Genomic DNA, 42336 nt, shown 5'->3' with positions numbered 1-42336 from the left:
AGAGTAGGTCATCGTCAAGATTCATTTCGCAAAACCCCTATCTGCGCATGCAGGTAGGGGTTTTGTCTTTGTGGCGCAAAAACTCCCGCGCATACGCGGTCCCTGTGGGAGCGGGTTCACCCGCGAACACCGGCAAAGCCGGTGCCATCCACCGCGCAGCCTGCTTCATGGCCAAAGCCGCTCCCATCCCGATCGCGACAATAAAGCCCACAAAGCCCGCTCGCCCCTGTCGACAGGCCCTTTTCCTATGCAATCCAACAGCCCATAGCTATCATGCCTGCCTTATTCCAAGTCGAGACTGGCATGCTGAAGTTGTTGAATCTCCTCAAGGATGGCCGGTTCCATTCCGGAGAAGCTCTGGGGGTAGCCCTGGGGGTGAGTCGCAGCGCCGTTTGGAAGCAGCTGCAGCATCTGGAGAGTGAACTGAACCTCACTATTCACAAGGTTCGTGGGCGCGGCTATCAGCTAGCGACGCCACTGGCTTTGCTCGATGCGCAGGCGATCGCCGAGTTTGCAGAGGGCGAGCAGTGGCCCGTTTTCATCCATGAAACCATTGACTCGACCAATGCCGAGGGCTTGCGGCTCGCCGGGGAAGGGCAGGCCGCTCCATTTCTGGTCCTCGCCGAGCGTCAGAGCGCCGGTCGTGGTCGGCGTGGTCGGCAGTGGGTCAGCCCGTTTGCCGAAAACCTCTATTACAGCCTGGTACTCCGCGTGGATGGCGGCATGCGCCAGCTCGAGGGCTTGAGCCTGGTGGTGGGGTTGGCGGTAATGCGTACCCTGCAGGCATTTGGGGTAAAGGATGCGGGGCTCAAATGGCCTAACGATGTCCTCGTACGGGGGCAGAAGATCACCGGCATTCTCCTGGAGCTGGTGGGGGACCCGGCAGATGTCTGCCATGTGGTGCTGGGTATCGGCATCAATGTGAACATGCAGGCCAATGACCAGGTCGACCAGGTGTGGACCTCGATGCGGCGTGAAGTGGGTGCGGCAATAGACCGTAACCGGCTGGTAGCGTTGCTCAGTCAGCAGTTGCAGCATGAATTGGCACGGCATCGTCGCTACGGATTTGCCGCATTCCAGGAGGAATGGGAGCAGGCGCATCTCTGGCAGGGGCGCAAGGTTTCGCTGGTTGCCGGTAGCACACGTATTGATGGCGTGGTTCTTGGCGTCGACGGACAGGGCGGCTTGCGCCTTGAGGTGGACGGGGTGGAAAAGAGCTTCAGTGGTGGTGAGCTCAGTTTGAGGTTGCGTGATGATTCTTGAGCTCGATTGCGGTAACAGCTTCATCAAGTGGCGGGTAATCCATGTTGCTGATGCAGCGATTGAAAGCGGCGGTATTGTCGACTCCGATCAGGCGTTGGTGGCCGAAGTGGCTGCGCTGGCTTCGGTGCGTCTTACCGGCTGCCGCATTGTCAGTGTGCGCAGTGAGGAAGAAACCGACGCGCTTTGCGCGTTGATCGACCAGGCGTTTGCCGTGCAAGCTCGTGTGGCGCACCCGGCCCAGGAAATGGCGGGTGTACGCAATGGCTATGACGACTACCAGCGCCTGGGCATGGACCGCTGGTTGGCGGCGTTGGGGGCATTTCACCTGGCCAAGGGCGCTTGCCTGGTCATTGACTTGGGGACTGCTGCAAAAGCGGATTTCGTTGCGGCGGACGGCGAGCACCTGGGTGGATACATCTGCCCGGGTATGCCATTGATGCGTAGCCAACTGCGTACGCACACCCGGCGTATCCGTTATGACGATGCCTCCGCTGAGCGTGCGTTGGCCAGCTTGGCGCCAGGCCGCTCGACTGTCGAGGCGGTCGAGCGCGGTTGCGTGTTGATGCTCCAGGGTTTTGCACGTACCCAGCTCGAGCAGGCTCGTGCGTTGTGGGGGGATGATTTCACGGTCTTTCTCACAGGTGGCGATGCGCCGCTGGTAAGGGAGGCTGTGCCGCAGGCGCGTGTCGTGCCTGATCTGGTTTTTGTAGGCCTGGCCATGGCCTGCCCATTGGATTGAGGTGCCTATGCGTTGGTTGTTTCTGCTGTTACTGGTGCTCAACGTCTTCTATTACGTGTGGCACCAGCAGGAAGCCCCGCTGAAGGTCAAGGAAGTCGCCCCCTTGTCGCTATACAAAGGGAATCAGCAAGAAATCCGCCTGTTGCGTGAAACGGGTGTGTCGGCGCCACCCAAGCGCAGGGATGAATGCCTGGTAGTTGGTGGTGTAATGGGGCAGGGGCAGCTCGATGCACTGCGTCAGCGCCTGTTGAGTCTGGACATTGCCACGCTGCCGGTTGCGGGGCAGTTGCCGGGGGCAGATGGTCGCTGGCTCAAGGTTGCCCCGGAAAGCGAGCGTTTGCTGGACCAAACCGTCCTCGCGACTCTTTCTAACGATTTCAAAGACTTAAAACACAAAATTATTTTCTGCCAGGGTATTGCAACTGGCGAATAGCTTGATAGAATGGCGCCCGCTTCACAGGGAACACCACTCAGGTGGCAGAACTGGAAGCGGTGTCAAAGCAGCTAAGTTTCAGATTTGATTGAAAAAATTTGAAAAAAACGCTTGACACCAGGGCGGCAGACAAATAGAATGCCGGCCACATCTGGAGGGATTCCCGAGCGGTCAAAGGGGACGGACTGTAAATCCGTTGCGAGAGCTTCGAAGGTTCGAATCCTTCTCCCTCCACCAGTTTTAGCGAGAGCCGCAAGCTCCGCGGGTATAGTTTAGTGGTAGAACCTCAGCCTTCCAAGCTGATGATGCGGGTTCGATTCCCGCTACCCGCTCCAAGTTTGCTGGATTTTGCACAAAGTGTTTCGCTCTTGTAGCTCAGTTGGTAGAGCACACCCTTGGTAAGGGTGAGGTCAGCGGTTCAAGTCCGCTCAAGAGCTCCATATAAACAAGGCAGATATGAAAATATCTGCCTTTGTTTTATCAGCGCAAGACTATTTCTTCTGCGGAGGATTGTATCGATGGCTAAGGAAAAGTTTGATCGTTCCCTTCCCCACGTTAACGTCGGCACTATCGGCCACGTTGACCACGGTAAGACCACTCTGACCGCAGCTCTGACTCGCGTCTGCTCCGAAGTTTTCGGTTCGGCAGTCGTTGAGTTCGACAAGATCGACTCGGCTCCGGAAGAAAAAGCGCGCGGTATCACCATCAACACCGCTCACGTCGAGTACAACTCGAACATTCGTCACTACGCTCACGTTGACTGCCCAGGTCACGCTGACTACGTGAAGAACATGATCACCGGTGCTGCCCAGATGGACGGCGCGATCCTGGTTTGCTCGGCCGCCGATGGTCCGATGCCACAAACCCGTGAGCACATCCTGCTGTCCCGTCAGGTAGGCGTTCCTTACATCGTGGTCTTCCTGAACAAGGCTGACCTGGTAGACGACGCTGAGCTGCTGGAACTGGTCGAGATGGAAGTTCGCGACCTGCTGTCCACCTACGACTTCCCAGGCGACGACACCCCGATCATCATCGGTTCGGCTCGTATGGCCCTGGAAGGCAAAGACGACAACGAAATGGGTACTACCGCTGTCAAGAAGCTGGTGGAAACTCTGGATGCCTACATCCCTGAGCCAGTTCGTGCCGTTGACCAGCCGTTCCTGATGCCGATCGAAGACGTATTCTCGATCTCGGGTCGTGGTACCGTTGTTACCGGCCGTATCGAGCGTGGTATCGTCCGCGTTCAGGATCCGCTGGAAATCGTTGGTCTGCGTGAAACTTCGACCACCACCTGCACCGGTGTCGAAATGTTCCGCAAGCTGCTGGACGAAGGCCGTGCTGGCGAGAACTGCGGCGTTCTGCTGCGTGGTACCAAGCGTGACGACGTTGAGCGTGGCCAGGTTCTGGTCAAGCCAGGTTCGGTCAAGCCGCACACCAAGTTCACCGCAGAAGTCTACGTTCTGTCGAAGGAAGAAGGCGGTCGTCACACTCCGTTCTTCAAAGGCTACCGTCCTCAGTTCTACTTCCGTACCACTGACGTGACCGGTAACTGCGAACTGCCGGAAGGCGTTGAAATGGTAATGCCGGGTGACAACATTCAGATGACTGTTACCCTGATCAAGACCATCGCAATGGAAGACGGTCTGCGCTTCGCTATCCGTGAAGGCGGTCGTACCGTCGGCGCCGGCGTCGTAGCAAAAATTATTGAATAAGTAGTTGATTTACTTGATCAGGCCGGTATAATGGCCGGCCTGATACAGCGTTACAGGTCAGTAGCTCAATTGGCAGAGCGACGGTCTCCAAAACCGTAGGTTGGGGGTTCGATTCCCTCCTGACCTGCCATTTCACCTCGGTGTGATGGCTTTCTTCTCACAGGATCCTCCTCGATGACTCCCAAAACTGAAGCCCAAGAATCGCGTTTTGATCTGTTCAAGTGGCTGGCTGTAGTGGCTTTGGTGGTTGTCGGTGTAGTGGGTAACCAGTATTACTCCGCCTCCCCGATCCTGTATCGCGTCCTCGCACTTCTCGTCCTGGCTGCTGTCGCAGGCTTTGTAGCTCTGCAGACTGCGAAGGGCAAGTCGTTCTTTGCGCTGGCGAAGGAAGCTCGTACCGAGATTCGTAAAGTCGTGTGGCCGACCCGCCAGGAAACCACCCAGACCACGCTGATTGTCGTGGCTGTCGTGCTGGTTATGGCACTGCTGCTGTGGGGTCTTGATTCCCTGCTCGGCTGGGCGGTCTCCTTGATCGTTGGCTAAAGGTGTCCCGTGGCTAAGCGTTGGTATGTTGTGCATGCTTACTCGGGTTACGAGAAGCATGTAATGCGCTCCCTGATCGAGCGCGTCAAGCTGGCTGGCATGGAAGACGATTTCGGCGAGATCCTGGTCCCGACCGAAGAAGTTGTCGAAATGCGCAACGGCCAGAAGCGCAAGAGTGAGCGTAAATTCTTCCCTGGCTATGTATTGGTCCAGATGGAGATGAACGAAGGGACTTGGCACTTGGTCAAGGACACTCCTCGTGTGATGGGCTTCATTGGTGGGGCTGCAGACAAGCCTGCGCCAATCACCGATAAAGAAGCTGAGGCTATCCTGCGTCGCGTTGCCGACGGTAGCGACAAGCCGAAGCCGAAGACGCTGTTCGAGCCAGGTGAAGTGGTTCGAGTCATTGATGGTCCGTTCGCTGACTTCAATGGTAGTGTCGAAGAGGTTAACTACGAAAAGAGTCGCCTGCAGGTTGCAGTGCTCATTTTCGGTCGCTCTACTCCGGTGGAGCTCGAGTTCAGCCAGGTCGAAAAGGTCTAGGCGGACGAAGCATCCCATACCCCGCAGCCCTGTGTGCTGCGGGGTTTTGTCGTCACTGGGATAAAACGCAAGTCATCCGGGGAGCCATCAGGCGTTCGTACCCGATATTGGAGTAGCTCATGGCTAAGAAGATTCAGGCTTACATCAAGCTGCAAGTTAAGGCCGGCCAGGCCAACCCAAGCCCACCCGTTGGTCCAGCACTGGGTCAACACGGTGTGAACATCATGGAATTCTGCAAGGCCTTCAACGCCCGTACTCAGGGTCAAGAAGCCGGCCTGCCGACTCCTGTGATCATCACTGTCTACAGCGACCGTAGCTTCACCTTCGAGACCAAGAGCACCCCTGCCTCGGTTCTGCTGAAGAAAGCTGCTGGCCTGACCAGTGGTTCGGCTCGCCCGAACACCGTTAAAGTCGGTACCGTTACCCGTGCTCAGCTGGAAGACATCGCCAAAGCTAAACAGGCTGATCTGACTGCCGCTGACCTGGACGCTGCTGTACGCACCATCGCTGGCTCTGCCCGCAGCATGGGCCTGAACGTGGAGGGTGTGTAATGGCTAAGCTGACCAAACGCCAAAAGGCAATCGCCGAGAAAATCGAAGCAGGCAAGGCCTACAACTTCGAAGAAGCGGCCACTCTGCTGGCTTCGCTGCCAGCTGCCAAGTTCGTAGAGTCCTACGACATCGCCGTTAACCTCGGTGTTGACCCGCGTAAATCCGACCAGGTCGTACGTAGCGCTACCGTGCTGCCACACGGCACTGGCAAGACCGTTCGCGTTGCCGTCTTCACCCAGGGCCCAGCTGCTGAAGCTGCTCTGGCTGCCGGCGCTGACCGCGTAGGTATGGACGATCTGGCTGCTGAAATGAAAGGCGGCGACCTGAACTATGACGTTGTCATCGCATCGCCTGATGCCATGCGCGTTGTAGGTCAGCTGGGTCAGGTTCTGGGTCCTCGCGGCCTGATGCCTAACCCGAAAGTTGGTACCGTAACCCCAGACGTAGCCGGCGCCGTCAAGAACGCCAAGGCTGGTCAGGTTCGCTACCGTACCGACAAGAACGGTATCATCCACACCTCCGTTGGCAAGGTCGGCTTTGAAGCTGGCAAGCTGAAGGAAAACGTTGAAGCCCTGATCGCTGACCTGAAGCGTATCAAGCCGGCTTCCTCGAAAGGTATCTACGTCAAGCGCGTTACCCTGAGCACCACCATGGGCCCAGGTCTGGTCATCGATCAGAGCTCGCTGAACGTGTAAGAACATGGCGGCGCGACCTGTCGCGCCGCCAGCAAAAATTGGGGTCCCTGCCTGGCGGGGGCTATCCAAGACCGTAGGCGGCGCAAGCCTTAAAACACCAGCCCACGCAGATGGTGCTCCCGATTCGTTACCGAATCAGACACCAAAACGACATCCGGCTTCGGCCAGATGAAACGGTAGAAACCAGGAGTAAACCCGTGGCAATTAAACTCGAAGACAAGAAGGCCATCGTCGCTGAAGTCAACGAGGCTGCCAAAGTCGCTCTGTCCGCTGTCGTGGCCGATGCCCGTGGTGTGACTGTAGGCGCAATGACCGGACTCCGTAAAGAGGCCCGCGAAGCTGGCGTTTACGTACGTGTCGTACGTAACACCCTGCTCAAGCGCGCTGTTGAAGGCACCGAATTCTCGATCCTCAACGACGCGTTCAAAGGCCCGACCCTGATTGCTTTCTCCAACGAACACCCGGGCGCTGCTGCCCGTCTGTTCAAAGAGTTCGCCAAGGGTCAGGACAAGTTCGAGATCAAGGCAGCTGCGTTTGACGGCAAGTTCCTTGCCGCTAACCAGATCGACGTGCTGGCAACCCTGCCAACTCGCGACGAGGCTATCGCACAGCTGATGAGCGTAATCCAAGGTGCAACCAGCAAGCTGGCTCGTACCCTGGCAGCTCTGCGCGACCAGAAAGAAGCTGCTGCTGCCTAAGGCACGCGCAACTCTTTCAAAATCATACGTTTAATTTGATGGCTGCGTAGGCTGTCACCCCAATACAGGATTTAAGTCATGTCTCTGACTAACGAGCAAATCATCGAAGCGATCGGCCAGAAAACTGTTCTGGAAATTGTTGAACTGATCAAGGCGATGGAAGAAACCTTCGGCGTTACCGCTGCTGCCGCTGTTGCCGCTGGCCCAGCTGTTGCTGCCGCTGCTGCTGAAGAGCAGACCGAGTTCAACGTCGTTCTGACCGAAGCTGGCGACAAGAAAGTAAACGTGATCAAGGCCGTTCGTGAACTGACCGGTCTGGGCCTGAAAGAAGCCAAAGAGAAAGTCGACGGCGCTCCTCAGGTTATCGCTGAAGGCGTTTCGAAAGAAGCCGCTGAAGACGCGAAGAAGAAGCTGGAAGAAGCTGGCGCTAAAGTCGAGCTGAAGTAATCTCGACCTTGCGACTCCAGTCCGAGCGTTGAGCGAAGGGCTGATGGCTGGTGGCTTATGCCACCGGCCTTTTTCCGTTATTGGTGGCCGGTCAGGCCGGCCCCGATAACAAGCTGCAAGACACCCATGTGGGTGGCGCAAACCAAGTGGTTTGCACGATTTTCTGGCTGCTCCCGCCGGGAGAAGCCAAACAAGCAGGTGACCAAGCTGGGGAACGCTGATGGCTTACTCATACACTGAGAAAAAACGTATCCGCAAGGACTTTAGCAAGTTGCCGGACGTCATGGATGTGCCTTACCTCCTGGCCATCCAGCTGGATTCGTATCGCGAATTCCTGCAAGCGGGAGCATCCAAGGATCAGTTCCGCGACGTCGGCCTGCACGCGGCCTTCAAATCGGTATTTCCGATCATCAGCTACTCCGGCAATGCTGCCCTGGAGTACGTAGGCTATCGCCTGGGCGAACCCGCCTTCGATGTGAAGGAATGTGTCCTGCGTGGCGTGACCTTCGCGGTCCCACTGCGGGTCAAGGTGCGCCTGATCATCTTCGACAAGGAATCGTCGAACAAGGCGATCAAGGACATCAAAGAGCAAGAAGTCTACATGGGTGAAATCCCCCTGATGACTGAGAACGGTACCTTCGTTATCAACGGTACCGAGCGTGTGATCGTTTCCCAGCTGCACCGTTCGCCTGGTGTGTTCTTCGACCACGACCGTGGCAAGACTCACAGCTCCGGCAAGCTGCTGTACTCCGCTCGCATCATCCCTTACCGCGGTTCCTGGCTGGACTTCGAGTTCGACCCGAAGGACTGCGTGTTCGTACGTATCGACCGTCGCCGCAAACTGCCGGCCTCGGTGCTGCTGCGTGCCCTGGGTTACAGCACTGAAGAAGTGCTGAACACCTTCTACACCACCAACGTCTTCCACATTTCCGGCGAGAAGCTCAGCCTGGAACTGGTGCCGCAGCGTCTGCGTGGTGAGGTTGCGGTCATGGATATCCATGACGAAACCGGTAAAGTCATCGTCGAGCAGGGCCGCCGTATTACCGCGCGCCACATCAATCAGCTCGAGAAGGCCGGCGTCAAGCAGCTGGACGTTCCTATGGAATACGTCCTGGGCCGCACTACTGCCAAGGCCATCGTGCATCCGGCTACCGGCGAGATCCTGGCCGAATGCAACACCGAGATGACCACCGAGCTGCTTATCAAGGTCGCCAAGGCACAGGTCGTCCGTATCGAGACCCTGTACACCAACGACATCGATTGCGGTCCGTTCATCTCCGACACCCTGAAGATCGACACCACCAGCAACCAGCTGGAAGCCCTGGTCGAGATCTACCGCATGATGCGTCCTGGCGAGCCGCCAACCAAGGATGCTGCCGAGACCCTGTTCAACAACCTGTTCTTCAGCGCCGAGCGTTACGACCTGTCTGCCGTTGGCCGCATGAAGTTCAACCGTCGTATCGGTCGTACCGAGATCGAAGGTTCGGGCGTGCTGAGCAAGGAAGATATCGTCGAGGTTCTGAAGACCCTGGTCGACATCCGTAACGGCAAAGGCATCGTCGACGACATCGACCACCTGGGTAACCGTCGCGTACGTTGCGTCGGCGAGATGGCCGAGAACCAGTTCCGCGTTGGCCTGGTGCGTGTCGAGCGCGCGGTCAAGGAACGCCTGTCGATGGCGGAAAGCGAAGGCCTGATGCCGCAAGACCTGATCAACGCCAAGCCGGTTGCGGCGGCGGTGAAAGAGTTCTTCGGTTCCAGCCAGCTGTCCCAGTTCATGGACCAGAACAACCCGCTCTCCGAGATCACCCACAAGCGCCGCGTCTCCGCACTCGGCCCAGGCGGTCTGACCCGTGAGCGTGCCGGCTTCGAAGTCCGTGACGTACACCCGACCCATTACGGTCGCGTGTGCCCGATCGAGACCCCTGAAGGTCCGAACATCGGTCTGATCAACTCCCTGGCAGCCTATGCCCGCACCAACCAGTACGGCTTCCTGGAAAGCCCGTACCGCGTTGTGAAGGAAGGGGTGGTCAGCGACGACATCGTGTTCCTGTCGGCCATTGAAGAAGCGGATCACGTCATCGCCCAGGCTTCGGCCGCGATGAACGAGAAGAAGCAGCTGATCGATGAGCTGGTAGCTGTTCGTCACCTGAACGAATTCACCGTCAAGGCGCCGGAAGACGTCACCCTGATGGACGTTTCGCCGAAGCAGGTTGTTTCCGTCGCTGCGTCGCTGATTCCGTTCCTCGAGCACGACGATGCCAACCGTGCATTGATGGGTTCGAACATGCAGCGTCAGGCTGTACCGACCCTGCGCGCCGACAAGCCGCTGGTAGGTACCGGCATGGAGCGCAACGTTGCCCGTGACTCCGGTGTCTGCGTGGTTGCTCGCCGCGGTGGTGTGATCGACTCCGTCGACGCCAGCCGTATCGTTGTTCGCGTTGCCGACGACGAAGTGGAAACCGGCGAAGCAGGTGTGGATATCTACAACCTGACCAAGTACACCCGTTCGAACCAGAACACCTGCATCAACCAGCGTCCGCTGGTAAGCAAGGGTGACAAGGTTCAGCGTGGCGACATCATGGCCGACGGCCCGTCCACCGACATGGGTGAGCTGGCACTGGGTCAGAACATGCGCATCGCGTTCATGGCGTGGAACGGCTTCAACTTCGAAGACTCCATCTGCCTGTCCGAGCGTGTGGTCCAGGAAGATCGCTTCACCACCATCCACATCCAGGAACTGACCTGTGTGGCGCGTGACACCAAGCTTGGCCCAGAGGAAATCACTGCGGACATCCCGAACGTGGGTGAAGCCGCACTGAACAAGCTGGACGAAGCCGGTATCGTCTACGTGGGTGCCGAAGTCGGCGCTGGCGACATCCTGGTCGGCAAGGTAACGCCAAAAGGCGAAACCCAGCTGACTCCGGAAGAAAAACTGCTGCGCGCAATCTTCGGTGAGAAGGCCAGCGACGTTAAGGACACCTCCCTGCGTGTGCCAACCGGCACCAAGGGTACCGTCATCGATGTACAGGTCTTCACCCGTGATGGCGTCGAGCGCGATAGCCGCGCCCTGGCCATCGAGAAGATGCAGCTGGACGAGATCCGCAAGGACCTCAACGAAGAGTTCCGCATCGTCGAAGGTGCAACCTTCGAGCGTCTGCGTTCTGCCCTGAACGGCCAGGTGGTCGACGGTGGCGCGGGCCTGAAGAAAGGCACCGTGATCACTGACGAAGTGCTGGACGGTCTGGAGCACGGCCAGTGGTTCAAACTGCGCATGGCCGAAGATGCACTGAACGAGCAGCTGGAAAAGGCTCAGCAGTACATCGTCGATCGTCGCCGTCTGCTGGACGACAAGTTCGAAGACAAGAAGCGCAAGCTGCAGCAGGGCGATGACCTGGCACCGGGCGTACTGAAGATCGTCAAGGTCTACCTGGCAATCCGCCGTCGCATCCAGCCGGGTGACAAGATGGCCGGTCGTCACGGTAACAAGGGTGTTGTCTCGGTAATCATGCCGGTTGAAGACATGCCGCACGACGCCAACGGTACTCCGGTCGATGTCGTACTGAACCCGCTGGGTGTACCTTCGCGTATGAACGTCGGTCAGATCCTCGAAACCCACCTGGGCCTGGCGGCCAAGGGCCTGGGCGAGAAGATCGACCGCATGATCGAAGAGCAGCGCAAGGCCGCTGAACTGCGCGTGTTCCTGACCGAGGTCTACAACGAGATCGGCGGTCGCCAGGAAAACCTGGACGAGTTCACCGACGAAGAGATCCTGGCCCTGGCCCACAACCTGAAGAAGGGCGTGCCAATGGCTACCCCGGTCTTCGACGGTGCCAAGGAGCGCGAGATCAAGGCCATGCTGAAGCTGGCCGACCTGCCAGAGAGCGGCCAGATGGTGCTGTTCGATGGCCGTACCGGCAACAAGTTCGAGCGTCCTGTGACCGTTGGTTACATGTACATGCTCAAGCTGAACCACTTGGTGGACGACAAGATGCACGCGCGTTCCACTGGTTCCTACAGCCTGGTTACCCAGCAGCCGCTGGGTGGTAAGGCGCAGTTCGGTGGTCAGCGTTTCGGGGAGATGGAAGTGTGGGCGCTGGAAGCATACGGCGCGGCATACACCCTGCAAGAAATGCTCACAGTGAAGTCGGACGACGTGAACGGCCGTACCAAGATGTACAAGAACATCGTGGATGGCGATCACCGTATGGAGCCGGGCATGCCCGAGTCCTTCAACGTGTTGATCAAAGAGATCCGTTCGCTCGGTATCGATATCGATCTGGAAACCGAATAACACGTGACGCGAAGGGGAGTGGGGCAGGTAATGCCCGCTCCCTGCTCCGCCAGGAGGAAAGGCCTTGAAAGACCTACTGAATTTGCTGAAAAACCAGGGTCAAGTCGAAGAGTTCGACGCCATCCGCATCGGTCTGGCGTCGCCTGAAATGATCCGTTCGTGGTCGTTCGGTGAAGTTAAGAAGCCGGAAACCATCAACTACCGTACGTTCAAGCCTGAGCGTGACGGCCTGTTCTGCGCCAAGATCTTTGGCCCAGTCAAGGACTACGAGTGCCTGTGCGGCAAGTACAAGCGCCTCAAGCACCGCGGCGTGATCTGCGAGAAGTGCGGCGTTGAAGTTGCCCTGGCAAAAGTTCGTCGTGAGCGCATGGCGCACATCGAACTGGCCTCGCCGGTTGCCCACATCTGGTTCCTGAAGTCGCTGCCGTCCCGTATCGGCCTGCTGATGGACATGACCCTGCGTGACATCGAGCGCGTGCTCTACTTCGAGAGCTACGTCGTTATCGATCCGGGCATGACCACCCTGGAAAAGGGCCAGCTGCTGAACGACGAGCAGTACTTCGAAGCGCTGGAAGAGTTCGGTGACGACTTCGACGCCCGCATGGGGGCCGAGGCTGTCCGCGAGCTGCTGCATGCTATCGACCTGGAGCACGAGATCGGTCGCCTGCGCGAAGAAATTCCGCAGACCAACTCGGAAACCAAGATCAAGAAGCTGTCCAAGCGCCTGAAGCTGATGGAGGCTTTCCAGGGCTCGGGCAACCTGCCTGAGTGGATGGTCCTGACCGTCCTGCCAGTGCTGCCGCCGGACCTGCGTCCGCTGGTTCCGCTGGATGGTGGCCGCTTCGCGACCTCCGACCTGAACGACCTGTATCGTCGGGTGATCAACCGTAACAACCGTCTGAAGCGCCTGCTGGATCTGTCGGCGCCGGACATCATCGTGCGCAACGAAAAGCGCATGCTGCAGGAAGCGGTCGACGCCCTGCTGGACAACGGCCGTCGTGGTCGCGCCATCACTGGCTCGAACAAGCGTCCGCTGAAGTCCCTGGCCGACATGATCAAAGGTAAGCAAGGTCGCTTCCGTCAGAACCTGCTCGGTAAGCGTGTGGACTACTCCGGCCGTTCGGTAATTACCGTAGGCCCGACCCTGCGTCTGCACCAGTGCGGTCTGCCGAAGAAGATGGCTCTCGAGCTGTTCAAGCCGTTCATTTTCGGCAAGCTGGAAATGCGTGGTCTGGCCACCACCATCAAGGCTGCCAAGAAGATGGTCGAGCGCGAGCTGCCAGAGGTGTGGGACGTGCTCGCCGAGGTGATCCGCGAACACCCCGTGCTGCTCAACCGTGCACCGACCCTGCACCGTCTGGGTATCCAGGCCTTTGAACCGGTTCTGATCGAAGGTAAGGCTATCCAGCTGCACCCGCTGGTCTGTGCCGCTTACAACGCCGACTTCGACGGTGACCAGATGGCCGTTCACGTGCCGCTGACCCTGGAAGCCCAGCTCGAAGCGCGCGCGCTGATGATGTCGACCAACAACATCCTGTCGCCAGCCAACGGTGAGCCAATCATCGTTCCGTCGCAGGACGTGGTACTGGGTCTGTACTACATGACCCGCGAAGCCATCAACGCCAAGGGCGAAGGTCGCGTGTTCGCCGACCTGCAGGAAGTCGACCGCGTATTCCGCGCCGGCGAGGCTGCCCTGCACGCGAAAATCAAGGTTCGTATCAACGAAACCGTGAAAGAGCGTGACGGTTCCGTGGTCAAGAACACCCGCATCGTCGACACCACCGTCGGCCGTGCGCTGCTGTTCCAGGTTGTACCGGCAGGCCTGCCGTACGACGTGGTCAACCAGCCGATGAAGAAGAAGGCGATCTCCAAGCTGATCAACCAGTGCTACCGCGTGGTTGGTCTGAAAGAGACCGTTATCTTCGCTGACCAGCTGATGTACACCGGTTTCGCTTACTCGACCATTTCCGGCGTTTCCATCGGTGTTAACGACTTCGTTATCCCGGACGAGAAAGCCCGCATCATCGGTACCGCTACCGACGAAGTGAAGGAAATCGAGAGCCAGTACGCCTCCGGCCTGGTAACCCAGGGCGAGAAGTACAACAAGGTCATCGACTTGTGGTCGAAGGCGAACGACGAAGTGTCCAAGGCGATGATGGCCAACCTCTCGAAAGAGAAGGTCATCGACCGCGAAGGCAAGGAAGTCGAGCAAGAGTCCTTCAACTCGATGTACATGATGGCTGACTCTGGTGCGCGGGGTTCCGCAGCCCAGATCCGTCAGCTGGCCGGTATGCGTGGCCTGATGGCCAAGCCGGACGGCTCCATCATCGAGACGCCGATCACCGCGAACTTCCGTGAAGGTCTGAGCGTTCTGCAGTACTTCATTTCGACCCACGGTGCTCGTAAGGGTCTGGCGGATACCGCACTGAAGACTGCGAACTCCGGTTACCTGACTCGTCGTCTGGTAGACGTTGCCCAGGATCTGGTGGTTACCGAGATCGACTGCGGCACCGACCAGGGCCTGCTGATGACCCCGCACATCGAAGGCGGCGACGTTGTAGAGCCGCTGGGTGAGCGTGTACTGGGTCGTGTCATCGCCCGTGACGTGTTCAAGCCAGGCACCGAGGACGTCATCGTTCCGGCCGGTACCCTGGTTGACGAGAAGTGGGTCGAGTTCATCGAGCTGAACAGCATCGACGAAGTGGTCGTGCGTTCGCCGATCAACTGCGAAACCCGCTACGGCATCTGCGCCAAGTGCTACGGTCGTGACCTGGCTCGCGGTCACCAGGTGAACATCGGTGAAGCTGTCGGCGTTATCGCTGCCCAGTCGATCGGTGAGCCGGGTACCCAGCTGACCATGCGTACGTTCCACATCGGTGGTGCTGCGAGCCGTACCTCGGCTGCCGACAGCGTCCAGGTGAAGAACGGCGGTATGGTGCGTCTGCACAACCTGAAGCAGGTAGAGCGTGCTGATGGCAACCTTGTTGCCGTATCGCGTTCGGGCGAGTTGGCCATTGCCGACGAGTTCGGTCGTGAGCGTGAGCGCTACAAGCTGCCTTACGGTGCGGTGATTTCGGTCAAGGAAGGTGACAAGGTCGAAGCTGGCGCCATCGTCGCCAAGTGGGACCCGCACACCCACCCGATCGTTACCGAACTGAAAGGTACCGTGACCTTCGTGGGCATGGAAGAAGGCATCACCATCAAGCGTCAGACCGACGAATTGACCGGTTTGACCAACATTGAAGTTCTGGACGTCAAGGATCGCCCTGCCGCTGGTAAGGAAATCCGTCCTGCAATCAAGATGGTCGACGCTTCTGGCAAGGATCTGTACCTGCCAGGTACCGACGTACCTGCCCAGTACTTCCTGCCGGCCAACGCCCTCGTCGGCGTGGCTGACGGTGCCCAGATCGGTGTCGGTGACGTTATCGCGCGTATCCCGCAAGAAACGTCGAAGACCCGTGACATCACCGGTGGTCTGCCACGCGTTGCCGACCTGTTCGAAGCGCGCCGTCCGAAAGAAGCCTCGATTCTGGCTGAAGTCAGCGGCACCATCGCGTTCGGTAAGGAAACCAAGGGCAAGCGTCGTCTGGTCATTACCCCGACCGACGGTAGCGATCCGTACGAAGAGCTGATTCCGAAGTGGCGCCACCTGAACGTCTTCGAAGGCGAACAGGTAAACCGCGGCGAAGTTATCTCCGACGGCCCGAGCGATCCACACGACATCCTGCGCCTGCTGGGTGTGAGTGCGCTGGCGAAGTACATCGTCAACGAGATCCAGGATGTTTACCGCCTGCAAGGCGTTAAGATCAACGACAAGCACATCGAGACCATCCTGCGTCAGATGCTGCGCAAGGTCGAGATCACTGAGTCGGGCGACTCCAGCTTCATCAAGGGCGACCAGATGGAACTGACTCAGGTATTGGTAGAGAACGAGCGTCTCGCCGCCGAGGACAAGTTCGTCTCCAAGTTCTCCCGCGTGCTGCTGGGTATCACCAAGGCCTCGCTGTCGACCGAGTCGTTCATCTCCGCGGCTTCCTTCCAGGAAACCACCCGCGTACTGACCGAAGCGGCGGTAACCGGCAAGCGCGACTACCTGCGCGGCCTGAAAGAGAACGTGGTCGTGGGTCGTCTGATCCCGGCTGGTACCGGTCTGGCCTACCACAGCGAGCGCAAGCGTCGCCGTGATGCCGACAAGCCGCTGCGTGTGAGCGCCAGTGAGGTGGAAGCCGCACTGACCGAAGCGCTGAACTCCAGCGGTAACTAAGTACAGGGCAGGGCCCCGGCAAGCCTCGCAAGGGCATCGGTGACATCAATTGTTGCCGATGACCGGGCGGGGAGGGCCGGGGCCTCGTCTTGACTGGGTGCAAGATCCTCTTTAGACTTTTGTACCCTTAAATTTGGTGAGGCTCCGTCTCGCCAATTTTTGGCTTTCTTGCAAGACAATAGCGTCGCAAGACAATCAGTGGAGCTAGTAGATGGCAACTATCAACCAGCTGGTACGTCAGCCGCGTAAGCGTACCGTCGAGAAATCCGACGTACCTGCGCTGCAGAACTGCCCGCAGCGTCGTGGCGTGTGCACCCGTGTGTACACCACCACGCCGAAAAAACCTAACTCGGCACTGCGTAAAGTATGCCGTGTGCGTCTGACCAACGGTTTCGAGGTTTCCTCGTACATCGGTGGTGAAGGCCACAACCTGCAAGAGCACAGCGTCGTCCTGATCCGTGGCGGCCGTGTAAAAGACTTGCCAGGTGTTCGTTACCACACCGTTCGCGGCTCTCTGGATACTTCGGGCGTTAAAGGCCGTAACCAGGGTCGTTCGAAGTACGGTACCAAGCGTCCGAAGTAATCGGTCGTTTGCAGACATCCATTTATTTGAGTCGATAAGAGTAAGGTCGGGCAGGGGTCGAGAGACCTGGTCCCGGGCTAACCTGAAGACCGTTTGAGGGCTTATCATGCCAAGACGTCGTGTAGCAGCAAAACGTGAGATCCTGGACGATCCGAAGTACGGATCCCAGATCCTCGCCAAGTTCATGAACCACGTGATGGAAAGCGGCAAGAAGGCCGTAGCCGAGCGCATCGTTTACGGTGCTCTGGATACCGTCAAAGCACGCAAGAACAGCGACCCCCTGGAAATCTTCGAGAAAGCTCTCGACGCCATCGCTCCGCTGGTCGAAGTTAAGTCCCGCCGTGTCGGCGGTGCCACTTACCAGGTTCCGGTTGAAGTTCGTCCATCCCGTCGTAACGCTCTGGCAATGCGCTGGCTCGTAGACTACGCCCGTAAGCGCGGCGAGAAGTCGATGGCTCTGCGCCTGGCTGGCGAGCTGCTGGATGCTGCTGAAGGCAAGGGTGCTGCAGTCAAGAAGCGTGAAGACGTGCACCGTATGGCCGAGGCCAACAAAGCGTTCTCGCACTACCGCTTCTAATTCAAGCATCAATCATTTTGCGAGGGCTTTATGGCTCGTACTACAGCAATTAACCGCTACCGTAACATCGGTATCTGCGCCCACGTTGACGCGGGCAAGACTACCACTACCGAGCGGATCCTGTTCTACACAGGTCTGAGCCACAAGATGGGCGAGGTGCATGACGGCGCCGCGACCACCGACTGGATGGTGCAGGAGCAGGAGCGCGGTATCACCATTACCTCCGCTGCCGTTACCACCTTCTGGAAAGGTTCCCGTGGTCAGTACGACAACTACCGCGTAAACGTCATCGATACCCCCGGCCACGTTGACTTCACCATTGAAGTAGAGCGTTCGCTGCGTGTACTCGACGGCGCGGTCGTTGTGTTCTGCGGTACCTCCGGCGTTGAGCCGCAGTCCGAAACCGTATGGCGTCAGGCCAACAAGTACGGTGTTCCGCGTGTTGTCTACGTGAACAAGATGGACCGTGCTGGTGCCAACTTCCTGCGCGTTGTCGGCCAGATCAAGAACCGCCTGGGTCACACCCCGGTTCCGGTCCAACTGGCTATCGGTGCAGAAGACGACTTCCAGGGTCAGGTTGACCTGATCAAGATGAAAGCCATCTACTGGAACGAAGACGACAAAGGCACTACCTACCGCGAAGAAGAAATTCCAGCGGATATGGTCGACCTGGCTAACGAATGGCGCAACAACATGGTTGAAGCCGCCGCCGAAGCCAGCGAAGAGCTGATGAACAAGTACCTTGAAGAAGGTGAGCTGACCGTCGAAGAAATCAAGGCAGGTCTGCGTGCGCGCACCCTGGCCAGCGAGATCGTTCCGGCTGTCTGCGGTTCGTCGTTCAAGAACAAGGGTGTTCCCCTGGTTCTCGACGCCGTTATCGACTTCCTGCCTGCTCCGACCGAAATTCCTGCGATCAAGGGTATCCACCCTGATCTGGCCGAAGTGCCGAAGGATGAGATCACCGAAGAGCAGCAGGACGAGCGTCACGCCGACGACAACGAGCCGTTCTCGGCTCTGGCGTTCAAGATCGCTACCGACCCGTTCGTAGGTACCCTGACCTTCGTTCGCGTCTACTCGGGCGTTCTGACCTCTGGTGACTCGGTCATCAACTCGGTCAAAGGCAAGAAAGAGCGCGTTGGTCGTATGGTGCAGATGCACGCCAACCAGCGTGAAGAGATCAAGGAAGTGCGCGCTGGCGACATCGCGGCCCTGATCGGCATGAAGGACGTTACCACTGGTGAAACCCTGTGCGACGCCGACAAGCCAATCATCCTTGAGCGCATGGACTTCCCGGAGCCAGTGATTTCGCTGTCTGTCGAGCCGAAGACCAAGCAGGACCAGGAAAAGATGGGTATCGCTCTGGGCAAGCTGGCTCAGGAAGACCCGTCGTTCCGCGTCAAGACCGACGAAGAGACTGGTCAGACCATCATCTCCGGTATGGGTGAGCTGCACCTGGACATCATCGTTGACCGCATGAAGCGTGAATTCAACGTTGAGGCCAACATCGGCAAGCCGCAGGTTTCGTACCGCGAGAAGATCACCAAGTCCGGTGTGGAGATCGAAGGCAAGTTCGTTCGCCAGTCGGGTGGTCGTGGTCAGTTCGGTCACTGCTGGATTCGCTTCTCGCAGCCGGATGAAGACGATAAGGGCAACATCACTGAGGGCCTGGTCTTCACCAACGAAGTCGTTGGTGGTGTGGTTCCGAAGGAATACATCCCTGCGATCCAGAAGGGTATCGAAGAGCAGATGAAGAACGGCGTTGTTGCCGGCTATCCGCTGATCGGCCTGAAGGCTACCGTGTTCGACGGTTCGTACCACGACGTCGACTCCAACGAAATGGCGTTCAAGATCGCTGCTTCGATGGCAACCAAGCAACTGGCCCAGAAGGGTGGTGGCGTGGTCCTCGAGCCGATCATGAAGGTCGAAGTTGTAACCCCGGAAGACTACCTGGGTGACGTGATGGGTGACCTGAACCGTCGTCGTGGTCTGGTCCAGGGTATGGATGAATCGGTCTCTGGCCGTGTCGTCCGCGCTGAAGTTCCGCTCGGAGAGATGTTCGGTTACGCAACCGACGTTCGTTCCATGTCTCAGGGTCGCGCAAGCTACTCCATGGAATTCTCCAAATACGCCGAAGCTCCGTCGAACATCGTCGAAGCACTCGTTAAAAAACAAGGCTAATCCCCTTTAGGCAAGAGGTTCACTGTCGTGGCTAAAGAAAAATTTGATCGTTCCCTTCCCCACGTTAACGTCGGCACCATCGGCCACGTTGACCACGGTAAGACCACTCTGACCGCAGCTCTGACTCGCGTCTGCTCCGAAGTTTTCGGTTCGGCGGTCGTTGAGTTCGACAAGATCGACTCGGCTCCGGAAGAAAAAGCGCGCGGTATCACCATCAACACCGCTCACGTCGAGTACAACTCGAACATTCGTCACTACGCTCACGTTGACTGCCCAGGTCACGCTGACTACGTGAAGAACATGATCACCGGTGCTGCCCAGATGGACGGCGCGATCCTGGTTTGCTCGGCCGCCGATGGTCCGATGCCACAAACCCGTGAGCACATCCTGCTGTCCCGTCAGGTAGGCGTTCCTTACATCGTGGTCTTCCTGAACAAGGCTGACCTGGTAGACGACGCTGAGCTGCTGGAACTGGTCGAGATGGAAGTTCGCGACCTGCTGTCCACCTACGACTTCCCAGGCGACGACACCCCGATCATCATCGGTTCGGCTCGTATGGCCCTGGAAGGCAAAGACGACAACGAAATGGGTACTACCGCTGTCAAGAAGCTGGTGGAAACTCTGGATGCCTACATCCCTGAGCCAGTTCGTGCCGTTGACCAGCCGTTCCTGATGCCGATCGAAGACGTATTCTCGATCTCGGGTCGTGGTACCGTTGTTACCGGCCGTATCGAGCGTGGTATCGTCCGCGTTCAGGATCCGCTGGAAATCGTTGGTCTGCGTGAAACTTCGACCACCACCTGCACCGGTGTCGAAATGTTCCGCAAGCTGCTGGACGAAGGCCGTGCTGGCGAGAACTGCGGCGTTCTGCTGCGTGGTACCAAGCGTGACGACGTTGAGCGTGGCCAGGTTCTGGTCAAGCCAGGTTCGGTCAAGCCGCACACCAAGTTCACCGCAGAAGTCTACGTTCTGTCGAAGGAAGAAGGCGGTCGTCACACTCCGTTCTTCAAGGGCTACCGTCCTCAGTTCTACTTCCGTACCACTGACGTGACCGGTAACTGCGAACTGCCGGAAGGCGTTGAAATGGTAATGCCAGGTGACAACATTCAGATGACTGTCACCCTGATCAAGACCATCGCAATGGAAGACGGTCTGCGCTTCGCTATCCGTGAAGGCGGTCGTACCGTCGGCGCCGGCGTCGTAGCCAAAATCATCGAGTAATCACTCGACCGATTGAAAAAACCCCCGCTCAGCGGGGGTTTTTTTTATTGGGTTGACACTAAATGGGGGCGTCTATAGAATCACGCCTCCTTTTAGCGGGCGTAGTGCGTCCGTTGGGAACAGCCTGGAGTCTGAAATCCAATGCAAAATCAGCAAATCCGTATCAGGTTGAAGGCTTTCGACCATCGCCTGATCGACCAATCCACCCAGGAAATCGTGGAAACCGCGAAACGTACTGGTGCACAAGTGCGTGGTCCAATTCCACTGCCTACCCGCAAAGAGCGTTTCACCGTTCTGGTTTCCCCGCACGTCAACAAAGACGCGCGTGACCAGTACGAGATCCGCACTCATAAGCGTGTTCTGGACATCGTCCAGCCAACGGATAAAACCGTTGATGCGCTGATGAAGCTTGATCTGGCGGCAGGTGTGGAAGTACAGATCAGCCTCGGCTAAGACTTCGGTCTAGTCGTGTAACGCTCTGAAATGGGCGGCCATAGCGGGTGAAAGCCCCGTACACTCATGAGGTTTACAACATGACTATTGGTGTAATCGGTCGCAAATGCGGTATGACCCGCATTTTCACCGAAGAAGGTGTCTCCATTCCGGTCACGGTCATCGAGATCGAGCCGAATCGCGTCACCCAGTTCAAAACTGAAGAAACCGATGGCTACCGTGCAGTGCAAGTCACTGTCGGCGAGCGTCGTGCTTCGCGTGTGACTGCCGCTCAGGCAGGTCACTTCGCCAAGGCCAACGTTGCCGCTGGTCGCGGTGTCTGGGAGTTCCGTCTTGAAGAAGGCGATTTCCAGGCTGGCGATCTGATCAAAGCTGAACTCTTCACTGCAGGCCAGCTGGTAGACGTTACTGGTCAGTCCAAAGGTAAAGGCTTCGCCGGTACCATCAAGCGCTGGAACTTCCGTGGCCAGGACAACACCCACGGTAACTCCGTGTCGCACCGTGTCCCAGGTTCCATCGGCCAGTGCCAGACTCCTGGTCGTGTGTTCAAGGGCAAGAAAATGTCCGGTCACATGGGCGCCGAGCGCGTGACTGTTCAGTCCCTGGAAGTAGTTCGCGTAGACGCTGAGCGCAACCTGCTGCTGGTCAAGGGTGCCGTTCCAGGCGCTACTGGCGGCGACGTGGTTGTACGTCCAGCTGTCAAGGCTCGCGGTTAAGGGGAAACTGACATGCAACTCAATGTAAATGACGCTCAGGCGATCGAAGTTTCCGAACTGACTTTCGGTGGCGAATTCAACGAGACGCTGGTACACCAAGCAGTCGTGGCCTACATGGCCGGCGGCCGTCAGGGCACCAAGCAGCAGAAGACCCGTTCCGACGTGGCTGGTGGCGGTAAGCGCCCATGGCGTCAGAAGGGTACTGGCCGTGCTCGTGCTGGTACCACTCGTGGTCCGATCTGGCGTGGCGGTGGTGTAACCTTCGCAGCTCGCCCTCAAGATCACTCGCAGAAGCTCAACAAGAAGATGTACCGCGCAGCCCTGCGCTCCATCCTCGCTGAGCTGGTGCGTAGCGACCGTCTGGTCGTGGTTCAGGACTTCGCTGTTGAAGCGCCGAAAACCAAAGATCTGCTGAACAAGCTGAACGGCATGGGTCTGAACGACGTACTGATCGTTTCCGACGCTGTTGATCAGAACCTGTACCTGGCTGCTCGCAACCTGCCGCACGTCGATGTACGTGACGTACAAGGTTCCGACCCGGTCAGTCTGATCGCATACGAGAAAGTGTTGATCACTGTCTCGGCCGTGAAGAAATTCGAGGAGCTGCTGGGATGAACCAGGAACGCGTATTCAAAGTCCTCCTTGGCCCGCACGTTTCCGAGAAGGCTACCGTTCTGGCTGAGAAAAAAGGCCAGTTCGTATTCAAGGTTGCTACCGATGCAACCAAGCTGGAAATCAAGAAAGCTGTCGAAGGCCTGTTCAACGTAAAAGTTGAAAACGTGTCGACTGTTAACGTTCTGGGTAAAACCAAGCGTACCGCACGTGGTCTGGGCAAGCGTAATGACTGGAAGAAGGCGATCGTCTCCCTTCAGCCAGGCCAAGATCTCGATTTCAGCAGCAGTGCTGAGTAAGGAAGGGGTGCATCATGGCAATCGTTAAATGCAAACCGACTTCCCCTGGCCGCCGTTTCGTGGTCAAGGTGGTCAACCAGGAGCTGCACAAAGGCGCTCCTCACGCACCGCTGATCGAGAAAAAATCGAAGTCTGGTGGTCGTAACAACAATGGCCGCATTACCACTCGTCACGTTGGTGGTGGTCACAAGCAGCATTACCGTCTGGTCGACTTCCGTCGCAACGACAAAGATGGCATCCCAGCCACTGTCGAGCGTATCGAATACGACCCGAACCGTACTGCTCACATCGCCCTGCTGTGCTACGCAGACGGTGAGCGTCGCTACATCATCGCCCCTAAAGGCGTGAGCGCTGGCGACCAGCTGATCGCAGGTGCCCTGGCCCCAATCAAGGCCGGTAACTCCCTGCAGCTGCGCAACATTCCAGTAGGTAGCACCATTCACGGCATCGAACTGAAGCCGGGTAAAGGTGCTCAGATCGCTCGTTCCGCTGGTGCCTCGGCTCAGCTGATCGCTCGCGAAGGTGTCTACGTGACCCTGCGTCTGCGCTCTGGTGAAATGCGTAAAGTCCTGGCTGAGTGCCGTGCGACCCTGGGCGAAGTCTCGAACTCCGAGCACAGCCTGCGTTCGCTGGGTAAAGCTGGTGCCAAACGCTGGCGCGGCGTTCGCCCAACCGTTCGTGGTGTTGCCATGAACCCGGTTGACCACCCACATGGTGGTGGTGAAGGTCGTACCTCCGGTGGTCGTCATCCGGTATCGCCATGGGGCTTCCCAACCAAGGGTGCGAAGACCCGTGGTAATAAGCGTACCGACAACATGATCGTCCGTCGTCGCAAGTAACTAGAGGGATACGACAGTGCCACGTTCTCTGAAAAAAGGTCCTTTTATCGATCTTCACCTGTTGAAGAAGGTCGAAGTGGCGGTGGAGAAGAACGATCGCAAGCCAGTTAAAACCTGGTCGCGCCGTTCGATGATCCTGCCACAAATGGTCGGTCTGACCATCGCGGTACACAACGGTCGTCAACATGTCCCAGTTCTGGTGAACGAAGACATGGTCGGCCACAAACTGGGCGAGTTCGCCGGTACCCGCACCTACCGCGGGCACGTGGCTGACAAGAAAGCCAAGCGTTAAGGGGTAAGGAAATGGAAGTAGCCGCTAAGTTGTCGGGCGCTCGCATCTCCGCCCAGAAAGCCCGCTTGGTCGCCGACCAGATCCGCGGGAAGAAGGTGGGCGAAGCGCTCAACCTGTTGGCCTTCAGCAGCAAAAAAGCCGCTGAAATCATGAAGAAAGTCCTCGAGTCGGCCGTTGCCAACGCCGAACACAACGAAGGCGCAGACGTTGATGACCTGAAGGTCTCCACCGTCTTCGTCAACGAAGGGCGTTCGCTGAAGCGCATCATGCCACGTGCCAAAGGCCGTGCTGATCGCATCGTCAAGCGGTCTTGCCATATCACTGTCAAGGTTGCGGACAAGTAACGGAGTCGATCAGATGGGTCAGAAAGTACATCCCACTGGCATTCGCCTGGGAATCGTCAAGGAGCACACCTCCGTCTGGTACGCAGACGGTGCTACTTACGCAGATTACCTGTTGAAGGATCTGAAAACGCGTGAGTACCTCCAGGACAAACTAAAAAGCGCGTCCGTAAGCCGTATCGATATTCATCGTCCGGCTCAAACTGCACGCATCACCATCCACACCGCTCGTCCCGGTATCGTTATCGGCAAGAAAGGTGAAGATGTCGAGAAGCTGCGTCAGGACCTGACCAAGCAGATGGGTGTGCCTGTGCACATCAACATCGAAGAGATCCGCAAGCCGGAACTCGACGCTATGCTGGTTGCGCAGAGCGTAGCTCAGCAGCTGGAACGCCGCGTAATGTTCCGTCGCGCCATGAAGCGCGCCGTGCAGAACGCCATGCGTATTGGTGCCAAGGGCATCAAGATCCAGGTGAGCGGTCGTCTCGGCGGTGCTGAGATTGCTCGTACCGAGTGGTATCGCGAAGGTCGTGTGCCTCTGCACACCCTGCGTGCCGATATCGACTACAACACCTACGAAGCTCACACCACTTACGGTGTGATCGGTGTGAAGGTTTGGATCTTCAAAGGCGAAGTAATTGGTGGTCGCCAAGAAGAGCTGAAACCACAAGCACCAGCGCCTCGTAAAAAAGCTGCTAAGTAAGGGGTACGCCAAATGTTGCAACCAAAGCGTACAAAATTCCGCAAGCAGATGACCGGCCACAACCGTGGTCTGGCACTGCGCGGTAGCAAAGTCAGCTTCGGCGAATTCGCCCTGAAAGCTGTTGCTCGCGGTCGCCTCACCGCTCGCCAGATCGAGTCCGCACGTCGTGCGCTGACCCGTCACGTAAAACGTGGCGGCAAGATCTGGATCCGTGTGTTCCCGGACAAGCCGATCTCCAAGAAGCCTCTCGAGGTTCGTATGGGTAAAGGTAAGGGTTCCGTGGAATACTGGGTTGCCCAGATTCAGCCAGGCAAAGTCCTGTATGAAATCGAGGGTGTTTCTGAAGAGCTGGCGCGCGAAGCTTTCGCCCTGGCTGCTGCAAAGCTGCCTCTCGCCACCTCCTTTGTTAAGCGGACGGTGATGTGATGAAAGCGAATGAACTTCGTGAAAAATCGGCACAGCAACTGAATGAGCAACTGCTCGGCTTGCTGCGCGACCAGTTCAATCTGCGTATGCAGAAAGCAACTGGCCAGTTGGGGCAGTCGCACCTGCTCTCGCAAGTTAAGCGTGACATCGCTCGCGTGAAAACTGTGCTCAACCAGCAGGCAGGTAAGTGATCATGGCTGAAGCTGAAAAAACCGTCCGTACGCTGACTGGCCGTGTCGTCAGCGACAAAATGGACAAGACCATCACCGTTCTGATCGAGCGTCGCGTCAAGCACCCGATCTACGGTAAATACGTTAAGCGTTCGACTAAGCTGCACGCGCACGACGAAGCCAACCAGTGCAAGATCGGCGACAAGGTTTCCATCCGTGAAACCCGTCCGCTGGCCAAGACCAAGTCCTGGGCACTGGTTGAAGTCCTCGAACGCGCTGTTGAAGTCTAAGGGCGAAGGGTCGGAGAAATTTTATGATTCAGACTCAATCCATGCTCGATGTGGCCGATAACAGCGGCGCTCGTCGCGTCATGTGCATCAAGGTGCTCGGCGGTTCGCACCGCCGTTACGCCGGCATCGGTGACATCATCAAGGTAACCGTCAAGGAAGCAATTCCGCGCGGTAAGGTCAAGAAAGGCCAAGTGATGACTGCTGTTGTCGTGCGCACCCGTCACGGTGTTCGTCGCGCTGACGGTTCCATCATTCGTTTCGACGGCAACGCTGCTGTTCTGCTGAACAACAAGCAAGAGCCGATCGGCACTCGCATCTTCGGGCCAGTGACCCGTGAACTTCGTACCGAGAAGTTCATGAAGATCGTCTCGCTCGCCCCTGAAGTGCTGTAAGGAGATCCGACATGCAAAAGATTCGTCGTGACGACGAGATCATCGTGATCGCCGGCAAAGACAAAGGTAAGCGCGGTAAGGTGCTGAAGGTTCTGGCTGATAACCGTCTGGTTGTTGGTGGCGTGAACCTGGTCAAGCGTCATACCAAGCCTAACCCGATGGCGGGCGTACAGGGCGGTATCGTCGAAAAAGAAGCGCCTCTGCACGCTTCCAACGTTGCCATCTTCAACGGCGAAACCAACAAGGCTGACCGCGTTGGTTTCAAAGTAGAAGACGGTAAAAAAATTCGTGTCTTCAAGTCGACCCAAAAAGCGGTTGATGCTTGAACACTGCTAGGTAGAAGACCATGGCACGACTGAAAGAGATTTACCGGAACGAAATCGCTCCTAAGCTTAAGGAAGAACTTAAGCTGTCGAACGTGATGGAAGTTCCGCGCGTTACCAAGATCACCCTGAACATGGGTCTGGGCGAAGCGATCGGCGACAAGAAAGTCATCGAGCACGCTGTTGCCGACCTGGAAAAGATCACCGGTCAAAAGCCGGTCGTGACTTTCGCTCGTAAATCCATCGCGGGCTTCAAAGTCCGTGAAGGCTGGCCGATCGGTGTCAAGGTGACCCTGCGTCGCGACAAGATGTACGAATTCCTGGACCGCCTGCTGGCGATCTCCCTGCCTCGGGTTCGCGACTTCCGCGGCCTGAATGCCAAGTCCTTCGATGGCCGTGGCAACTACAGCATGGGCGTGAAAGAGCAGATCATCTTCCCGGAAATCGACTACGACAAGATCGATGCTCTGCGCGGTTTGGACATCACCCTGACCACCACTGCTCGTTCGGACGACGAAGGCCGCGCTCTGCTGCGTGCTTTCAAGTTCCCGTTCCGCAACTGATTGGAGTAGGAAAATGGCCAAGAAGAGCATGAAAAACCGCGAGCTGAAGCGTCAGCTCACGGTAGCCAAGTACGCCAAAAAGCGTGCCGAGCTGAAAGCGACCATCGTCAACCTGAACGCCTCTCCTGAAGAGCGTTTCGCTGCCGTTGTCGCCCTGCAGAAGCAGCCACGTGATGCCAGCGCCTCGCGTCTGCGCAACCGTTGCCGCCTGACCGGTCGTCCTCACGGTGTATACCGTAAGTTCGGCCTGGGCCGTAACATGCTGCGTCAAGCTGCAATGCGCGGTGACGTACCAGGTCTGGTCAAGGCCTCCTGGTAATCGCTGCAGGCAGGATCCCGGCGGAAGGGGAGCAATCTTCCGACCGCCGGTGACTTCGCCAACAAACAAGCCCCTATATGGGGCTTGTTTCGTTTCTGCCTTGTGTCTAGAATGACCGGCTCACCTGAGCCTGGGTTTTTTGCCCTGTCCGCTCGGGTGGTTGTGATAGCCGCAAGGCTAATAATTCTTGTATCAGGAGCATCTAGCCCATGAGTATGCAGGACCCGTTAGCGGACATGCTAACTCGCATCCGTAATGCCCAGATGGCTGAAAAGTCCGTCGTAAGCATGCCTTCCTCCACCCTGAAGGTCGCGGTTGCCAAAGTTCTGAAAGACGAAGGTTACATCGCCGGCTACCAGGTAACTGGTGAGGCCAAGCCTTCCCTGTCGATCGAACTGAAGTACTTCGAAGGCCGTCCGGTCATCGAGGAACTGAAGCGCTCCAGCCGTCCAGGCCTGCGCCAGTACAAGTCCGTCGCAGAACTGCCGAAAGTACGTGGCGGTCTGGGCGTGTCTATCGTCTCCACCAACAAAGGTGTGATGACTGATCGCGCTGCGCGCGCTGCCGGTGTCGGCGGCGAAGTTCTGTGCACAGTGTTCTAAGGGGAGATAGGCATGTCTCGCGTCGCTAAGAACCCCGTTAAGCTGCCAGCAGGCGTCGAAGTCAAATTCGCCGGCCAGCAGCTTTCGGTGAAGGGTGCCAAAGGCACTCTCGAACTGAACGTTCACTCGTCTGTTGAAGTTACCGAAGAGTCTGGCGAGCTGCGTTTCGTCGCTCGTAACGGTGACCAGCAAGCTCGCGCCATGGCCGGTACCACCCGTGCCCTGGTGAACAACATGGTCCAGGGCGTAAGCCAAGGCTTCGAGCGCAAGCTCCAGCTGGTCGGTGTTGGTTACAAGGCACAGGCCAAGGGCTCCGTCCTGAACCTGGCCCTGGGCTTCTCGCACCCAGTGGACTACGAACTGCCAGCCGGTATCACCGCTGAAACCCCAAGCCAGACCGACATCCTGATCAAGGGTATCGACAAGCAGCTGGTGGGTCAGGTGGCCGCTGAAATCCGCGACTTCCGTCCGCCAGAGCCTTACAAAGGCAAGGGTGTGCGTTACGCGGACGAAGTAGTCCGTCGTAAAGAAGCCAAGAAGAAGTAGGGCCTAGCAAATGACCGACAAAAAAGTTACTCGACTGCGTCGCGCTCGCAAAGCACGTCTCAAGATGCACGAACTCGAAGTCGTGCGCCTGTGCGTGTTCCGCTCCTCGCAGCACATCTACGCCCAGGTCATTTCGGCCGACGGCAGCAAGGTTCTGGCAAGCGCCTCGACCTTGGACAAAGAACTGCGTGATGGCGCCACTGGCAACATCGACGCGGCCACTAAGGTTGGCAAGCTGGTAGCTGAGCGTGCGAAAGCCGCCGGTGTATCTCAAGTTGCCTTTGACCGTTCCGGCTTCAAGTACCACGGCCGCGTCAAAGCGCTGGCTGATGCTGCTCGTGAAGGCGGGCTGGAGTTCTAAGTTATGGCAAATAACGATCAAAAGCGCGACGAAGGCTACATCGAGAAGCTGGTTCAAGTTAACCGCGTTGCCAAAACCGTAAAAGGCGGCCGTATCTTCACCTTCACCGCGCTGACCGTGGTAGGTGATGGTAAAGGCCGTGTTGGCTTCGGCCGTGGCAAATCGCGCGAAGTACCAGCCGCGATCCAGAAAGCCATGGAAGCTGCTCGCCGCAACATGATTCAGGTTGACCTGAAGGGCACCACCCTGCAGTACGCCACCAAGGCCGCCCATGGCGCCTCGAAGGTTTACATGCAGCCTGCCTCGGAAGGTACCGGTATCATCGCCGGTGGCGCAATGCGTGCTGTCCTGGAAGTTGCTGGTGTTCAGAACGTTCTGGCCAAGTGCTACGGTTCGACCAACCCTGTGAACGTGGTTTATGCCACCTTCAAGGGTCTGAAAGCCATGCAATCTCCTGAATCCATTGCTGCCAAGCGCGGCAAGAGCGTCGAGGAGATCTTCTGATCATGGCAACCGTAAAAGTAACGCTGATCAAGAGCGTCTCGGGCCGTCTGCCTAACCACAAGCTGTGCGTTAAAGGCCTGGGTCTGCGTCGCATCGGTCACACTGTAGAAGTCCAGGATACTCCCGAGAACCGCGGGATGATCAACAAGGCTTACTACATGCTGAAGGTCGAGGGTTAATCGATGAAACTCAATGATCTGAGTCCAGCGCCGGGTTCCCGTCGCGAGAAGCATCGTCCAGGTCGTGGTATCGGTAGTGGTCTGGGTAAGACCGGCGGCCGTGGCCACAAAGGTCAGACTTCCCGTTCGGGTGGTTCGATCGCTCCTGGCTTCGAAGGCGGTCAACAGCCGCTGCACCGTCGTCTGCCGAAGTTCGGCTTCGTTTCGCTGAAAGCCATGGATCGCGCCGAAGTGCGTCTGTCCGAGCTGGCCAAGGTGGAAGGCGACGTGATCTCCGTGCAATCCCTGAAGGATGCCAACGTGATCGGCCAGAACGTACAGCGCGTGAAAATCATGCTGTCTGGCGAAGTCACTCGCGCAGTCACCATCAAGGGTATCGCAGCCACCAAGGGTGCGCGTGCGGCTATCGAAGCAGCTGGCGGCAAGTTCGAGGAATAAATGGCTAAGCAAGGTGCTCTCTCTTCGCTCGGTAAGGGCGGGATGTCGGAACTCTGGGCTCGTCTGCGCTTTCTGTTCATGGCGATCATCGTCTATCGGATAGGTGCGCATATCCCGGTTCCTGGCATCAATCCGGACCGTCTGGCGGATCTGTTTCGGCAGAATGAGGGGACCATTCTTAGCTTGTTCAACATGTTTTCCGGTGGCGCGCTCGAGCGCATGAGCATCTTTGCACTGGGGATCATGCCGTACATCTCGGCATCGATCATCATGCAGCTGATGACGGCGGTCAGCCCGCAACTGGAGCAGTTGAAGAAGGAAGGTGAAGCTGGCCGTCGCAAGATCAGCCAGTACACCCGCTACGGCACCGTTATCCTGGCACTGGTTCAAGCCATTGGCATGTCCATTGGCCTGGCCAACCAGGGCGTGGCGTTTTCTGTAGGTCTGGGCTTCCATGTCGTCGCCGTCTCCACTTTCGTGGCAGGCGCGATGTTCATGATGTGGCTGGGCGAGCAGATCACCGAGCGCGGTGTGGGCAACGGTATCTCGATGTTGATTTTCGCGGGTATCGTTGCCGGTCTTCCGAGAGCAATCGGGCAGTCTTTCGAGTCTGCGCGCACAGGCGATATCAACATTTTCGCCCTGGTCGCTATCGGTTTGCTGGCAGTAGCGATTATCGGCTTCGTGGTGTTCATTGAGCGTGGTCAGCGTCGTATCGCCGTTCACTACGCCAAGCGTCAGCAGGGCCGCAAGGTCTTCGCTGCGCAGACCAGCCACTTGCCGCTGAAGGTGAACATGGCGGGGGTTATCCCGGCCATTTTCGCGAGCAGCATTCTGCTGTTCCCGGCTTCGCTGGGTGCCTGGTTCGGTCAGTCCGAAGGTATGGGCTGGCTGCAGGACATCTCGCAGTCGATCGCTCCTGGTCAGCCGTTGAACATTCTGCTGTTTAGTGCAGGGATCATTTTCTTCTGCTTCTTCTACACAGCGCTGATGTTCAACCCGAAAGACGTAGCGGAAAACCTGAAGAAGTCCGGTGCCTTTATTCCGGGTATCCGTCCTGGTGAGCAGTCGGCACGCTACATTGATGGCGTTCTGACCCGTCTGACCATGTTCGGTGCTCTTTACATGATGGCCGTCTGCCTTCTGCCCCAGTTCCTGGTGGTGGCAGCAAATGTGCCGTTCTACCTTGGCGGGACCTCGTTGCTGATTGTGGTAGTGGTTGTGATGGACTTCATGTCCCAAGTACAATCGCACCTCGTTTCGCACCAGTACGAATCCCTGATGAAGAAAGCCAACCTGAAAGGCTACGGTGGCAGCGGTCTGCTGCGCTGATACGCCCCTAAGGTTCGAGGAGTCGGTAATGAAAGTTCGTGCATCGGTGAAAAAGCTGTGCCGTAACTGCAAGATCATCCGTCGCGAAGGCGTCGTACGAGTGATCTGCAGCGCGGAACCGCGTCACAAACAGCGCCAAGGCTGAGTGTGATCTGCGCTTCAAACCCAGCAGCTAGTGTGCTGCTGGGTTGATTATTCGTTTCTACAGCGATATTATCTCGCGCCCTATTTCTTGGCTTCCGGGGCGTAGGTAGCTGTCAATTGGAGTCCCACTGAATGGCCCGTATTGCAGGCGTCAACATTCCAGATAACAAGCATGCTGTTATCTCGCTGACCTACATCTATGGTGTCGGTCGCACTACTGCACAGAAGATCTGTGCAGACGCTGGTGTAAACCCAGCCGCTAAGATCAAGGATCTGAGCGACGAGCAAATCGAAACCCTGCGTGGCGAAGTCGCGAAGTTCACCACCGAAGGTGACCTGCGTCGTGACATCAACATGAAGATCAAGCGCTTGATGGACCTGGGTTGCTACCGCGGCCTGCGTCATCGTAAAGGTCTGCCGGTTCGCGGTCAGCGCACCAAGACCAACGCACGCACCCGTAAGGGCCCGCGTAAGCCGATCCGCAAGTAATCGCCCAGGAATATAGACATGGCAAAACCTGCTGCTCGTCCTCGTAAGAAAGTCAAAAAGACAGTGGTTGATGGCATCGCCCACATCCATGCCTCTTTCAACAACACCATCGTGACCATCACCGACCGTCAGGGCAACGCGTTGTCCTGGGCGACCTCCGGTGGTTCGGGTTTCCGTGGTTCGCGCAAATCCACCCCGTTCGCAGCCCAGATCGCTGCTGAGCGTGCTGGTCAAGCTGCGCTGGAATACGGTCTGAAGAACCTCGACGTAAACGTCAAGGGTCCAGGTCCAGGTCGTGAGTCCGCCGTTCGTGCACTGAACAGCTGCGGCTACAAGATCGCCAGCATCACCGACGTGACGCCAATCCCGCATAACGGGTGCCGTCCGCCGAAGAAGCGTCGCGTGTAATCAGGAGACAGATAAATGGCACGTTACATTGGTCCAAAATGCAAACTGTCTCGTCGTGAAGGCACTGACCTGTTCCTGAAGAGCGGCGTTCGCGCTCTGGAATCGAAGTGCAACATCGAAGCAGCCCCAGGTATCCACGGCCAGCGCCGTGGCCGTCAGTCCGACTACGGTACCCAGCTGCGCGAGAAGCAAAAAGTTCGTCGTATCTACGGTGTTCTGGAGCGTCAGTTCCGCGGTTACTACCAGGCTGCAGCCTCGAAAAAAGGCGCAACCGGTGAAAACCTGCTGCAACTGCTCGAGTGCCGTCTGGATAACGTCGTCTACCGTATGGGCTTCGGTTCGACTCGCGCCGAATCCCGTCAGCTGGTTTCGCACAAAGCAATCAGCGTCAACGGTAAGACTGTAAACATTCCATCCTACCAAGTTCGTCCGGGTGACGTGGTCGCGGTTCGCGAGAAGTCGTCGAACCAGCTGCGCATTGTTCAAGCCCTTGAACTGTGCGCCCAGCGTGGCCGCGTTGAGTGGGTTGATGTGGATGCTGCTAAAAAGTCGGGCGTTTTCAAGAACGTTCCTGCTCGCAGCGACCTGTCTGCCGACATCAACGAGAACCTGATTGTCGAGCTCTACTCCAAGTAAGGGCTAGAAAATAGGTGCATCCATGCAGATTTCGGTAAATGAGTTCCTGACTCCCCGCCACATTGATGTGCAGGTAGTCAGTCCGACCCGCGCCAAGATCACGCTCGAGCCTCTCGAGCGTGGTTTCGGCCATACCCTGGGCAACGCGCTGCGCCGCATCCTGTTGTCCTCCATGCCTGGCTGTGCAGTAGTCGAGGCCGAGATCGACGGCGTACTCCACGAGTACTCCGCGATCGAAGGTGTTCAGGAAGACGTAATTGAAATCCTGTTGAACCTGAAAGGCCTGGCTATCAAACTGCACGGTCGTGACGAAGTTACGCTGACCTTGTCGAAAAAGGGTTCGGGGGTGGTTACCGCTGCCGATATTCAGCTGGATCACGATGTCGAGATCGTCAACCCCGATCACGTAATCGCGAACCTGGCGTCGAACGGCGCCCTGAACATGAAGCTCACTGTAGCTCGTGGTCGTGGTTACGAGCCGGCCGACTCCCGTCAAACCGACGAAGACGAAAGCCGTAGCATTGGCCGTCTGCAGCTGGACGCTTCGTTCAGCCCGGTGCGTCGTATCGCCTATGTGGTCGAGAACGCCCGTGTTGAACAGCGTACCAACCTGGACAAGCTGGTCATTGATCTGGAAACCAACGGCACCCTGGACCCTGAAGAGGCTATCCGCCGCGCTGCGACCATCCTGCAACAGCAGTTGGCCGCGTTCGTCGACCTCAAAGGTGACAGCGAGCCTGTCGTAGTCGAGCAGGAAGACGAGATCGATCCGATCCTGCTGCGTCCGGTTGACGACCTGGAACTGACTGTACGTTCGGCCAACTGCCTCAAGGCGGAGAACATCTACTACATCGGCGACCTGATTCAGCGTACCGAAGTAGAGCTGTTGAAGACTCCTAACCTGGGCAAGAAGTCCCTGACTGAAATCAAGGACGTGCTGGCCTCTCGTGGTCTGTCTCTCGGCATGCGCCTCGACAACTGGCCGCCTGCAAGTCTTAAGAAAGACGACAAGGCGACCGCCTGATCGTCGTAATCACCGAACGTAGTGTTTGGTAAGGAATGAATCATGCGTCATCGTAAAAGTGGACGTCACCTGAGCCGTACCAGCTCTCACCGCAAGGCTATGTTCCAGAACATGGCAGTGTCGCTGATCGAGCACGAGCTGATCAAAACCACCCTGCCGAAAGCCAAGGAACTGCGCCGCGTTGCCGAGCCGCTGATCACCCTGGCCAAGGAAGACAGCGTAGCTAACCGTCGTCTGGCCTTCGACCGTACCCGTTCGAAGTCCGCTGTTGGCAAGCTGTTCAACGACCTGGGCAAGCGTTACGCCACCCGTCAGGGCGGCTACCTGCGCATCCTGAAGTGCGGTTTCCGCGCTGGCGACAACGCCCCTATGGCGTACGTCGAGCTGGTTGATCGTCCGGTCGGCGGTGCTGTAGAAGCTGCTGAGTAAGACGTTCTGTCTGCTACAAAGAACCGGGCCTAGTGCCCGGTTTTTTGTTTGTATATGTATTGTTAATTTCTATTGATGTAAGTCATCTAATGAATTTGTTCTTGTAACCTTGCTCGTCAATACTCTCTCCAAAGCCGATTAGCCGGCGCTTGAAGACCGATAAGGAGAGCCCATGAGCAAGATTCTCACCACCGCCAGCGGTGCACCTGTAGCCGACAACCAGAATTCCCGTTCCGCCGGCCCGCGCGGCCCGTTGCTGCTCGACGACTTCCACCTGATCGAGAAGCTCGCCCATTTCAACCGCGAGAACATTCCTGAGCGCCGCGTACATGCCAAGGGCTCGGGCGCCTACGGCACCTTTACCGTCACCCGCGATATCACCGGTTACACCAGTGCCAAGCTGTTTGAACAGGTTGGCAAGCAGACCGAAACTTTCCTGCGCTTCTCTACCGTTGGTGGCGAGCGTGGCTCTGCCGATACCGAGCGCGACCCGCGTGGTTTCGCCATTAAGTTCTACACCGAGGAAGGCAACTGGGACATCGTCGGCAACAACACGCCGGTATTCTTCATTCGCGACCCGCTGAAGTTCCCGGACTTTATCCACACCCAGAAGCGTCACCCGCAATCCAACCTGAAGAACGCCCAGATGATGTGGGACTTCTGGTCGCACTCCCCCGAGGCGCTGCATCAGGTCACCATCCTCTTTTCCGATCGCGGCATCCCGGACGGCTACCGCCACATGCACGGTTTCGGTAGCCACACCTACAGCCTCATCAATGCCGAGGGTGAGCGCACCTGGGTCAAATGGCATTTCAAGACCCAGCAGGGCATCAAGAACCTCGCCCCGGCAGATGCCGCTCGCCTGGCAGGTACTGATCCGGACTACGCCCAGCGCGACCTGTTCGAAGCCATCGAGCGAGGCGATTACCCACGCTGGACCGTATGTATCCAGGTGATGAGCGAAGCCGAGGCTGCCAGCCGCGACGAAAACCCCTTCGACGTGACCAAGACCTGGTCGCAGAAGGACTACCCGTTGATCGAGGTAGGCGTGCTGGAGCTCAACCGTAATCCGCTTAACTACTTTGCCGAGGTCGAGCAGGCTGCCTTTGGCCCGAGCAACATGGTGCCGGGTGTCGGCCTGTCGCCGGACCGCATGCTGCAAGGGCGGGTATTCGCCTACGCTGACGCGCACCGCTACCGGGTGGGCACCAACCACCAGCAACTGCCGGTGAATGCACCACGCTGCCCGGTTAACAGCTATCAGCGTGATGGTTCCATGGCCACTGGCAGTTACGGCAGCGCGCCGAACTATGAGCCCAACAGTTACAACGACGCACCGAAGCAGTCGTCACGCCATGCCGAGCCTGCACTGGCCCTGAATGGTTCCGCTGACCGCTACGACCACCGCGAGGACACCGACTACTACAGCCAGGCTGGCGCGCTGTTCCGCCTGATGAATGATGAGCAGAAAGCCCTGCTGATCAACAACATTGCCGGCACCATGGTGGGCGTCAGCGAAGACGTGATCCAGCGCCAATTGCAGTACTTCTTCAAGGCCGATCCGGCCTACGGCGAAGGGGTTGCCAAGGCCTTGGGTATCAATCTCGCCTAAGTCGAAGTGATAAGTAGAACCGCCCTCATTTGGGCGGTTTTTCAATGAATATCACTACTGTTTAACCGTTTTTTTCCTTCCAGTTGCGCCTTTTTCAGTGACCGCAGGCAAAAGCTGGTTCACACTATGTGGCATAGACGTTTTCACATGGAGAAGCAGGGCGATGCAAGGTCACCCGGACGTAATCAACTACCTCGTTACGCTGCTGAAGGGCGAACTGGCGGCGCGCGACCAGTACTTCATTCACTCGCGTATGTACGAAGACTGGGGCCTGTCCAAGCTCTACGAGCGCATCAACCACGAAATGGAAGAAGAGACGCAGCACGCCGATGCCCTGATGCGTCGCATCCTCATGCTCGAAGGCACCCCTGACATGCGCGCCGACGACCTGGAAGTGGGCAGCACCGTGCCGGAAATGATCGAGGCCGATCTCAAGCTCGAGTACAAAGTACGTGCTGCGCTGTGTAAAGGCATCGAACTGTGCGAACTGCACAAGGACTATGTCAGTCGTGACATCCTGCGTGCGCAGTTGGCCGATACCGAAGAAGATCACACCTACTGGCTGGAGAAGCAGCAGGGGCTGATCAAGGCCATCGGCCTGGAAAACTACCTGCAATCGCAGATGTAAGATCCGGGGGCGCAAAGCGCCCCCGTTGCCTTCAAGCCCGATCCCGCTCCAGCAGCGGTTTCAGGTAATGCCCGGTATACGACTGCTTCATCTCGCTCAGCTCTTCTGGCGTGCCGCAGGCAATGATTTGCCCGCCCTTGGAGCCACCCTCCGGCCCTAGATCCACCAGCCAGTCCGCAGTCTTGATCACATCCAGGTTGTGCTCGATCACCACCACGGTATTGCCGTGGTCACGCAGGCGATGCAGCACGTCCAGCAACTGCTGGATATCGGCAAAGTGCAGGCCTGTGGTCGGCTCGTCGAGGATGTACAGGGTCTTGCCGGTATCACGCTTGGACAGTTCGCGCGACAGCTTCACCCGCTGTGCTTCACCGCCCGACAGCGTGGTAGCCGACTGCCCCAGCTTGATGTACGACAGCCCCACATCCATCAGCGTCTGCAGCTTGCGCGCCAGCGCCGGCACCGCATCGAAGAACTCGCGGGCATCCTCGATGGTCATCTCCAGCACCTCGTGGATGTTCTTGCCCTTGTATTTGATCTCCAGGGTTTCGCGGTTGTAGCGCTTGCTTTTGCACACGTCGCACGGCACGTAGATGTCCGGCAAAAAGTGCATCTCCACCTTGATCAGGCCATCGCCCTGGCAGGCCTCGCAACGGCCACCCTTGACGTTGAACGAGAAGCGCCCCGGACCATAGCCGCGCGAACGCGATTCCGGCACACCGGAAAACAGCTCGCGGATCGGTGTGAAGATGCCGGTGTAGGTCGCCGGGTTCGAGCGAGGGGTGCGGCCGATCGGGCTCTGGTCGATATCCACGACCTTGTCCAGGTGCTGCAGGCCATCCATGCTGGCATGCGGCGCCGCTTCCAGGCTGCTTGCACCGTTCAGGGCGGTGGCGGCCAGTGGGAACAGGGTGTTGTTGATCAGTGTCGACTTGCCCGAGCCGGATACCCCGGTCACGCAGGTCAGCAAGCCGATCGGGACTTCCAGGTCGACGTTTTGCAGGTTGTTGCCACGCGCGCCCTTGAGCTTGAGTTGCAGCTTCTTGTTGCGCGGTGTGCGCTTGGCCGGCACGACGATCTTCTTGCGCCCGGACAGGTACTTGCCGGTCAGCGAGTCGGGGTGGTTCATGACCTCCTGCGGCGAGCCCTCGGCGACAATTTGCCCGCCGTGCACACCGGCCCCCGGGCCGATGTCCACCACGTAGTCGGCCAGGCGGATGGCGTCCTCGTCGTGCTCCACCACGATCACTGTGTTGCCCAGGTCGCGCAGGTGGTTGAGGGTGGCCAGCAGGCGGTCATTGTCGCGCTGATGAAGGCCGATGGACGGCTCATCAAGGATGTACATCACCCCCACCAGGCCCGCGCCTATCTGGCTGGCCAGGCGGATACGCTGTGCTTCGCCACCGGACAGGGTATCGGCGCTGCGGTCGAGGGTGAGATAGTCGAGACCGACGTTGACCAGGAACTGCAGGCGCTCGCAGATTTCCTTGAGGATCTTCGCCGCAATTTCGCCACGGCGGCCGGTCAGGGTCAGCTCTCCGAAGTAGTTGCTGGCTTCGCCGATCGGCAGGTTGGTCACTGCCGGCAGGGTCTTCTCGCCCACCCACACATGCCGTGCCTCACGGCGCAGGCGGGTGCCGCGGCAGTCCGGGCAGGGCTGAGTGCCGAGGAACTTGGCCAGTTCTTCACGCACGGTGGCCGACTCGGTCTCGCGGTAGCGACGCTCCAGATTCGGCACTATGCCTTCGAACGGGTGCGAGCGCTTGACGATGTCGCCACGGTCGTTGAGGTACTTGAAGTCGACGCTCTGCTTGCCGCTGCCCTGCAGGATCACCTTCTGGTGCTCGGGCGACAGTTGGCCGAATGGCTCTTCCAGGCTGAAGCCGTAATGCGCAGCCAGCGAGCCGAGCATCTGGAAGTAGTACACGTTGCGCCGGTCCCAGCCGCGGATCGCGCCTTCGGCGAGGGTGAGCTCGGCATTGACCAGGCGCTTGGTGTCGAAGAACTGCTTCACTCCCAGGCCATCGCAGGTCGGGCAGGCACCGGCGGGGTTGTTGAAGGAGAACAGCTTCGGCTCCAGCTCGCTGATGGCATGGCCACAGACCGGGCAGGCGAAACGCGCGGAGAAGATCGTCTCTTCGCCTTGTTCGTCATCCATCGGTGCCACCAAGGCGATGCCGTCGGCCAGCTTGAGCGCGGTCTCGAACGACTCGGCCAGGCGCTGTTGCAGGTCGGCGCGGACCTTGAAGCGGTCCACTACCACATCGATGCTGTGCTTTTTCTGCTTGTCCAGCTTGGGCAGTTCGTCGAGTTCGTAGAGCTTGCCGTTGACCCGGGCGCGCACAAAGCCCTGGGCGCGCAGTTCGTCGAACACTGCCAGGTGCTCGCCTTTGCGTTCGCGCACCACAGGTGCCAGCAGCATCAGCTTGCTGCCTTCCGGGCGCTCCAGCACCAGGTCGACCATCTGGCTGATCGTTTGCGCCTCCAGCGGGATATCGTGGTCCGGGCAGCGCGGAGTACCGACGCGGGCGTACAGCAGGCGCAGGTAGTCGTAGATTTCGGTGATGGTACCGACCGTGGAGCGGGGGTTGTGCGAGGTCGACTTCTGCTCGATGGAAATGGCCGGTGACAGGCCTTCGATGGTGTCGACGTCAGGCTTTTCCATCATCGACAGGAACTGCCGGGCATAGGCCGACAGCGATTCCACATAGCGGCGCTGGCCTTCGGCGTACAGGGTGTCGAACGCCAGGGATGACTTGCCGGAACCGGACAGGCCGGTGATCACGATCAGCTTGTCCCGGGGCAGGGTCAGGTCGATGTTCTTCAGGTTGTGGGTGCGTGCCCCACGAATCAGGATCTTGTCCACTGCGGCCTCGCTCGGCGGGCATAAACAAGGAAGTATACGGCGCCCCGCCAGTACGCGGCAAAGCGTCGCGTAGATGCCGTCACGCTGTCGGACTGATAGAATCGCCGCCGGTTCACACGAGGTTAATCCATGCACGACACCCACAACGAGCGCATGAGTGGCGGCGAAACCCGCGCCGCTGGCGGCCTGGCCCTGGTCTTTGCCTTTCGTATGCTGGGCATGTTCATGGTCTTGCCGGTGTTGGCCACCTACGGCATGGACCTGGCCGGTGCCACGCCTGCGCTGATCGGCCTGGCCATTGGTGCCTATGGCCTGACCCAGGCTGTATTGCAGATCCCGTTCGGGATGATTTCCGACCGCATCGGCCGCCGGCCGGTGATTTACCTGGGGCTGGTGATCTTTGCCCTGGGCAGTGTGTTGGCGGCCCAGGCCGACTCCATCTGGGGGGTGATCGCCGGGCGTATCCTGCAGGGCGCCGGGGCTATTTCCGCTGCGGTCATGGCGCTGCTGTCCGACCTCACCCGCGAGCAACACCGGACCAAGGCCATGGCCATGATCGGCATGAGCATCGGCCTGTCGTTTGCCGTCGCCATGGTCGTCGGCCCATTACTGACCCGTGCCTTTGGTTTGTCAGGATTGTTCCTCGCCACTGCAGGACTTGCCCTGATCGGCATCTTGCTGGTCGCCTTTGTCGTGCCCAATACCCACAGCATCCTGCAGCACCGTGAATCGGGCGTGGCGCGCCAGGCCATCGGCCCGACCCTGCGCCATCCGGACCTTCTGCGCCTGGACGCGGGCATCTTCATTCTCCACGCCATCCTCATGGCCAGCTTCGTCGCGCTGCCACTGGCCTTCGTCGAGCGCGGCGGTCTGCCGAAGGAGCAGCACTGGTGGGTATACCTGACCGCGTTGTTCATCTCATTTTTTGCAATGGTCCCGTTCATCATCTACGGCGAGAAAAAGCGCAAGATGAAACGCGTGCTGGCCGGGGCGGTCAGTGTGTTGCTGCTGGTGGAGGTGTTCTTCTGGCAGTGGGCTGACGGTTTGCGCGGACTGGTGATCGGCACCGTGGTATTCTTTACTGCATTCAACCTGCTGGAGGCATCGTTGCCTTCGCTGGTGAGCAAGGTGTCGCCTGCAGGTGGCAAGGGGACGGCAATGGGGGTTTACTCCACCAGCCAGTTCCTCGGCGCTGCCTTGGGAGGAATCCTCGGTGGCTGGTTGTTCCAGCACGGTGGGCTGAACATGGTGTTCCTCGGTTGTGCGGTACTGTGTGCCATCTGGTTGGTCGTCGCCTTGCGCATGAACGAGCCGCCCTATGTGACCAGCCTGCGCATGCCGCTGACGCCAGAGGCAGTCCGGGAAGCCGGCCTGACCGAGCGCCTGATGGCCGTGCCGGGTGTGACCGACGCCGTCGTGGTGGCGGAAGAAGCCGCCATCTATATCAAACTGGATACGAAAATTTTGGACCGTACGACCCTCGAGCGCCTGGTGAACCCGGCCTCTTCGGCGTGCGAAGCCTAGGAGAACGTTATGGCCCGTGGGGTTAACAAAGTCATTCTGGTCGGCACCTGTGGCCAGGATCCCGAAGTCCGCTACCTGCCCAACGGTAACGCCGTGACCAACCTGAGCCTGGCTACCAGCGAGCAGTGGACCGACAAGCAGTCGGGCCAGAAGGTCGAGCGTACCGAGTGGCACCGTGTGTCGCTGTTCGGCAAGGTTGCCGAAATCGCCGGCGAATACCTGCGCAAGGGTTCGCAGTGCTACATCGAAGGCAAGCTGCAGACCCGCGAGTGGGAAAAAGACGGCATCAAGCGCTACACCACCGAGATCATCGTCGACATCAACGGCACCATGCAGCTGCTCGGCGGTCGCCCGCAGGGCCAGCAGCAGGGCGGTGACCCGTACAACCAGGGTGGCGGCAACTACGGTGGCGGCCAGCAGCAGTATAACCAGGCCCCACGCCAGCAGGCACCACGCCCGCAACAGGCTCCTCAGCGCCCGGCACCGCAGCAGCCAGCCCCGCAGCCGGCGGCTGACTTCGACAGCTTCGATGACGATATTCCGTTCTGATCAGAGCGGTCAGGCGTCTAGCAAGACCAGAAGCCCAGGGCCGTTGCCCTGGGTTTTTTTATGGCGGCCATCTTGTGTAGGAGGCTTCTGAAATTGCTGACTGGCGCTGTCACTTTCCAAGGCCATTCTGCTGCATCTGTTTGGCTGACCCCGATAAGTTCAGGTGCTGGCGCGCACGAGTTCGCAAGCGATCCACTTATCTTGTGGGAGCGGCTTCAGCCGCGAAGAATCCAGCGCGGTGCATGGCACCGGCTACGCCGGTGTTCGCGGCTAAAGCCCACAGGGTACGCGGATTGCTTGCGAATTCAGTTCTCTACGCGACAGCGCAGCCCAAAGGGCTGGGAAATCTCCCACAGGTACTGCACATAGCTGCCCAGTGCATGACTGGGGTTTGAGGTGGTGCGTAGTGTATGCCTTGATTCTTTCTGCGCCAGTGAGATCGAGCGCCGCCCGCGCGGCGCTTCGCGGGACAAGCCCGCTCCCACATTTGTTGCAACGTGCCGAACCTGTCAGGCCATGGTTGCCTGCCTTGGTGCATGTCTTGAGACTGGTGAGGCGGCGGCAGCGCCAGCCGAGAAATTGAGTC

The 42336-nt window shown here is 58.3% G+C and carries 49 protein-coding genes and 4 tRNA genes; 52 read left to right on the top strand and 1 reads right to left on the bottom strand.

Features of this window, described 5'->3' with window-relative positions; all coding sequences use genetic code 11:
• Nucleotides 1-303 precede the first annotated feature (303 nt).
• The 50 genes from birA to bfr all read left to right on the top strand — a co-directional run bounded on the left by birA (nt 304) and on the right by bfr (nt 36811).
• Nucleotides 304-1263 carry a bifunctional biotin--[acetyl-CoA-carboxylase] ligase/biotin operon repressor BirA gene (gene birA / locus CAY82_RS23935; protein ID WP_087503328.1) on the top strand — a complete coding sequence of 320 codons (960 nt, stop codon included), beginning with the start codon at nt 304-306 and terminating at the stop codon, nt 1261-1263.
• Nucleotides 1253-2002 carry a pantothenate kinase gene (locus CAY82_RS23930; protein WP_087503326.1) on the top strand — a complete coding sequence of 250 codons (750 nt, stop codon included), beginning with the start codon at nt 1253-1255 and terminating at the stop codon, nt 2000-2002. Before birA ends, CAY82_RS23930 begins: the two co-directional genes overlap by 11 nt.
• 7 nt (nt 2003-2009) lie before the next feature.
• Nucleotides 2010-2435 (top strand): hypothetical protein, encoded by a 426-nt coding sequence (locus CAY82_RS23925; RefSeq protein ID WP_087503325.1) that lies wholly within the window; start codon nt 2010-2012, stop codon nt 2433-2435.
• 153 nt (nt 2436-2588) lie between these two features.
• Nucleotides 2589-2672, top strand: a tRNA-Tyr gene (locus CAY82_RS23920).
• A gap of 24 nt (nt 2673-2696) precedes the next feature.
• Nucleotides 2697-2770, top strand: a tRNA-Gly gene (locus CAY82_RS23915).
• Between the two features lie 29 nt (nt 2771-2799).
• Nucleotides 2800-2875, top strand: a tRNA-Thr gene (locus CAY82_RS23910).
• 78 nt (nt 2876-2953) lie between these two features.
• Complete coding sequence (tuf, locus tag CAY82_RS23905; RefSeq protein WP_023382632.1) at nt 2954-4147, top strand: elongation factor Tu; 1194 nt, start codon at nt 2954-2956, stop codon at nt 4145-4147.
• 54 nt (nt 4148-4201) lie between these two features.
• Nucleotides 4202-4277: transfer RNA gene (locus CAY82_RS23900), tRNA-Trp, on the top strand.
• A gap of 44 nt (nt 4278-4321) precedes the next feature.
• A complete protein-coding gene (gene secE, locus CAY82_RS23895) occupies nt 4322-4690 on the top strand; it encodes a preprotein translocase subunit SecE (protein WP_003257081.1) in 369 nt (122 codons plus the stop codon).
• Between the two features lie 9 nt (nt 4691-4699).
• Nucleotides 4700-5233 carry a transcription termination/antitermination protein NusG gene (nusG, locus tag CAY82_RS23890; RefSeq protein WP_087503324.1) on the top strand — a complete coding sequence of 178 codons (534 nt, stop codon included), beginning with the start codon at nt 4700-4702 and terminating at the stop codon, nt 5231-5233.
• 119 nt (nt 5234-5352) lie between these two features.
• Nucleotides 5353-5784 carry a 50S ribosomal protein L11 gene (gene rplK, locus CAY82_RS23885; protein WP_003255500.1) on the top strand — a complete coding sequence of 144 codons (432 nt, stop codon included), beginning with the start codon at nt 5353-5355 and terminating at the stop codon, nt 5782-5784.
• Nucleotides 5784-6479 (top strand): 50S ribosomal protein L1, encoded by a 696-nt coding sequence (rplA, locus tag CAY82_RS23880; RefSeq protein WP_013970629.1) that lies wholly within the window; start codon nt 5784-5786, stop codon nt 6477-6479. The genes rplK and rplA overlap by 1 nt, the downstream gene beginning before the upstream one ends.
• A gap of 197 nt (nt 6480-6676) precedes the next feature.
• The gene (gene rplJ / locus CAY82_RS23875) at nt 6677-7177 is read left to right on the top strand and encodes a 50S ribosomal protein L10 (protein ID WP_003257082.1); all 501 of its coding nucleotides are present in this window, start codon (nt 6677-6679) and stop codon (nt 7175-7177) included.
• A 78-nt stretch (nt 7178-7255) separates the two neighbouring features.
• Nucleotides 7256-7624, top strand: a complete 369-nt coding sequence (rplL, locus tag CAY82_RS23870; protein ID WP_011531883.1) for a 50S ribosomal protein L7/L12 — start codon at nt 7256-7258, stop codon at nt 7622-7624.
• 220 nt (nt 7625-7844) lie between these two features.
• Nucleotides 7845-11918, top strand: coding sequence for a DNA-directed RNA polymerase subunit beta (gene rpoB, locus CAY82_RS23865; RefSeq protein WP_013970631.1), 4074 nt, complete (start codon nt 7845-7847; stop codon nt 11916-11918).
• Between the two features lie 64 nt (nt 11919-11982).
• The gene (rpoC, locus tag CAY82_RS23860) at nt 11983-16182 is read left to right on the top strand and encodes a DNA-directed RNA polymerase subunit beta' (protein ID WP_087503323.1); all 4200 of its coding nucleotides are present in this window, start codon (nt 11983-11985) and stop codon (nt 16180-16182) included.
• A gap of 211 nt (nt 16183-16393) precedes the next feature.
• Nucleotides 16394-16765, top strand: a complete 372-nt coding sequence (rpsL, locus tag CAY82_RS23855; protein WP_003257088.1) for a 30S ribosomal protein S12 — start codon at nt 16394-16396, stop codon at nt 16763-16765.
• Nucleotides 16766-16871: 106 nt separating this feature from the next.
• Complete coding sequence (gene rpsG, locus CAY82_RS23850; RefSeq protein ID WP_003246741.1) at nt 16872-17342, top strand: 30S ribosomal protein S7; 471 nt, start codon at nt 16872-16874, stop codon at nt 17340-17342.
• Nucleotides 17343-17372: 30 nt separating this feature from the next.
• On the top strand, nt 17373-19520 hold the full coding sequence (gene fusA / locus CAY82_RS23845; RefSeq protein WP_087503322.1) for an elongation factor G: 2148 nt from the start codon (nt 17373-17375) through the stop codon (nt 19518-19520).
• A 27-nt stretch (nt 19521-19547) separates the two neighbouring features.
• Entirely contained in the window at nt 19548-20741 is a 1194-nt protein-coding gene (gene tuf, locus CAY82_RS23840) for an elongation factor Tu (RefSeq protein ID WP_023382632.1), read from the top strand.
• Nucleotides 20742-20882: 141 nt separating this feature from the next.
• Complete coding sequence (rpsJ, locus tag CAY82_RS23835; protein ID WP_003186070.1) at nt 20883-21194, top strand: 30S ribosomal protein S10; 312 nt, start codon at nt 20883-20885, stop codon at nt 21192-21194.
• 80 nt (nt 21195-21274) lie between these two features.
• Entirely contained in the window at nt 21275-21910 is a 636-nt protein-coding gene (rplC, locus tag CAY82_RS23830; RefSeq protein ID WP_003257089.1) for a 50S ribosomal protein L3, read from the top strand.
• Between the two features lie 12 nt (nt 21911-21922).
• Nucleotides 21923-22525: a 50S ribosomal protein L4 gene (gene rplD, locus CAY82_RS23825; RefSeq protein ID WP_008089819.1), complete on the top strand. Its 603-nt coding sequence runs from the start codon at nt 21923-21925 to the stop codon at nt 22523-22525.
• Nucleotides 22522-22821, top strand: a complete 300-nt coding sequence (gene rplW / locus CAY82_RS23820) for a 50S ribosomal protein L23 (RefSeq protein WP_003255484.1) — start codon at nt 22522-22524, stop codon at nt 22819-22821. Before rplD ends, rplW begins: the two co-directional genes overlap by 4 nt.
• A 14-nt stretch (nt 22822-22835) precedes the next feature.
• Nucleotides 22836-23660, top strand: a complete 825-nt coding sequence (gene rplB / locus CAY82_RS23815; RefSeq protein WP_015268750.1) for a 50S ribosomal protein L2 — start codon at nt 22836-22838, stop codon at nt 23658-23660.
• 16 nt (nt 23661-23676) lie between these two features.
• Nucleotides 23677-23952 (top strand): 30S ribosomal protein S19, encoded by a 276-nt coding sequence (gene rpsS / locus CAY82_RS23810; protein WP_003255482.1) that lies wholly within the window; start codon nt 23677-23679, stop codon nt 23950-23952.
• 11 nt (nt 23953-23963) lie between these two features.
• Complete coding sequence (rplV, locus tag CAY82_RS23805; protein WP_003103908.1) at nt 23964-24296, top strand: 50S ribosomal protein L22; 333 nt, start codon at nt 23964-23966, stop codon at nt 24294-24296.
• Between the two features lie 13 nt (nt 24297-24309).
• On the top strand, nt 24310-24996 hold the full coding sequence (gene rpsC / locus CAY82_RS23800; protein WP_003255481.1) for a 30S ribosomal protein S3: 687 nt from the start codon (nt 24310-24312) through the stop codon (nt 24994-24996).
• Between the two features lie 12 nt (nt 24997-25008).
• A complete protein-coding gene (rplP, locus tag CAY82_RS23795) occupies nt 25009-25422 on the top strand; it encodes a 50S ribosomal protein L16 (RefSeq protein ID WP_003255479.1) in 414 nt (137 codons plus the stop codon).
• On the top strand, nt 25422-25613 hold the full coding sequence (gene rpmC / locus CAY82_RS23790; protein WP_002555481.1) for a 50S ribosomal protein L29: 192 nt from the start codon (nt 25422-25424) through the stop codon (nt 25611-25613). Before rplP ends, rpmC begins: the two co-directional genes overlap by 1 nt.
• 2 nt (nt 25614-25615) lie before the next feature.
• Entirely contained in the window at nt 25616-25882 is a 267-nt protein-coding gene (rpsQ, locus tag CAY82_RS23785) for a 30S ribosomal protein S17 (protein ID WP_003255478.1), read from the top strand.
• Nucleotides 25883-25905: 23 nt separating this feature from the next.
• Nucleotides 25906-26274, top strand: a complete 369-nt coding sequence (gene rplN / locus CAY82_RS23780) for a 50S ribosomal protein L14 (protein WP_002555479.1) — start codon at nt 25906-25908, stop codon at nt 26272-26274.
• An 11-nt stretch (nt 26275-26285) separates the two neighbouring features.
• The gene (rplX, locus tag CAY82_RS23775) at nt 26286-26600 is read left to right on the top strand and encodes a 50S ribosomal protein L24 (protein WP_013970637.1); all 315 of its coding nucleotides are present in this window, start codon (nt 26286-26288) and stop codon (nt 26598-26600) included.
• Nucleotides 26601-26620: 20 nt separating this feature from the next.
• Entirely contained in the window at nt 26621-27160 is a 540-nt protein-coding gene (rplE, locus tag CAY82_RS23770; protein ID WP_003257095.1) for a 50S ribosomal protein L5, read from the top strand.
• A 13-nt stretch (nt 27161-27173) separates the two neighbouring features.
• Nucleotides 27174-27479, top strand: coding sequence for a 30S ribosomal protein S14 (rpsN, locus tag CAY82_RS23765; protein WP_013970638.1), 306 nt, complete (start codon nt 27174-27176; stop codon nt 27477-27479).
• A 209-nt stretch (nt 27480-27688) separates the two neighbouring features.
• Nucleotides 27689-28081, top strand: a complete 393-nt coding sequence (rpsH, locus tag CAY82_RS23760; protein ID WP_009681971.1) for a 30S ribosomal protein S8 — start codon at nt 27689-27691, stop codon at nt 28079-28081.
• A 12-nt stretch (nt 28082-28093) separates the two neighbouring features.
• The gene (gene rplF / locus CAY82_RS23755) at nt 28094-28627 is read left to right on the top strand and encodes a 50S ribosomal protein L6 (RefSeq protein ID WP_087503321.1); all 534 of its coding nucleotides are present in this window, start codon (nt 28094-28096) and stop codon (nt 28625-28627) included.
• Between the two features lie 10 nt (nt 28628-28637).
• On the top strand, nt 28638-28988 hold the full coding sequence (gene rplR / locus CAY82_RS23750; protein ID WP_009397496.1) for a 50S ribosomal protein L18: 351 nt from the start codon (nt 28638-28640) through the stop codon (nt 28986-28988).
• Nucleotides 28989-28991: 3 nt separating this feature from the next.
• On the top strand, nt 28992-29492 hold the full coding sequence (gene rpsE / locus CAY82_RS23745; protein ID WP_003255465.1) for a 30S ribosomal protein S5: 501 nt from the start codon (nt 28992-28994) through the stop codon (nt 29490-29492).
• Nucleotides 29493-29494: 2 nt separating this feature from the next.
• Nucleotides 29495-29671, top strand: coding sequence for a 50S ribosomal protein L30 (gene rpmD, locus CAY82_RS23740; RefSeq protein WP_003255463.1), 177 nt, complete (start codon nt 29495-29497; stop codon nt 29669-29671).
• 3 nt (nt 29672-29674) lie between these two features.
• A complete protein-coding gene (gene rplO / locus CAY82_RS23735; protein ID WP_003257107.1) occupies nt 29675-30109 on the top strand; it encodes a 50S ribosomal protein L15 in 435 nt (144 codons plus the stop codon).
• Nucleotides 30110-31441, top strand: a complete 1332-nt coding sequence (secY, locus tag CAY82_RS23730; RefSeq protein WP_003257108.1) for a preprotein translocase subunit SecY — start codon at nt 30110-30112, stop codon at nt 31439-31441.
• Nucleotides 31442-31469: 28 nt separating this feature from the next.
• On the top strand, nt 31470-31586 hold the full coding sequence (gene rpmJ / locus CAY82_RS23725; RefSeq protein WP_002555468.1) for a 50S ribosomal protein L36: 117 nt from the start codon (nt 31470-31472) through the stop codon (nt 31584-31586).
• A 131-nt stretch (nt 31587-31717) separates the two neighbouring features.
• Nucleotides 31718-32074, top strand: a complete 357-nt coding sequence (gene rpsM / locus CAY82_RS23720) for a 30S ribosomal protein S13 (protein ID WP_003257112.1) — start codon at nt 31718-31720, stop codon at nt 32072-32074.
• Nucleotides 32075-32092: 18 nt separating this feature from the next.
• Nucleotides 32093-32482, top strand: a complete 390-nt coding sequence (rpsK, locus tag CAY82_RS23715; protein ID WP_003255454.1) for a 30S ribosomal protein S11 — start codon at nt 32093-32095, stop codon at nt 32480-32482.
• 15 nt (nt 32483-32497) lie between these two features.
• Nucleotides 32498-33118, top strand: coding sequence for a 30S ribosomal protein S4 (rpsD, locus tag CAY82_RS23710; protein ID WP_087503320.1), 621 nt, complete (start codon nt 32498-32500; stop codon nt 33116-33118).
• Between the two features lie 22 nt (nt 33119-33140).
• Nucleotides 33141-34142 carry a DNA-directed RNA polymerase subunit alpha gene (gene rpoA, locus CAY82_RS23705; protein ID WP_003255452.1) on the top strand — a complete coding sequence of 334 codons (1002 nt, stop codon included), beginning with the start codon at nt 33141-33143 and terminating at the stop codon, nt 34140-34142.
• A 42-nt stretch (nt 34143-34184) separates the two neighbouring features.
• Nucleotides 34185-34571 (top strand): 50S ribosomal protein L17, encoded by a 387-nt coding sequence (gene rplQ, locus CAY82_RS23700; RefSeq protein WP_003255451.1) that lies wholly within the window; start codon nt 34185-34187, stop codon nt 34569-34571.
• A 172-nt stretch (nt 34572-34743) separates the two neighbouring features.
• Complete coding sequence (locus CAY82_RS23695; RefSeq protein WP_087503319.1) at nt 34744-36183, top strand: catalase; 1440 nt, start codon at nt 34744-34746, stop codon at nt 36181-36183.
• Nucleotides 36184-36346: 163 nt separating this feature from the next.
• The gene (bfr, locus tag CAY82_RS23690) at nt 36347-36811 is read left to right on the top strand and encodes a bacterioferritin (protein WP_084857331.1); all 465 of its coding nucleotides are present in this window, start codon (nt 36347-36349) and stop codon (nt 36809-36811) included.
• 31 nt (nt 36812-36842) lie between these two features.
• Here bfr and uvrA read toward each other — a convergent pair whose 3' ends face one another.
• Nucleotides 36843-39677, bottom strand: a complete 2835-nt coding sequence (gene uvrA / locus CAY82_RS23685) for an excinuclease ABC subunit UvrA (protein WP_170931125.1) — start codon at nt 39675-39677, stop codon at nt 36843-36845.
• 129 nt (nt 39678-39806) lie between these two features.
• On the opposite strand from uvrA, the gene CAY82_RS23680 reads away from it, so the two are divergent.
• Nucleotides 39807-41201, top strand: coding sequence for an MFS transporter (locus CAY82_RS23680; RefSeq protein ID WP_087503318.1), 1395 nt, complete (start codon nt 39807-39809; stop codon nt 41199-41201).
• A 9-nt stretch (nt 41202-41210) separates the two neighbouring features.
• Nucleotides 41211-41750 (top strand): single-stranded DNA-binding protein, encoded by a 540-nt coding sequence (locus CAY82_RS23675; protein ID WP_087503317.1) that lies wholly within the window; start codon nt 41211-41213, stop codon nt 41748-41750.
• The last annotated feature ends 586 nt before the right edge of the window (nt 41751-42336 follow it).

The sequence above is a fragment of the Pseudomonas sp. SID14000 genome (genome assembly GCF_002165135.1).
Taxonomy (GTDB): Bacteria; Pseudomonadota; Gammaproteobacteria; order Pseudomonadales; family Pseudomonadaceae; genus Aquipseudomonas.
Note: the sequence above shows the minus strand (reverse complement) of the source record. Positions and strands in the feature narration are given on the sequence as shown.

Bases quoted from the DNA above. Each gene is read 5' to 3' on its own strand.
- rpoA (WP_003255452.1), top strand. From the start codon at position 33,141: ATGCAGATTTCGGTAAATGAGTTCCTGACTCCCCGCCACATTGATGTG.
- rplP (WP_003255479.1), top strand. From the start codon at position 25,009: ATGTTGCAACCAAAGCGTACAAAATTCCGCAAGCAGATGACCGGCCAC.
- rpsG (WP_003246741.1), top strand. From the start codon at position 16,872: ATGCCAAGACGTCGTGTAGCAGCAAAACGTGAGATCCTGGACGATCCG.
- rpsK (WP_003255454.1), top strand. From the start codon at position 32,093: ATGGCAAAACCTGCTGCTCGTCCTCGTAAGAAAGTCAAAAAGACAGTG.
- rplO (WP_003257107.1), top strand. From the start codon at position 29,675: ATGAAACTCAATGATCTGAGTCCAGCGCCGGGTTCCCGTCGCGAGAAG.
- rpsL (WP_003257088.1), top strand. From the start codon at position 16,394: ATGGCAACTATCAACCAGCTGGTACGTCAGCCGCGTAAGCGTACCGTC.
- rplC (WP_003257089.1), top strand. From the start codon at position 21,275: ATGACTATTGGTGTAATCGGTCGCAAATGCGGTATGACCCGCATTTTC.
- rpsM (WP_003257112.1), top strand. From the start codon at position 31,718: ATGGCCCGTATTGCAGGCGTCAACATTCCAGATAACAAGCATGCTGTT.
- rplF (WP_087503321.1), top strand. From the start codon at position 28,094: ATGTCTCGCGTCGCTAAGAACCCCGTTAAGCTGCCAGCAGGCGTCGAA.
- rplV (WP_003103908.1), top strand. From the start codon at position 23,964: ATGGAAGTAGCCGCTAAGTTGTCGGGCGCTCGCATCTCCGCCCAGAAA.
- rplA (WP_013970629.1), top strand. From the start codon at position 5,784: ATGGCTAAGCTGACCAAACGCCAAAAGGCAATCGCCGAGAAAATCGAA.
- CAY82_RS23695 (WP_087503319.1), top strand. From the start codon at position 34,744: ATGAGCAAGATTCTCACCACCGCCAGCGGTGCACCTGTAGCCGACAAC.
- rplX (WP_013970637.1), top strand. From the start codon at position 26,286: ATGCAAAAGATTCGTCGTGACGACGAGATCATCGTGATCGCCGGCAAA.
- CAY82_RS23675 (WP_087503317.1), top strand. From the start codon at position 41,211: ATGGCCCGTGGGGTTAACAAAGTCATTCTGGTCGGCACCTGTGGCCAG.
- tuf (WP_023382632.1), top strand. From the start codon at position 2,954: ATGGCTAAGGAAAAGTTTGATCGTTCCCTTCCCCACGTTAACGTCGGC.
- CAY82_RS23925 (WP_087503325.1), top strand. From the start codon at position 2,010: ATGCGTTGGTTGTTTCTGCTGTTACTGGTGCTCAACGTCTTCTATTAC.
- rpsN (WP_013970638.1), top strand. From the start codon at position 27,174: ATGGCCAAGAAGAGCATGAAAAACCGCGAGCTGAAGCGTCAGCTCACG.
- rpoB (WP_013970631.1), top strand. From the start codon at position 7,845: ATGGCTTACTCATACACTGAGAAAAAACGTATCCGCAAGGACTTTAGC.
- fusA (WP_087503322.1), top strand. From the start codon at position 17,373: ATGGCTCGTACTACAGCAATTAACCGCTACCGTAACATCGGTATCTGC.
- rpsQ (WP_003255478.1), top strand. From the start codon at position 25,616: ATGGCTGAAGCTGAAAAAACCGTCCGTACGCTGACTGGCCGTGTCGTC.
- rpsC (WP_003255481.1), top strand. From the start codon at position 24,310: ATGGGTCAGAAAGTACATCCCACTGGCATTCGCCTGGGAATCGTCAAG.
- CAY82_RS23930 (WP_087503326.1), top strand. From the start codon at position 1,253: ATGATTCTTGAGCTCGATTGCGGTAACAGCTTCATCAAGTGGCGGGTA.
- rplK (WP_003255500.1), top strand. From the start codon at position 5,353: ATGGCTAAGAAGATTCAGGCTTACATCAAGCTGCAAGTTAAGGCCGGC.
- rpmD (WP_003255463.1), top strand. From the start codon at position 29,495: ATGGCAACCGTAAAAGTAACGCTGATCAAGAGCGTCTCGGGCCGTCTG.
- CAY82_RS23680 (WP_087503318.1), top strand. From the start codon at position 39,807: ATGCACGACACCCACAACGAGCGCATGAGTGGCGGCGAAACCCGCGCC.
- rplD (WP_008089819.1), top strand. From the start codon at position 21,923: ATGCAACTCAATGTAAATGACGCTCAGGCGATCGAAGTTTCCGAACTG.
- rplN (WP_002555479.1), top strand. From the start codon at position 25,906: ATGATTCAGACTCAATCCATGCTCGATGTGGCCGATAACAGCGGCGCT.
- rpsE (WP_003255465.1), top strand. From the start codon at position 28,992: ATGGCAAATAACGATCAAAAGCGCGACGAAGGCTACATCGAGAAGCTG.
- rplL (WP_011531883.1), top strand. From the start codon at position 7,256: ATGTCTCTGACTAACGAGCAAATCATCGAAGCGATCGGCCAGAAAACT.
- rplR (WP_009397496.1), top strand. From the start codon at position 28,638: ATGACCGACAAAAAAGTTACTCGACTGCGTCGCGCTCGCAAAGCACGT.
- rplB (WP_015268750.1), top strand. From the start codon at position 22,836: ATGGCAATCGTTAAATGCAAACCGACTTCCCCTGGCCGCCGTTTCGTG.
- bfr (WP_084857331.1), top strand. From the start codon at position 36,347: ATGCAAGGTCACCCGGACGTAATCAACTACCTCGTTACGCTGCTGAAG.
- rplE (WP_003257095.1), top strand. From the start codon at position 26,621: ATGGCACGACTGAAAGAGATTTACCGGAACGAAATCGCTCCTAAGCTT.
- rpsD (WP_087503320.1), top strand. From the start codon at position 32,498: ATGGCACGTTACATTGGTCCAAAATGCAAACTGTCTCGTCGTGAAGGC.
- secE (WP_003257081.1), top strand. From the start codon at position 4,322: ATGACTCCCAAAACTGAAGCCCAAGAATCGCGTTTTGATCTGTTCAAG.
- secY (WP_003257108.1), top strand. From the start codon at position 30,110: ATGGCTAAGCAAGGTGCTCTCTCTTCGCTCGGTAAGGGCGGGATGTCG.
- rpsH (WP_009681971.1), top strand. From the start codon at position 27,689: ATGAGTATGCAGGACCCGTTAGCGGACATGCTAACTCGCATCCGTAAT.
- rpsJ (WP_003186070.1), top strand. From the start codon at position 20,883: ATGCAAAATCAGCAAATCCGTATCAGGTTGAAGGCTTTCGACCATCGC.
- rplW (WP_003255484.1), top strand. From the start codon at position 22,522: ATGAACCAGGAACGCGTATTCAAAGTCCTCCTTGGCCCGCACGTTTCC.
- rpmC (WP_002555481.1), top strand. From the start codon at position 25,422: ATGAAAGCGAATGAACTTCGTGAAAAATCGGCACAGCAACTGAATGAG.
- rpmJ (WP_002555468.1), top strand. From the start codon at position 31,470: ATGAAAGTTCGTGCATCGGTGAAAAAGCTGTGCCGTAACTGCAAGATC.
- rplQ (WP_003255451.1), top strand. From the start codon at position 34,185: ATGCGTCATCGTAAAAGTGGACGTCACCTGAGCCGTACCAGCTCTCAC.
- birA (WP_087503328.1), top strand. From the start codon at position 304: ATGCTGAAGTTGTTGAATCTCCTCAAGGATGGCCGGTTCCATTCCGGA.